48 protein-coding genes, 1 tRNA gene, 1 pseudogene and 3 riboswitches (2 of these 53 cut by a window edge) are annotated in these 57,671 nt (G+C 59.0%); of the genes and pseudogenes, 20 read left to right on the plus strand and 30 right to left on the minus strand.

Annotated features, from left to right (window positions below):
- Positions 1 to 111, minus strand: the 5' end (the start) of a protein-coding gene (locus H6F58_RS12375) for a transglycosylase family protein (protein WP_195181874.1). It extends 636 nt beyond the left edge of the window; the window shows 111 of its 747 coding nt (coding positions 1-111); it begins with the start codon at positions 109 to 111; its stop codon lies off the left edge, out of view.
- Between the two features lie 675 nt (positions 112 to 786).
- Here H6F58_RS12375 and H6F58_RS12380 point away from each other — a divergent pair.
- Positions 787 to 1,944 carry a YihY/virulence factor BrkB family protein gene (locus tag H6F58_RS12380; protein WP_195181875.1) on the plus strand — a complete coding sequence of 386 codons (1,158 nt, stop codon included), beginning with the start codon at positions 787 to 789 and terminating at the stop codon, positions 1,942 to 1,944.
- Here the strand turns inward: H6F58_RS12380 and H6F58_RS12385 are convergent.
- Positions 1,927 to 2,646 (minus strand): M50 family metallopeptidase, encoded by a 720-nt coding sequence (locus tag H6F58_RS12385; protein ID WP_146277726.1) that lies wholly within the window; start codon positions 2,644 to 2,646, stop codon positions 1,927 to 1,929. The genes H6F58_RS12380 and H6F58_RS12385 overlap by 18 nt on opposite strands.
- Positions 2,647 to 2,805: 159 nt before the next feature.
- Here H6F58_RS12385 and H6F58_RS12390 point away from each other — a divergent pair, with 159 nt between their 5' ends.
- Entirely contained in the window at positions 2,806 to 3,126 is a 321-nt protein-coding gene (locus tag H6F58_RS12390; RefSeq protein WP_146277725.1) for a hypothetical protein, read from the plus strand.
- A 109-nt stretch (positions 3,127 to 3,235) separates the two neighbouring features.
- The gene (locus tag H6F58_RS12395; RefSeq protein WP_195181876.1) at positions 3,236 to 6,691 is read left to right on the plus strand and encodes a bifunctional RecB family nuclease/DEAD/DEAH box helicase; all 3,456 of its coding nucleotides are present in this window, start codon (positions 3,236 to 3,238) and stop codon (positions 6,689 to 6,691) included.
- A gap of 20 nt (positions 6,692 to 6,711) precedes the next feature.
- Here H6F58_RS12395 and H6F58_RS12400 read toward each other — a convergent pair whose 3' ends face one another.
- Positions 6,712 to 7,968, minus strand: coding sequence for a polysaccharide deacetylase (locus tag H6F58_RS12400; RefSeq protein WP_195181877.1), 1,257 nt, complete (start codon positions 7,966 to 7,968; stop codon positions 6,712 to 6,714).
- 224 nt (positions 7,969 to 8,192) lie between these two features.
- On the opposite strand from H6F58_RS12400, the gene H6F58_RS12405 reads away from it, so the two are divergent.
- From H6F58_RS12405 to H6F58_RS12415, 3 genes are read left to right on the plus strand one after another with little or no spacing between them, the layout of a single operon-like run.
- Complete coding sequence (locus H6F58_RS12405) at positions 8,193 to 9,653, plus strand: DUF3375 domain-containing protein (protein ID WP_146277722.1); 1,461 nt, start codon at positions 8,193 to 8,195, stop codon at positions 9,651 to 9,653.
- Positions 9,650 to 10,336, plus strand: a complete 687-nt coding sequence (locus tag H6F58_RS12410; protein WP_195181878.1) for a DUF4194 domain-containing protein — start codon at positions 9,650 to 9,652, stop codon at positions 10,334 to 10,336. Before H6F58_RS12405 ends, H6F58_RS12410 begins: the two co-directional genes overlap by 4 nt.
- Before the next feature lie 3 nt (positions 10,337 to 10,339).
- Complete coding sequence (locus H6F58_RS12415) at positions 10,340 to 13,666, plus strand: ATP-binding protein (protein ID WP_195181879.1); 3,327 nt, start codon at positions 10,340 to 10,342, stop codon at positions 13,664 to 13,666.
- Positions 13,667 to 13,744: 78 nt separating this feature from the next.
- Here H6F58_RS12415 and H6F58_RS12420 read toward each other — a convergent pair whose 3' ends face one another.
- The 5 genes from H6F58_RS12420 to H6F58_RS12440 all read right to left on the minus strand — a co-directional run bounded on the left by H6F58_RS12420 (position 13,745) and on the right by H6F58_RS12440 (position 18,870).
- Positions 13,745 to 14,077 (minus strand): DUF6176 family protein, encoded by a 333-nt coding sequence (locus tag H6F58_RS12420; RefSeq protein ID WP_195181880.1) that lies wholly within the window; start codon positions 14,075 to 14,077, stop codon positions 13,745 to 13,747.
- 101 nt (positions 14,078 to 14,178) lie between these two features.
- On the minus strand, positions 14,179 to 16,674 hold the full coding sequence (locus tag H6F58_RS12425) for an ABC transporter permease (RefSeq protein ID WP_171919430.1): 2,496 nt from the start codon (positions 16,672 to 16,674) through the stop codon (positions 14,179 to 14,181).
- 3 nt (positions 16,675 to 16,677) lie between these two features.
- Positions 16,678 to 17,427 (minus strand): ABC transporter ATP-binding protein, encoded by a 750-nt coding sequence (locus H6F58_RS12430; protein ID WP_060700735.1) that lies wholly within the window; start codon positions 17,425 to 17,427, stop codon positions 16,678 to 16,680.
- 142 nt (positions 17,428 to 17,569) lie between these two features.
- Positions 17,570 to 18,496 carry a cation diffusion facilitator family transporter gene (locus H6F58_RS12435; RefSeq protein ID WP_146277718.1) on the minus strand — a complete coding sequence of 309 codons (927 nt, stop codon included), beginning with the start codon at positions 18,494 to 18,496 and terminating at the stop codon, positions 17,570 to 17,572.
- Between the two features lie 2 nt (positions 18,497 to 18,498).
- Positions 18,499 to 18,870 carry a metalloregulator ArsR/SmtB family transcription factor gene (locus H6F58_RS12440; RefSeq protein WP_060700733.1) on the minus strand — a complete coding sequence of 124 codons (372 nt, stop codon included), beginning with the start codon at positions 18,868 to 18,870 and terminating at the stop codon, positions 18,499 to 18,501.
- Between the two features lie 318 nt (positions 18,871 to 19,188).
- Between H6F58_RS12440 and H6F58_RS12445 the strand changes: the two genes are divergently transcribed.
- Positions 19,189 to 19,782 carry a DNA-3-methyladenine glycosylase I gene (locus tag H6F58_RS12445; RefSeq protein WP_146277716.1) on the plus strand — a complete coding sequence of 198 codons (594 nt, stop codon included), beginning with the start codon at positions 19,189 to 19,191 and terminating at the stop codon, positions 19,780 to 19,782.
- A gap of 5 nt (positions 19,783 to 19,787) precedes the next feature.
- Positions 19,788 to 20,639 (plus strand): DNA-3-methyladenine glycosylase, encoded by an 852-nt coding sequence (locus H6F58_RS12450; RefSeq protein WP_146277715.1) that lies wholly within the window; start codon positions 19,788 to 19,790, stop codon positions 20,637 to 20,639.
- A 353-nt stretch (positions 20,640 to 20,992) separates the two neighbouring features.
- Here the strand turns inward: H6F58_RS12450 and H6F58_RS12455 are convergent, their stop codons facing one another.
- The 8 genes from H6F58_RS12455 to H6F58_RS12490 all read right to left on the minus strand — a co-directional run bounded on the left by H6F58_RS12455 (position 20,993) and on the right by H6F58_RS12490 (position 29,146).
- Positions 20,993 to 21,847: a siderophore-interacting protein gene (locus H6F58_RS12455; protein ID WP_146277714.1), complete on the minus strand. Its 855-nt coding sequence runs from the start codon at positions 21,845 to 21,847 to the stop codon at positions 20,993 to 20,995.
- Positions 21,848 to 21,910: 63 nt separating this feature from the next.
- Positions 21,911 to 22,378, minus strand: a complete 468-nt coding sequence (locus H6F58_RS12460) for a thioesterase family protein (RefSeq protein ID WP_195181881.1) — start codon at positions 22,376 to 22,378, stop codon at positions 21,911 to 21,913.
- Positions 22,379 to 22,392: 14 nt separating this feature from the next.
- On the minus strand, positions 22,393 to 23,466 hold the full coding sequence (locus H6F58_RS12465) for a phosphatase domain-containing protein (protein WP_171919436.1): 1,074 nt from the start codon (positions 23,464 to 23,466) through the stop codon (positions 22,393 to 22,395).
- Positions 23,467 to 23,557: 91 nt separating this feature from the next.
- Positions 23,558 to 24,415 carry a 3-hydroxyacyl-CoA dehydrogenase family protein gene (locus H6F58_RS12470; RefSeq protein ID WP_195181882.1) on the minus strand — a complete coding sequence of 286 codons (858 nt, stop codon included), beginning with the start codon at positions 24,413 to 24,415 and terminating at the stop codon, positions 23,558 to 23,560.
- A 35-nt stretch (positions 24,416 to 24,450) separates the two neighbouring features.
- The gene (locus H6F58_RS12475; RefSeq protein WP_244652569.1) at positions 24,451 to 25,914 is read right to left on the minus strand and encodes an aldehyde dehydrogenase family protein; all 1,464 of its coding nucleotides are present in this window, start codon (positions 25,912 to 25,914) and stop codon (positions 24,451 to 24,453) included.
- Between the two features lie 30 nt (positions 25,915 to 25,944).
- Entirely contained in the window at positions 25,945 to 27,123 is a 1,179-nt protein-coding gene (locus H6F58_RS12480) for an acyl-CoA dehydrogenase family protein (RefSeq protein ID WP_171920067.1), read from the minus strand.
- 49 nt (positions 27,124 to 27,172) lie between these two features.
- Positions 27,173 to 28,318, minus strand: coding sequence for a CoA transferase (locus H6F58_RS12485; RefSeq protein WP_195181883.1), 1,146 nt, complete (start codon positions 28,316 to 28,318; stop codon positions 27,173 to 27,175).
- 108 nt (positions 28,319 to 28,426) lie between these two features.
- Positions 28,427 to 29,146 (minus strand): GntR family transcriptional regulator, encoded by a 720-nt coding sequence (locus H6F58_RS12490; RefSeq protein WP_195181884.1) that lies wholly within the window; start codon positions 29,144 to 29,146, stop codon positions 28,427 to 28,429.
- A 108-nt stretch (positions 29,147 to 29,254) separates the two neighbouring features.
- Between H6F58_RS12490 and H6F58_RS12495 the strand changes: the two genes are divergently transcribed.
- Together H6F58_RS12495 and H6F58_RS12500 are read left to right on the plus strand one after the other, a co-directional pair.
- Positions 29,255 to 30,121 carry an inositol monophosphatase family protein gene (locus H6F58_RS12495; RefSeq protein WP_195181885.1) on the plus strand — a complete coding sequence of 289 codons (867 nt, stop codon included), beginning with the start codon at positions 29,255 to 29,257 and terminating at the stop codon, positions 30,119 to 30,121.
- A 70-nt stretch (positions 30,122 to 30,191) separates the two neighbouring features.
- Complete coding sequence (locus H6F58_RS12500; RefSeq protein WP_146277706.1) at positions 30,192 to 30,404, plus strand: hypothetical protein; 213 nt, start codon at positions 30,192 to 30,194, stop codon at positions 30,402 to 30,404.
- Between the two features lie 94 nt (positions 30,405 to 30,498).
- Here the strand turns inward: H6F58_RS12500 and H6F58_RS12505 are convergent, their stop codons facing one another.
- The 4 genes from H6F58_RS12505 to H6F58_RS12520 form a co-directional block, all read right to left on the minus strand.
- Positions 30,499 to 32,142 carry a thiamine pyrophosphate-binding protein gene (locus H6F58_RS12505; protein ID WP_060700723.1) on the minus strand — a complete coding sequence of 548 codons (1,644 nt, stop codon included), beginning with the start codon at positions 32,140 to 32,142 and terminating at the stop codon, positions 30,499 to 30,501.
- Positions 32,142 to 33,128 (minus strand): agmatinase, encoded by a 987-nt coding sequence (gene speB, locus H6F58_RS12510; protein WP_060703281.1) that lies wholly within the window; start codon positions 33,126 to 33,128, stop codon positions 32,142 to 32,144. The genes H6F58_RS12505 and speB overlap by 1 nt, the downstream gene beginning before the upstream one ends.
- A 308-nt stretch (positions 33,129 to 33,436) precedes the next feature.
- Positions 33,437 to 33,853: a hypothetical protein gene (locus tag H6F58_RS12515; RefSeq protein ID WP_171918603.1), complete on the minus strand. Its 417-nt coding sequence runs from the start codon at positions 33,851 to 33,853 to the stop codon at positions 33,437 to 33,439.
- 96 nt (positions 33,854 to 33,949) lie between these two features.
- Positions 33,950 to 34,513 (minus strand): helix-turn-helix domain-containing protein, encoded by a 564-nt coding sequence (locus H6F58_RS12520; protein WP_060700721.1) that lies wholly within the window; start codon positions 34,511 to 34,513, stop codon positions 33,950 to 33,952.
- Positions 34,514 to 34,688: 175 nt separating this feature from the next.
- Here H6F58_RS12520 and H6F58_RS18235 point away from each other — a divergent pair.
- The 3 genes and pseudogenes from H6F58_RS18235 to H6F58_RS12540 all read left to right on the plus strand — a co-directional run bounded on the left by H6F58_RS18235 (position 34,689) and on the right by H6F58_RS12540 (position 36,897).
- Positions 34,689 to 35,273, plus strand: a pseudogene (locus H6F58_RS18235) (DinB family protein).
- A gap of 72 nt (positions 35,274 to 35,345) precedes the next feature.
- Positions 35,346 to 35,458, plus strand: a riboswitch (SAM riboswitch).
- Positions 35,459 to 35,471: 13 nt separating this feature from the next.
- Positions 35,472 to 35,738, plus strand: coding sequence for a hypothetical protein (locus H6F58_RS12535; protein ID WP_146277702.1), 267 nt, complete (start codon positions 35,472 to 35,474; stop codon positions 35,736 to 35,738).
- A 55-nt stretch (positions 35,739 to 35,793) separates the two neighbouring features.
- A complete protein-coding gene (locus H6F58_RS12540) occupies positions 35,794 to 36,897 on the plus strand; it encodes a VIT1/CCC1 transporter family protein (protein WP_146277701.1) in 1,104 nt (367 codons plus the stop codon).
- Between the two features lie 77 nt (positions 36,898 to 36,974).
- Here H6F58_RS12540 and H6F58_RS12545 read toward each other — a convergent pair whose 3' ends face one another.
- Entirely contained in the window at positions 36,975 to 38,153 is a 1,179-nt protein-coding gene (locus tag H6F58_RS12545) for an LOG family protein (protein WP_146277700.1), read from the minus strand.
- Positions 38,154 to 38,239: 86 nt separating this feature from the next.
- Here H6F58_RS12545 and H6F58_RS12550 point away from each other — a divergent pair, with 86 nt between their 5' ends.
- The 3 genes from H6F58_RS12550 to H6F58_RS12560 all read left to right on the plus strand — a co-directional run bounded on the left by H6F58_RS12550 (position 38,240) and on the right by H6F58_RS12560 (position 44,155).
- Entirely contained in the window at positions 38,240 to 41,587 is a 3,348-nt protein-coding gene (locus tag H6F58_RS12550) for a DEAD/DEAH box helicase (RefSeq protein ID WP_146277699.1), read from the plus strand.
- Positions 41,588 to 41,749: 162 nt separating this feature from the next.
- Positions 41,750 to 42,034: a hypothetical protein gene (locus tag H6F58_RS12555; RefSeq protein WP_146277698.1), complete on the plus strand. Its 285-nt coding sequence runs from the start codon at positions 41,750 to 41,752 to the stop codon at positions 42,032 to 42,034.
- A 570-nt stretch (positions 42,035 to 42,604) separates the two neighbouring features.
- Positions 42,605 to 44,155: an MFS transporter gene (locus H6F58_RS12560; RefSeq protein ID WP_060700715.1), complete on the plus strand. Its 1,551-nt coding sequence runs from the start codon at positions 42,605 to 42,607 to the stop codon at positions 44,153 to 44,155.
- Between the two features lie 208 nt (positions 44,156 to 44,363).
- Here H6F58_RS12560 and sucD read toward each other — a convergent pair whose 3' ends face one another.
- The 3 genes from sucD to pcrA form a co-directional block, all read right to left on the minus strand.
- Positions 44,364 to 45,266 (minus strand): succinate--CoA ligase subunit alpha, encoded by a 903-nt coding sequence (gene sucD, locus H6F58_RS12565; protein ID WP_060700714.1) that lies wholly within the window; start codon positions 45,264 to 45,266, stop codon positions 44,364 to 44,366.
- A 16-nt stretch (positions 45,267 to 45,282) separates the two neighbouring features.
- Positions 45,283 to 46,455: an ADP-forming succinate--CoA ligase subunit beta gene (gene sucC, locus H6F58_RS12570; protein WP_060700713.1), complete on the minus strand. Its 1,173-nt coding sequence runs from the start codon at positions 46,453 to 46,455 to the stop codon at positions 45,283 to 45,285.
- A 241-nt stretch (positions 46,456 to 46,696) separates the two neighbouring features.
- Positions 46,697 to 49,075, minus strand: coding sequence for a DNA helicase PcrA (pcrA, locus tag H6F58_RS12575; RefSeq protein ID WP_195181888.1), 2,379 nt, complete (start codon positions 49,073 to 49,075; stop codon positions 46,697 to 46,699).
- Positions 49,076 to 49,158: 83 nt separating this feature from the next.
- Between pcrA and H6F58_RS12580 the strand changes: the two genes are divergently transcribed.
- A complete protein-coding gene (locus tag H6F58_RS12580) occupies positions 49,159 to 49,821 on the plus strand; it encodes a hypothetical protein (protein ID WP_195181889.1) in 663 nt (220 codons plus the stop codon).
- Between the two features lie 65 nt (positions 49,822 to 49,886).
- Positions 49,887 to 49,960 (plus strand) — tRNA-Arg (locus tag H6F58_RS12585).
- Between the two features lie 139 nt (positions 49,961 to 50,099).
- On the opposite strand, the gene H6F58_RS12590 is transcribed toward H6F58_RS12585, so the two are convergent.
- Positions 50,100 to 51,329: an ROK family transcriptional regulator gene (locus H6F58_RS12590; protein ID WP_060700703.1), complete on the minus strand. Its 1,230-nt coding sequence runs from the start codon at positions 51,327 to 51,329 to the stop codon at positions 50,100 to 50,102.
- 187 nt (positions 51,330 to 51,516) lie between these two features.
- Here H6F58_RS12590 and H6F58_RS12595 point away from each other — a divergent pair, with 187 nt between their 5' ends.
- Positions 51,517 to 51,927 (plus strand): NUDIX domain-containing protein, encoded by a 411-nt coding sequence (locus tag H6F58_RS12595; RefSeq protein WP_146277695.1) that lies wholly within the window; start codon positions 51,517 to 51,519, stop codon positions 51,925 to 51,927.
- A 42-nt stretch (positions 51,928 to 51,969) separates the two neighbouring features.
- On the opposite strand, the gene H6F58_RS12600 is transcribed toward H6F58_RS12595, so the two are convergent.
- From H6F58_RS12600 to H6F58_RS12615, 4 genes are all read right to left on the minus strand, one after another.
- Positions 51,970 to 52,464 (minus strand): HNH endonuclease, encoded by a 495-nt coding sequence (locus H6F58_RS12600; RefSeq protein ID WP_060700701.1) that lies wholly within the window; start codon positions 52,462 to 52,464, stop codon positions 51,970 to 51,972.
- 239 nt (positions 52,465 to 52,703) lie between these two features.
- The gene (locus tag H6F58_RS12605) at positions 52,704 to 53,435 is read right to left on the minus strand and encodes a C40 family peptidase (RefSeq protein ID WP_261382910.1); all 732 of its coding nucleotides are present in this window, start codon (positions 53,433 to 53,435) and stop codon (positions 52,704 to 52,706) included.
- A gap of 103 nt (positions 53,436 to 53,538) precedes the next feature.
- A riboswitch (cyclic di-AMP (ydaO/yuaA leader) is annotated at positions 53,539 to 53,709 on the minus strand.
- Positions 53,710 to 53,832: 123 nt separating this feature from the next.
- A complete protein-coding gene (locus H6F58_RS18240) occupies positions 53,833 to 54,879 on the minus strand; it encodes a M23 family metallopeptidase (protein WP_060700699.1) in 1,047 nt (348 codons plus the stop codon).
- A 4-nt stretch (positions 54,880 to 54,883) separates the two neighbouring features.
- A riboswitch (cyclic di-AMP (ydaO/yuaA leader) is annotated at positions 54,884 to 55,049 on the minus strand.
- Between the two features lie 91 nt (positions 55,050 to 55,140).
- Positions 55,141 to 55,839 carry a metal-dependent transcriptional regulator gene (locus H6F58_RS12615; RefSeq protein WP_060700698.1) on the minus strand — a complete coding sequence of 233 codons (699 nt, stop codon included), beginning with the start codon at positions 55,837 to 55,839 and terminating at the stop codon, positions 55,141 to 55,143.
- Positions 55,840 to 56,100: 261 nt separating this feature from the next.
- On the opposite strand from H6F58_RS12615, the gene serC reads away from it, so the two are divergent.
- Positions 56,101 to 57,222, plus strand: a complete 1,122-nt coding sequence (gene serC / locus H6F58_RS12620) for a phosphoserine transaminase (RefSeq protein WP_146277693.1) — start codon at positions 56,101 to 56,103, stop codon at positions 57,220 to 57,222.
- Between the two features lie 65 nt (positions 57,223 to 57,287).
- Here serC and H6F58_RS12625 read toward each other — a convergent pair whose 3' ends face one another.
- Positions 57,288 to 57,671, minus strand: partial view of a DUF3027 domain-containing protein gene (locus tag H6F58_RS12625; RefSeq protein ID WP_146277692.1) — the 3' portion only. Its footprint extends 237 nt past the window's final position; only the last 384 of its 621 coding nucleotides appear in the window; the start codon falls outside the window, past its right edge — the gene reads right to left on this strand; its stop codon occupies positions 57,288 to 57,290.

The raw sequence follows: 57,671 nt of genomic DNA on the forward strand, positions 1-57,671 counted from the left end.
TGCAGCATTTGCTGGTGCAGTGGTGGCAACGATTGCGCCACCGGCTACTGCTACGGCTGCCAAGGAGGCTCCGCCGCGGCGGATCAATTTCTTAGTCTTCTGCTGGATCATGATTCTCCAGTGCTCTTCCCGCGCTCAGGTCGTCCAAGACCATCTTCGTGCACCGCTCAGCGTCGCATTTCGACGTTGTATGAAGCACTACCCTGGCGAGCGGTTTGGAAGTCCCGGTAGTACCTGTTTCCCCAATAACACAGCGAGTGTTATCGAAACGTTATAAAGACCCTAACCCAGACCCCCGCCCCCTTCGCAACTCAGGAAACGTCCAGATTCCGCGTAATTACAGGTCACCATCTCGGAAAAAAATTAAATTTGGGCGGCACGAAGTTCCTTAAACTCCTTGTGAACCGGCGAGAATGTTACAAATCTGAACTGGATATCAAACAATTTTCTGTGATATAGCTTTCAATCCGTTATCGGGCCCTGAAAAGCGCCAGAATCGCGTGTCAAGATCGCCGCTTCGCATGCTCCATAGCGAGGTCCTTGGCAATCAGCAATTCACCAATTTCGGCGCCTTGAGCATGAACATTTCGTCAAGGCGCCTCGGCCTCCCTGCAATGACACTTGGATGCTCGCTCGGGAAGAAGACACGACGCTGATCTAAATGACCTAGTCACCGGAGAGATGGTTAGGTAGTGTGATGTGCGAAAGCAGATCGTCGCACTGATGAATTCATTAGCCAGACAGGGGAACCACATGCCAGACAAAGGCAGATTCACCAAAGAGCACATGAAAGAGTCTCTCAACTGCTTCCCCCGCGCATTGCGTGAATTCTTCAGAAACGATGGCTTGGATGTCGCAGCGTCCCTCTCGTACTTCATGGTTTTGGCCATGTTCCCGGGACTGTTGGCACTGATCTCGCTGCTGTCATTGGCAGGCGCCAGCGACAGCGGGACCAAATGGATCATGGAGATCCTGGAACAGGGCCTGGCTCCGAATGGCCAAGCATCGAATGGCGATTCGCAACAGCTGCTAGACACCACCGAGCAGCTGCTTGAAGGATTGGCATCGCAAGCCAGCGGAACCTTTTGGGCCATCCTCGCCGGTTCCCTTGGTGCTCTTTGGAGCACCTCTGGATATGTCACAGCGTTCGGCCGCAGCATGAATCGGCTCCATGGCGTGCCCGAAGGACGCCCGCAGTGGAAACGCCGTCCTCAGATGTTCCTCATCACCGTATTGATCATGCTGGTTGCAGTTCTCACGCTTGTCCTGCTGGTCACTTCAGGATCCATTGCCCGCGGTATCGGCAACGTCGTCGGCCTGGGCGATAGTTTCGTGCTGATGCTCAACATCGCCAAACCACCGATCATGCTGGTGATGATTCTTCTCGTGTTGGCATTGCTCTACTACTTCACCCCGAACGTCAAGCGTCCGCGATTCCGCTGGTTCTCTGCCGGAACCCTAACGGCCCTCGTCATTTTGGGACTGTCCCTCGTTGGATTTGGAATCTATCTCTCGCAGTTCGCCAGCTATTCAGCTACCTACGGGACTATCGGCGGTGTCATTATCCTGGTGCTGGCCTGCTGGATCAGCAACATCGCGCTGCTGCTCGGCGCGCTGGTTGATATTGAGTTCATCCGCCTGCGCCGTCTGCGCGCCGGCTTGCCCGCGACCGACGACATCCTGCTCCCCCTGCGCGATGACACCCTGGTGGCCAAGCAAGAGCTGGCTAACTACAAGGACCTCGTCCAAGCGCAAGAAGTCCGCATCAATCATGGTGGCGACCCGCTCCAGGACATGGAAATGGATCCGCAGAGAACCGGCAAACGCAAGATGAAACTTCTGCCGATAGGAGCAGCTGCCACCGCCGCTTGGGTAATTTCCCGGGCCACGACGCGCCGAACGCTGCGCAAGGGCATGAAAAACCGCTCAGAACAACGTCAATAGGCTGCGGCTTGCCCACCACAGCGCGCCCGCCCCAAGGGCAAGAATCACCAAGAGCCACAGGCCAGCAAAGGTGTGCGTTGCCCGGGCAATCAAGTAGGCGTCGGACTGGGCCACGTCGCGGCGCCGCCAGGTATGTACGGCCAAGAGCTTCGCGTAGTCACGCAATCCTGCAATCAGCAAGAATCCTGCGATGAGCAGGGAGAGATAAAGGTAGGCCTCCACCGGGGCGAAGAAGACGACGCCCAAGGCGATGAGGGCACTGACCGTGCACACCACAAATGCCGGCCAGTTGCGGACAAAAACCAGTGCAAGCAGGAAGAAGAGCGCGTAGATCCCCAGCGCCTGGCCTGCGTAGCCGATGGAAATTGCCCAGAACATCAAAGCTGAAACCCACAACGGCGCGGGATATCCGAATATCCCTGAAACAATCACCGAGAATTTTCCGCGCCCGCGGCTCACGACTTCGCCGGAATGATCCCACCCCAACCGCAGTCCAGTGACAAATCTTCCGGTGAACAACGCGGAGACGATATGGCCGAGTTCGTGAACCAGCGTTGAGTACAGTCCGGTAATGCGCCATGCTGGGGCCGGAATCACCATCGCCAGCACCACAGCAGCAATAATCAGCCATTGCCATGAGTTCAGATCGACAACCACCGGCTGTGCCAGGCGATGCCAGGCTTCAGCAATATCCAAATTCATTCGAGCTCCTCAATCGCCCATCGATGTTCCCCATTCTCGCAAGCACCTCCGGACTGCAGCAGATCCGACCCAGCCTTTCCCCTGCCTTCAGGGAAACATCACAGGTGCAAGGCATAATCTGCATAGCGAGATGTTGTGCAAAATATTTGGAGGATCTTCATGTCTCGCTTAGCTTCAACCGCATTGGCCGTCACCGGCTTGGCTGGCGGATACGCTACCGGCCGCGCCACCAAAAAACGCCCACTGGCTGCCGTGGTGCTCGGTGCAGCTGGCGTTGGCTCGTTCCTCATCTGGAAAAAGGATGCAGGCACAGCCAAGGCAATCGCACTGATTAGCGCTTATGTTGGCGGCTTCGGCGCTTCGCACCCATTGGCAAAGAAGATCGGTGCATGGCCAGCGGTCAACAGCGTCACTGCTGGCGTCGCCTTGCTCTCCCTCTTGCTCGGCGGTTCCAAGAAGTCGAAGGACGAAATTTCCTGAGAACCAACAGGCAGTGAACCACGTCGTCCACGCTGCAGAACAATGATTCTGTCCGGGGCCGGTGCTACGTTGGCTAGGTAGATACCAGTCAGCGAAAGGCGCCGGCCCCGTGTTCTTTTTAGAGGATCAGTTCATCTTCTCGGCCAGTGACCTTGCTGTGTCTGTCGATTGCAATTTTCAGTCGTTATTTCTCCTGGACGTGAAACTTGGCCGCCGTCCAGCAGCAGAAAATGCCAGGGACGAAATGCTGGAACGCACCGCAATCCTCGGTGATGTCCACGAACACAATGTCCTGGAAGAACTGGTGCAAGCCTACGGCGACTATGATCCGGCCCAAGGCACCGGAGTCAAGCAATTCCATGACCGTCCAACGATGACTCCAGAAGGCTTGCGCGCAGCCCACGAGCAAACAATGCAAGTCTTGCGCAACGGAGCCGATGTCATTTTCCAGGCCACATTCTTTGACGGTTCCTTCATTGGATTCGCCGACTTCCTGGTGCGCCAGCCAGATGGTTCCTGGGCTGTTTGGGATACGAAGTTGGCTCGCCACGCGCGGGTCAGCGCCCTGTTGCAAGTTGCCGCCTACGCGGATCAGATGATCGCGGAAGGCATCAAAGTATCTGCCAAGACCACTCTCGTCCTCGGAGACGGCACGCATTCCGTTCACCGCGTGGATGAGGTGCTTCCGGTCTTCCAAGCCCAACGCGCACGCTTCTTGTCGATGATCCAGCAGCATCGCAAGTCCTCGGAGCCGGTTGCATGGAACTCGGATTTGATGCGCATTTGCGGCCGCTGCGATTACTGCGCTGAGCAAGCCCAGGCAACCCGAGACGTGTTGCTGGTGGCGGGAATGTCCATGGTGCAACGTGAAAAACTGCGAAAACGCGGCGTATTCACCATCGACCAATTAGCTGCCCTGGAAGCACCGCCTGAATCCTCGCTGGCTCGAATAATCGATCAGGCGCAAATGCAGCTTGGGTTGGGCCGCGTTGATGGAGAGGTCCAAGGCGTCAGTTTCAGGGTCAAATCCAGCCAAACCATTTCGCAGCTTCCTGCTCCCGACACCGGCGATATTTTCTTTGATTTTGAAGGCGACCCGCTATATCAGGATCGTGCCGACGGTTCGTGGGGTTTGGAATACCTGTTCGGAGTCATCGAACATGACACCGGGGAACCGGTGTTCAAGCCCTTCTGGGCGCACAGCCGCGCCGAGGAACGGCAGGCGTTCCTGGATTTCATCAGCTACGTTCAGCAACGCCGGCAGCGGTATCCGAACATGAAGATCTACCACTACGCCGCTTACGAAAAGAGCGCCCTGCGCAAGCTCTCGCAGGTGCACATTGCGGGTGAAGAAGAAGTCGATACCTGGCTGCGTGAGAACCTCCTCGTGGACCTGTATGAAACCGTCCGGAATTCCTTAGTGGTCTCCACCCGGTCCTACTCCATCAAGAAACTTGAGCCGCTATACATGGGCCAGCATCTGCGCGCCGGAGACGTCACCGATGCCGGCGCCTCAGTAGTTGCCTACGCACAGTACATGCAGGCACGCGATGCGCACGATACTCCCACAGCCAACGAGATACTGGCCTCGATTGCCGACTACAACGAGTACGACTGCCTCTCGACCCTGCGCTTGCGCGACTGGCTGCTTTCCCTCGAAGAACACCAGCCTCAAAGCCTTCCTGCTATTCCATTGCAGGAGGAATCCAAAGAACAGTACGAGCCCAGCGCGGAAGAACTGCGTTTGCAGGACTACCTGGCAAACCTTCCCCAGGGACAGGCACTCAGTGATGACGACCGCGCCATCGCCATGGTGGCTGCTGCTACCGGCTATAACCGCCGGGAGAAAAAGCAGTTCTGGTGGGAGCACTTCGACCGGCTCTCCGCACCGATTGATGATTGGAGCGATGTCCGCGGAGTTTTCTCGGTGGAAAGCGCCGAAGTCCTCGAAGATTGGCACAAGCCCACCGAACGGGCCCGGACCTTCACGCGGATCACCAAGCTCAATGGCGCGCTGGCCGAAGGTTCGCTGCTCTCCCCCGGGTCATCGGTATTTGCCATGTTTACGGCCCCTCTGCCTGAGGGCATGGAAGTCGACCAGTCGCTTCGTGGAGGAGCATTTAATGCAACTGTGGTGGAAGTTGGTGAAGGGTGGATTATCGTCTCTGAAAAATCGAGCGGCAAGATCCCTCCCTACGGTTCACTTCCCATGGCGTTGACTCCCGATAAGCCGTTGATGACCAAGAGCATCGATGATGCCCTGCTGGAGATTGCCCAAAAAGTCGGCTCCACTGTCCCGGTTCTGCCGCAACAGCCGGGAATCGATATCTTGCGCCGTACCGCCCCGCGGTTCAAAACGCTCACGGCACCCGCAGCACCGATGGTGGCCGACGGCCAGCCCCAGATCCATCAAGCGGTCGTGGAGTCGTTGAAAGATCTTGACCATTCATACCTTGCCGTCCAAGGTCCTCCCGGCACTGGAAAAACCTTCGTGGCTTCCCACGTGATCCGCGAGCTGATCCATGAAGGATGGAAAGTCGGGGTCGTGGCCCAGTCCCACGCAGTGGTTGAAAATGTGTTGCGCAAAGCAGTCGAGGCGGGGGTAGACCCGGAAGTAGTCGCCAAGGAGGTCAAGCACAAGGATCCAGTACCGTGGGCCGGAACCTCCAAGGACTCGATCTCTGAAGTTCTGGGTTCGGCCGATGGCGCGCTCATTGGCGGCACGGCTTGGACCCTCACCGGGTCCAAGGTGCCCGCTGGCAGTCTCGACTTGCTGGTCATCGACGAGGCCGGCCAGTTCTCGCTGGCTAATACCTTGGCCGTCTCCCGAGCTTCGCGCAACCTTTTGCTGCTCGGCGATCCGCAACAGCTGCCCCAGGTTACCCAGGGATCGCATCCGCAGCCCGTTGACGAATCGGCCTTGGGGTGGCTCTCTGCTGGCGAACCCGTGCTGCCGCCACAGCTGGGCTATTTCCTGGCTGCTTCATGGCGCATGCACCCGGAACTATGTGCCAAGGTTTCGGCCTTGAGCTATGACCACCAGCTGTTTTCGGCCCCGGCTGCGGGTCAGCGTGTGCTTGAAGGCACGCCTGCGGGAGTGAGCACTACGCTGGTCGCGCACCGTGGCAACACCGTTAGCTCAGTCGAGGAAGCCGAAACCATCGCCCAGCTAGTTCGCGATCATCTTGGCATGCGGTGGACTCCGGGCCCCGGTAAACCCCAACGAGCGTTGGAACCCACCGACATGCTGGTAGTCGCCGCATACAACGCCCAGGTCAATCTGGTTCGCGAGGTACTGGCCTCGAAGGGTCTGGACGCGGTCAAAGTCGGGACTGTGGACAAGTTCCAGGGCCAAGAAGCGCCGATTGTCTTGATGACCATGGCCTGCTCCAGCGCGGACGATGCTTCTCGAGGCATCGAGTTCCTCTTGAATCGAAACCGGGTTAACGTCGCCGTCTCCCGAGGACAGTGGAAAGCGATTATCGTGCGCAGCGAGCGGCTCACCGATTATCTGCCGTCTTCCCCGCAGGCACTGTCACAACTCGGTGCGTTCATGGCGTTGTAGGTTGGTGCTCATCGATCCGCTCATTTCCTGGCCGGGTCGATGACTTTTTCAACGTCGAAGAAGGAACCCAGGACCGGGCGGTCGCCCCTTTCTTCCTTGGCAAATTGCAGCCCGTCAACGTTGATGCGCATTTGGCGCTGATAATCTGAGCGCTGCTGCATCCAGGATTCTGTGGTGCCGTCCACGCCATAGAAGTACCTGAACCCTTGTTTCTTCAGGTACTCATAGCGGGGACCCGAGTATTCGCTGGTGTGCGCTATGTCAGAGCCAAAAGGATAAATGAACTGGTCTGTCGCTCCAACGATCGGTTCAACCTCTTTTTTCCAAAGCTTGGTATCGCGTTCCAGCCGCCCCATGCTGACCGTTCCGGTCTGGATGTGGCCCCATGAATGCGACGCGAAGACCCAACCGGTTTCCTTCATGGATTTTGCGATCGCAGTAGCCTTTTCCTGATCTTCTTTCAGATTCTTGTTATTCGGATACTGGCTCTCAGAGGTGCGGTAGCCGAACACGCCGTTATAGCCGGTCATTGCTACCAAACCTCGTGCTCCGCGATAGGTGAAGTCCGGGTGCTTGTTGATGAAGTCGTCAACCATCGTGGTCACGTCGTAGGCACCGATGTGTTTTTTACCGGCAGCATCGACATATTCGTTGCGGACTTTGCCATCTTTGTCGAGCACCAGCTTGCTGGCGAAGCCATCGCCTTCCATATATTCGTAGTAGCTGACATCATCAACGGAAAGCACCAGGGGCTTTTTGCCTTTGGGGAGCATGATCTTTCGATATTCCATCTTCTTCTGCTTATTGAGGCCAGCGAAGTCATGCGGATTGACCAGTACATAGTCTTTTGCATAAAGCGATGAAAGGATCGCGGAAAATTCCTTTTGGGTCACCATGTAGTCTTCGTATCCAGCAGAACTGCTTTCCTTGTCGAAGGCGCGGTCGGTGTCCACAATGAGCGAGTGGAAAAACAAGTGCGGAATTTTATCCGGCTGATCCCACGCCGTGGTGTGTTCTTTCTCGTCTTCGAGTCCGGCGACCATTGAAGACAGGCTGTCGTCACTGTCTTTCTTGGCAAGTTTTATCGCGGCGTCATAGTCATAGCCATCAGCGAGCCTGTTGATTTCGGCTTTAACGCTGCTGACGCGCTGTTGTTCCTGTTGTGATTGCTCCGGTGCGGCAGAATCCGAGCTCGGGGTTTCCGGGGTGGTTTGCGCGCTACAGGCTGCCAACGCCATGGCAAGGCCGACGGATACTGCTAAGCGCAAGGACTTCATTGATTGCCCCCTCCGTGCATTCTGTCTTGGCTATGAGCTGACAGAAAACAGGTTGTCATCTTCATAATTCGACCCTACACAGAATGAGGTTTTGGCAACACCCCCGGCAACTGATTCTTTCTCAAGGACCGGGATTAACGGGCAGGAGCAATGGATTCACATTTACTGTTGAGGCCGATGATTTAGAATTGTTTAGTTAGGCGTCCTAAAGATCAAGGAAGTACATGCAGCCCTCGCACCGCGCGAATAGTTTGTGGCTTCAAGCTCAACAGTTCAAAGGCTCGGCAGCATATCGTCTTCTGACGGCCCAACCATGGGCGGTGGCCTTCATCCGAGCCGAGTTCACCGCCGATCGCTCCCGCGTAGCGCTAGAGCTGTTCCATGCTTCATTGGATTCGTTCTTGAAGCAGGCGCGTCAAAGCGACGAGCAGATTCCGCAGTCATACTCTGCCCAGGATTTTGCCGAGACCTGGGTCAAGCAAGGAATTCTCGCGCGGCCGCTGATCGATGGGCGTTTCGTTTATGAGCCCAGCGCGCAGACCCTGCGCACATTGCGCTTCCTCTCAGATTTTTCCACCGACGATTCCCACCTGAACTCCTCGCGATTGAACACCTTGCTTTCATCGCTGGAATCCCTGGTGCATGAAACGGACCCGGATCCTGAAGCCCGAATCCGCGCCTTGGAATCCCAGATCGCCCAGCGCCAGGCGCAAATTGAGCAGTTGCGCAGCGGGGACGATCCCGCGGTGCTCTCGCGCACAACAGCCTTGTCCGCAACGCGTTCGCTGTTGGACCTCGCCTCCAGCCTGCCTGCGGACTTCCGCCGCATGCGCGATGGCGTCCAAGACATGCTGCACTCCCTTCGCGAAGGCATCCTCGATGCTTCTACCGCCAAGGGCGTCGCGGTGGGCCAGGTGCTCGAAGCCGATCGCCAATTGCGCTCAACCGCTGAAGGCGAAACCTTCAGCGGATTCACCGAATTCCTGAATTCTCCCGATGCCCAGCAGCGCTTCCGTTCAGCATTGGCAGAAGTGCTCGAACGCGAATTTGTTGACGACCTCGATGCCACCGAGCGCCAGATCCTCACCAACCTGCTGCGCGAGCTGCGCCGGCAGGCGGCCGAAGTCCATGCTTCCTACGGCAAGCTTTCCGAATCCCTGCATGCCTTCGTCCAGTCCGAGGACTACAAGCAGGCGGAGCTTCTGCGCCAGGCTGTCAGGGAAGCCGAGCTGGCCATCACCAAGTCGTCGGCGCTCAAGCCGCGCAGCGGCCTGGCCCAGATGGATCTGTACACTCCGCAGCTGATAACGCTCTCCGGCTTGGGGATCTACGATCCTTCCGAACATGTTGCGCCTCCCCCGCTGGCCCAGGCACCGGAATTCAGCGAGGCCGACATTGTCCGCAGTCCCGCGACGCCACAAGCCAATATGCCATTGCTGCGCGAGTCGATTACCCGGCAGTTGAATCACGCGCCAGCCGGAGCAGTGCGCATGGATGAAGTATTCGCCGCTTTGGACGATGAGCATCGGCATTTGAATACCATTCGCGCACTGGTTGAGATCGGGCGCACCAATGGCGAATCGCTCAACGAGGCTGAATTGGTCAACATCGATTTCCAGCAACTTGATGGTTCCATGAGAACCGCCATCCTGCCCGCTTTAAGCTTCACGAAGGAGCCGCTATGACCACGAGCGATGCCTATGCCGCACCGATCGCCGAACCGCTGTTCGACGGTGATACCGGAAAATACTCCCTGCCGTTGCGCCAATTGCTGGTTCGCCTCTTGCGTGGACCCTACCTTGATGGCTCGGTGGATGCCTCCGCTTGGCAGCTCTTGCTTGATCAGCAGCAGACGATCACCGATTACTTCTCGGAGATCTTCTTGGCGTTGACCATGGATATGGACCGCAAAATTGCGATGCTGTCCCCGGTCCAGATTGACCAGGTCCACACCGCGCCGATCGCGCCTCGCCGTCCGCTGAAACGCGATGAAACCCTCTTGGCCCTGCGCCTGCGGCTTTTGCTGGAGCAGAACTCCGGCAGCGGCAGCGACGCGGTGGCCTCACGGGCCACCATGCACGAGATCCTGGCCGAGCACCGTCAGGCCACTGACCGTGATGACAAGCGATTTGCCGAATCCTGTGATGCCGCCATCTCCCGTCTGCAATCCCTGCGATTGCTGACCAGCACCGAGCTGGAGAACGAATTCCGCATCTCTCCGGCGTTGGCCATGGCACTGCCGCTGAGCAGCATTCAAGACATTCCGCGCTACATCGCGGCGATTGATGCCAACGAGCCGGCTTTTAACCTTTCGCCCGACGACAACGATGAACTTGCTGAACAGTCCCCCGAGTTGGTGCAGGAGTAACCGATGAGCATTGAAATGACTCTTCCGCTGGGCGGCGCGATCAACCCCGGCCAGCATCGCCTCAGCCGGGTGCAGATCGTTAACTGGGGCACCTTCCATGGACTGCACGACCTGTCCGTGGACCGGGCCGGGACACTGGTCACCGGGCACCCCGGTGTTGGCAAATCCACCCTGTTCGACGCCATGGGCCACGTATTTTTCGCGACTCCCCGCCTCAATGAATCAGCTAACGACGCGGCCACCCGCGAAGACCGGCGCACCACCTTCTCCTATATGCGCGGACGCCAATTCAAGACCAGCGAAGGCACCGTTTACCAGCGTCCGGGGGCCACCTGGAGCGCCATCATCCTCAGCTACGAGGACGGCATGGGCAATACGGTGACTGCCGGGGCCGTTTTTGATCTGCCCGATGCTGGGCTGGAAGGCCAAGTTTCCAAGCACTACCTGTTGTGCGAAGGCAAGGTGGATATTGCTGAGCTGGAGAACCACGGGCCGCGTCGCTTCACCGTCTCCTCGCTATCCAAGGCGCTAGCTCCCACCGAAGCCTTCGATACCCACAAGGCGTTTATTGAGCGTCTTCGCCGCCGCCTCGGGGTGGAAAGCGATAAGGCCTTTGCCTTGTTGCGCACCTTGCAGAACGGCAAGGGCCTGGCCAAAGGCGTCAACCAGTTCTTCCGCCATGAAGTTCTCGAAGAACCGGCAACACTCAAAGCCGCCGCGGCGGCAGTTGAGGACTTCGCGCACCTTCGCGGCATCTATCGCCAATTGGACACCGCCCGTGCCCAGCGTGACGCGCTGGCCGAGGTTCCCCAGCAGGATCTGGCCTACCGCCAGTTGGCCGAGAAAATCACCGAAACCCGCCACCTGCTGGACAGCGACGTGCAGGCCCTGGAAGCCCAGGTCCGCCAGCTGGTGATGCGCAATGATCTCTCCTCCCACCAGAGCGAACTAGCTGCCCTGCAGATCGAAGAAGGGGAACTTCGAGCGCGCAAGGAGCAGCTCGATGACCAGTTGCAGTCCTTGGAAGCGGCGCACGATTCGGCCGGTTCCGCCTCGCTCATGCTTCTGGAGCGCGAGGCCGATGTTGCTCGAAAGGCGCTGAGCGAAAAGGAAAATGCCCTTCGCGCCCTGCAGCAACAGGCGACAGATGCTGGTTTGAGCTTTGAGTTCTCCGCCACCGGCTTGGATGAGTTGCGTGCCAATGCGGCCCGCACTTTGCAGCAGCTGTCTTCGATCACCCACGACGCGCAAACCGTGGAATATGAAGCCATGGCATCGCTGGTCAATTTGCGCAAGCGCGCCGAGACGCTGGCCGAGCAGATCCGCTCCTATCAACGCCGCGCCAGCAATATTGATGACCGGTCCATCGCAGCACGCCGGGCAATCGCTTCGGCGTGCTCGCTGAGCGAAGACCAGCTGCCTTTTGCCGGCGAGCTGATGGATGTTTCCGCTGATTCCTCGACCTGGCGCCTGGCCGCGGAGAAGGCCCTGCATTCCTTGGCCCGCACCCTGCTGGTGCCGGGCGACCTGCTGGGGCAGGTGACCCATGCTATCGACCAGCTTGATGGCCTGGGACGTGTTCGATGGATCGATATTTCCCAGCAGCCCAAGTCGGGTGCGGCGGGCCCGGCAGATCTGGTCACCAAGCTCGACTTTGCCCCAGGCGATGCGGGCAATTGGCTGAAGTCGAAGATCACCGCGGATTATCCGCTGGCTTGCGTGGATAACGATGCCGCCATGCATGTGCATCCCAAGGCCATCACCCCTGCAGGCACCATGAAAACCGGTGCCGGAACCTTTGAACGCGATACTCGCGGACTTCCGGCCTCCGAATACTTGCTCGGCTTCACCAACGAATCAAAGATTTCCGAGCTGCAGTCAAAGGCTGTGCGCTTGGAGGAAAAAATCGCCCAGGCACAAGCGTCTGCCGATGAACGCAGCGCCGCCAAGAACAAGGTGGTTGCCAAGTCGCTGCTGCTCAAGGCGATCATTGCCGACGAGCGCAGCTTCAGCCAATTGGATTCTTCCCCGGCTTTGGAAGCGTTGCGGCGTGGCGAGCAGAAGCTTGGCGATGCCCTGTCGCTCTCGGGTGATTCCTCGCGAGTGCGCCAGCAGATTGAAGCAGCCAAGGCCGAAGCGGAAAAACTTGTCGGCGACCTTGCACTGGTCCGTTCCCGCATCCGGGACCTGCAGCTCCAGGTAGAACGTGCTCAGCAGGTCCTGGCCACGGCACAGGAGCCGGCTGGCGATTGGGAGCAATCGATTCCGGCGCCATTGCGCCAGCATCAATTGCTCGGTCCGGTCCTTGACCAGGCCATTTCAGGCAAGTGCCCATCCAGTGAGCAAATCAGCGAGGCCTTCGCCGAGGTCAAGCTGCAGCTGGGAAGCCAGATGAACTCGCTGAACAGCCAGCACCAGGAAATTGGCAGCGCCCTGAGTGAAACTTTCCGTCGCTTTGCCCGTGATTTTGGCACCTCGCACGCCCAAACCCACGGTACCTCCGCGGAGGCAGCCGAGCACTACACGCAGCTGCACGATCAGATTGTTGCCGATGGCCTGCCGCACCACGAAGCGCAGTTCCGTGAATACTTCGCCAACCGCTCCTACGAGCGCTTCAGCGATCTGTTGCAGCTGCTTGATGAAGAGCGTCGCATGATCTCCGAACGCATCAAGCCGTTGAACCAGATTCTGGCCGAGGTGACGTTCGAGCATGGATCCATCCTGCGCCTGGAGGTCGAGAATTCGATTCCAGTGGAGGCCGGGAACTTCCGCAAGGAGTTGAAGGATGCCTTGCAGGAGGCCTACACGACCAAGGATGAAACGACCTTGGCCACGTCCTACCAGGCGCTGGAATCCCTCGTTACCGCCTTGAGCGATCCTTCACTCAACGCGTGGCGCTCCACGGTGCTGGATGTTCGTCAACACGTGGTCATCAGCTGCAATGAGCACAAGACCAATGGTGAAATCGAAACCGGCTTGGAACCTGGAACTCTGTCCGGTGGCGAGGGCCAGCGCTTTACTTCCTTCATCATGGGCGCTGCTTTGGCCTACCAGCTGGGCTTCGCTTCGGCGGGCTTCACTTCCTTCGGCACGGTGATGATCGATGAAGCATTCATTCAGGCCAATTCGGAGTATGCCGCTGCCGGTATACGCGCACTGCAGGAATTCGGCTTCCACCTCGTGCTTGCCGCGCCGGAAGACAAGATCGATCTGAGCCGGCACCTGGGGTCGATTACCGACATCATCAAGCACCCGGGATCCAATATCTCTGGCTTCGTGACCACCGGCCGTTCACCGGCCATGGCCACCACCATCACGCTGCGCAACTAGCGCCCCACCCGACATTAAAGGTCCAGTTCCCCTGTGAAGTGGACCTTTAATGTCGCGGTGCTGCATTCACTTCATGAGTCACTGAATGCGTTCAGGGATCATATTCACTCGAGGGCGCAGATCCTGCGGTGCGTAGTCGGGGTCAATGCATTCTTTCCAATACCTCAAGTGGGCCTTGTCGATCTCGTGATTTGAGTCCTTGGCCTCGACACCGTTCTCGCCTTGGATGCTGTACCAGTACAGGTACTCGACCCCGTCGATGCTTTCGCTAAAGATCGTTTCGACGTACATCTTTTCTTGCTCCAGGGTCTCAAGGACCACAGGCAAGCTGGAGTTAAGCAGTTCCATCCATTCGTTGGCCGAGGCAGTCTTTCCGGGAAGCACCCGGAACCGGGTGAGTTCCATGTTCATGGGGCCAATCTGTATCTGCAGCTGCAATTGCAGCGAAAAGGCCGGGCCCGGACAACAGGATTGCTGTTATTCCGGGCCCGGCCTTGAACACTACGCGGCTGTTACTCGGTTGCCAAGCCTTCTACTGGTGAAAGCCTTGCAGCCCGTCGCCCTGGGGTGATGGATGCCAGGAGCGCAGCGATCACGCTCACGGCAAGGACTGCTGCCAGCTGCCACCACGGGATGGAGTAGGTCAAGGTTCCCATGGATGCCAATGCCGACTGGGCACCCAGCAAGCCGTAGGCAACTCCGAGGACCATGCCGAGCAAGGCCGCGACACCACCGATAAGGACCGCTTCGGTGGCCAGCATGCTTTGCAGCTGCTTCTTCTTCAGGCCCAATGCCCGAAGCAGCGAGTTCTCGCGCGTCCGTTCAAGCACCGAGAGGCTGAGCGTATTGGCGACGCCAATCAATGCGATGAGCACCGCGACGGCAAGGAGCGCCGAAACAATGGTCAGAAGCACATCAATGATCTGCGTGAACATCGACTTCATGACTACGCCGCCGTCAATCATCGATGATTCAACGCCGGTGATGTCCGAAATTTCGGTCACCAGTTCATTGATCTGCGAGCCTGCGATACTGGAATCCACCTTGACGATGATTCCGGGGTATGAACTCGGATCCTTGATCTCCAAGGTTTTGAGGGTCTCATTGGTGATCAGGTTTCCTGAGAGCAGCGCGCCTGATTCTTTGACCTTGAGCGACTGTCCTGCGACCTCGATGGATTTCTGGTCGGTCTCCCACTGGGACAAGATCAGTTCGCCATTCTCGGGGACGACCTTCTGGTCCAGAACCGTCTTGGCGTACTCCTGCGGGTCAACAGCAATCAGCTGGATGTTGACCGGTTCGCCCATGTTTAGATCCGCATCGGCATACGAGCTGGTGAATGTCGAGGTAGCGCTGACGCCGTCAACGCCATCGATCGTCTTGGCCAGCTCTTCCGCTTTGGCTTTGCTGGTCGCTCCATCGTAGAACGAGACCATCATGTCCACGGGGTACTCGGCAGCTACCGAATTGTTCAGGCTGGCCTTGGCGGTCTGGCCGCCAACCATGATCATCGAAACCAGCGTCACGCCGATCAGCAAGGCAGTCGCCGTGGCCGTGGTGCGCCCTGGATTGCGCACCGCGTTCAATGCAGCCAGGCGGCGGGAAGTCGACTTGCCGGCAATCGCCTTGCCAATACCGGCGACGCTGCTCGGTACGAACAGCGAGGCGAGCATCAAGATCCCCGGGAAGGACACCAAGCCGCCCAGGAAGGCTACGACCAGATTCCCCTTGACTGCTCCGAAGACCAGCAGGCCAACACCGATGAGGGCCAACACCGCTCCAAAGACGATGCGCACAATGCCCGCGCGGTTCTTCACGCTGGCAGCGTCAAACGGGCGCAGAGCGGCCAGCGGCGCCAGCTTCATGGCCCGGCGAGCAGGCAAGCTTGCAGCAACAACCGTCATCAAGATGCCGACAGCAATTGGAACCGCGAGACCGACAGGGGTCATCGAGAGCGTTGCGTATGACATGGCAGGGACCAGGGTGTGCAGCAGCTGGATCAAACCAGCCATCAACGCGATGGCCAGCAAGACGCCAATCACCGATGCCACGATGCCAATCACGAGGGCTTCAATCAGTACCGAGCTGCGGATCTGCTTGCGCTTGGCGCCCAGGGTGCGAAGCAGCGCCAATTCCCGGGTTCGCTGTGCAATCACCACGGAGAACGTGTTGACTACAACCAGGCCGGTAACTACGAGCGCGATCAAAGCGAAAATAATCAGGATGATGCTCAGCTGGTCGGTGCCACCGGTCATCTGGGCCACTTCGTCAATAACCTTTTGATCCGCGGTGACCACTGCGACGTCAATTTTTTTCTGGTCTGCAAAGTAGTCTTGCAGGTCCTGCCGAACAGCATCAATGGAACCATCGCTATTGATGACGATGTCGCGGAATATGGCGCTGTCGCCGGCGAAGTGGCTCCATGCCTTTTCGCTCATGCCGCCCAAGGCGTAGGCGGAAGTCTGCGGGTTAGCCGAGGAACGCTGAATACCGACGATGTTGATGTTCTGGGTCTTCCCCTGGTCGTCGCTCAGGGCCACAACATCTCCGACGGAAATGCCCATGTCCTTGGCATGGGAATCATCGATGATCATCTCGTTGTTGGCCAGCGGAGCGCGGCCTTCGAGAAGTTCCATTCCACCCAGCCCCTGATTCGGGTCGACCGGCTGGATCTGAATGGTGTATCCATTATCCGCGGTATGCAGCTGGCCATAGGCGTAGCCCAAGCCATAGGCGGTAGACACTCCGGGAAGATTGCGAACGCCATCGATTTCTTTGGCGGTGAGCTCGGTTGTCTGGTCGGGGTCGGCGCTTGGGCTTGGATCCCAGTAGGCCACCAAGTCGGCGGACTTGTAAGAATCCCCCAAGGAATTCTTCAAGGTCGCCTGTGTTGACGAATTCACTGCCAGCGTTGCCGCGAGGAACGCGGTGCCGATGGCCACGGCAAGCACGACGGCGATATAGCGCCGGGCGTAGGTCTTGATATTGGAAAGTGCTACGTGCAGCATCGTTTACTCCGCCAATGAGGCGAGTGCCTCGGACACGGTAGCCACGGTTGGCTCCTCGATGGTTCCGACAATCGCGCCGTCTTTCATGAGCAGCACGGTGTCTGCGTAGGATGCTGCCACGGGATCGTGGGTCACCATGATGATGGTCTGTCCCATTTCGCGAGTGGAAGTACGCATCAGCGACAGGACTTCGGCGCCGGTTCGGGAATCCAAGTTGCCAGTTGGCTCATCGCCAAAGACAACCTCAGGGCGGGTGAGCAGCGCACGGGCTACGGCCACGCGCTGCTGCTGCCCACCGGAGAGTTCATGTGGCTTGTGGGTGAGGCGGTCGCGCAAGCCCAAGGCATTGATGACCGTGTCGAACCAGGCCTTGTCGTGCTTCTTGCCAGCCAGGGACAGGGGCAGCAAGATGTTGTCTTGCGCGTTGATGGTGGGGACCAAGTTGAACGACTGGAAAACGAAACCAATCTGTTCGCGGCGCATCTCGGTGAGCTGATCGTCGCTGAGCGAGAGCAAGTTCTTGCCGCCGATGATGATTTCGCCGCTGTCTGCCGAGTCCAGGCCAGCCAGGCAATGCATCAGGGTTGATTTGCCGGATCCGGAAGGACCCATGATGGCAGTGAAACGAGAACGTGCGAACGAGACATCGACGCTGCGAAGAGCCTCAACCCGGGTGGTGTCATGTCCGTAGGTTTTGGTCAGCCCACGAGCGGCGACCGCATGGTCAGTTTTTGGCAGGGTTTCAGAAGTCATACCAAAAGAATATAAATTCCCTAGCCAGATGGGCATCCACCAACAGGCTTGACTTGATTAGGCAGCGCATCATACTCAGGTATGACCCAGCCCCGGCAAAACTAAACCACAGGTTATCCGCCGGGTTTTCCAGCCGCCCTTGCTAGCAGCCGTGCTGGTGCTCGGTGCTTTGATGCGAGGATGGCTCGATCTGAAACGTCGAATGCTCAATGCTGATCGGGAAGTGGTCGGCCACGCAATTTTGCAGGTTCTTCAGCAGGTCTCCCGCGATTCCAGCCGAGAACGTCGAATCCTCGACCACCACATGGGCGGTGAGCACCGGCAGGTTCGAGGCTATCTGGCTAGCGTGCAGGTCATGCACGGCAATGACACCGGGCTGGTTCTCCAGGTGCTCGCGCACCGCAATGAGATCCAGCCCTCGCGGCGTGGATTCCAGCAGAATATGAGTCGTTTCGCTCAACAGCTTCATGGCACGTGGAACGATCAGGGCGCTGATGACCAGGGCAGCAATCGAGTCTGCTGCCATCCATCCGGTAGTTGCGATGACAACGGCGGCAACGATAACTGCCACCGAGCCCAATGCGTCATTTACAACTTCAAGGAACGCTGCGCGCATATTCAGGTTGTTCTTGCGTCCCGCGGAGATGATCCACATGGAAATGACATTTCCCAGCAAACCGATCACGCCAAAAACGAGCAGGCCTGTTGGCTGGATTTCTGTTGGCGTGAATAGCCGGCGAACGGCATCGATGGCAGCGTAGATGCCGACTGCGAGCAGCAGCGCTGATTGCAGTGTTGCCGAGAGCACTTCGGCGCGCCGGAATCCCCAGGTTCGCTTGGTGGTGGGCTTGCGCGCAATCAAATTGGCCGCGGTGAGCGCCAGCAGCAGCCCGAGGGTATCGGTCAGCATGTGTGCCGCGTCGACGAGCAAGGCTAGCGAGCTAGTGACAATGGCCCCGATGATTTCGGCAATGAGAATGGCTGCCGTGATGCCAAAGGCCCAGGCAAGTCGAGAGCGGTTGGCCTCCGAATGATCGTGGGAGTGGCCGTGCGAATGATCGTGGCCCATGGCTACACCTCTACTTGCTGGCTTGAGTGCGCTTCTTGCCAGTGATGCGCCTGCGATTGGTTTGGGACGATTAGCTGTGCCAAGGTGAGCAGCTGGTCCAAGTACTCGGCCTGCCCCAGTGCGTAGATGCTCGCCCGCCCCTGGCTCCGGACAGTGACCAGATCAGTATCACGAAGGCAGGCAAGATGGGCGCTGACCGTGCTCTGGGCCAGCCCTAGATGATCGGTCAGTTCCCTGACCTTGTGTTCACCGGTTTTCAGATGTTCAAGGATCAGCAACCTTGTCGGGTCAGCGAGGGCATGGAAGAGCGCAGCTTGCCGCATCTTGCCGTCGCGATCCAGCAAATCATCGCTTCTAGACTCTATCATCGCCATATAACGATGATAGACGGTTGAACTGGAAAATTGAACCCCTTGCGAAAGCCAATCAGGGCCAGGGCATTAACTGCGCCAGCTGAGCGCCGGGCAACTTCCGATTGTTACGCGCACGCCCCGGCAGGCCACGCATATGCTGACCGCGAAGACGCAATTTTTTCACCTCGTCGACACTCTTCCTCAGCGGTGGAAATTCAAGGATGGGACGCCCAGGACGAGGCCAGTGCGCGGCTGCCCAAGCACCACCGGGGAATTACTAAATTCTGAAGCATTTCTTCAGTACATGCCCTTGACCTCATATAATGCGAAGATAGATTCATGACTGAAGATCTTGTTATCGGCGAAGATGGCCTTGCCCGCCCGCAATGGGCTGCCACCAGCGATATGCTCCGCACCTACTACGATTCCGAGTGGGGCATGCCGGTGAACACCGAAGCAGGTGTCTTCGAACGGTTGAGCCTGGAATGCTTCCAATCCGGGCTCTCATGGGCCATCATTCTCTCCAAGCGGGAAGCCTTCCGGGAGGCGTTTGCCAACTTCGACCCTGAAACGGTTGCACTGTTCACCGAGAATGACTTTGATAGCCTCATGGACAACCCCGCCATCGTGCGCAACAAACTGAAAATTCGCGCCACCATCGCCAACGCGGAAGCCACGCTCATGATGCGCGAAGAGGGAGGGCTGGCCGATTTCATCTGGTCCTTCAAGCCAGAGCAAACTCCAACTCCGCGGACCGCGGCAGAAATCCCGACCCAGAGCGCCGAATCCAAGGAGCTGGCCAAGGAATTGAAAAAACGCGGGTTCAAGTTTGTGGGGCCCACGACAATGTTCGCGCTTATGGAAGCCATCGGCATGGTCGATACCCATCTGGTGGGATCCCATCGCCGAGGCAGCTCAGGAATCTGGGCCTGAAGCCCATGGCATTGCGCCTGGAGGCAGCCGGAACACTGGACATCGCACATGCTTTGTCCGTGTTGCGGCTCCATTCCCTTCCAGCCCAGGAAAGAATCGAGCCGTCCACCGCGGAAGTCCGCCGGATCCTGCGCGTTGGCGGACACCTCATCGACGTCCACCTGGCATTGGACCCGTCAGGAATATCCGTAGAGCATGATGCGCCTGCCACGCTACTCCCCAGCCTGCAAACCATCATCAATTACTGGTTCGGATTGCAGCAAGACACTTCTCCAGCCTATGAATCCCTCGCGAAGCTGCCGGGGCTCGACGCGATGGCTGCGTCATTTCCGAATCTGAGGCTCATCAGCTACCCGGACCCGTTCGAGGCTCTGGCGACTACGGTCATTGGCCAGCAGGTTTCCCTGGCCGCCGCGCGAACGCTCGCAGGAAGGTATGTCGAACATCTGGGCGAGGCGCACGCATCAGGGCTTCGCGCGTTTCCGACTGCCGAAGCAACGTCAGCACTGAGCGCGCCCGAAATTCAATCCATCATTCGGTGCCCATTGGCGCGAGCAGCAACACTGCATGCCGTGTCGCAGTGGTATCTGGAGTCCGGGGAATCCCTGGTTCACCGGCCAGCCGAATTCCTGACGCAACTGCTGTCTTTACGCGGGGTAGGACCTTGGACCAGGGACTATATGGCACTGCGCGGGCTACGGGATTCACAGATCTTCCTGGATTCTGATCTTGTCGTCAGGCGCGCGCTCAAGAATTCAAGCATTCCCCCGACCATCAGAGATTCGCTTCCCGCCGGCGCGGGATATCTGGCCACACTGCTCTTGTGGGCTTATGACTCCGAGCCTCGCGAGCAATGAAAAAGGAACTTGCCAAGGTGTGCAATCCTGGCAAGTTCCTTTTTCTGCGATCCGGATGACTGAGCAGGCCACCCGATTCCCTATTCCCCTTATTCAAGCCGGCTAAGCCGACCACTAGGTCGAGGTGAGCAACCTCGAACCGTAGTGAACTGGCCGATGATATCGGTCAAGTTAGTCGCTTCTCCCGACCACACACGGGAGAAGCTCTGGAATAAGCATAACCTAACTAGCCCTAATAACGTCAAGCCCTAATCACCTAATATCCTGATTTTTTTATTAGGTGCGTCTAACTTAGGTTGTTGGACCGTCCGCAACACTCAATGGGCTCCCCGAATAATGGCGACGGGCCCGCTTCAGTCAGCGAAGATCTTGCCAACCTCGGTGCGCTTTTCGGCTTGGAACGCATCTTCTGCCCGGCCAAACGCCCAGTAGGCGGACAATGACATATCGCGGCGATCGACCCCGCGCTCATCGTAGAAGTAGAGGCGAAGCCGCTTCATGACTTCGCGCTCGCCATGGGCAAAGACCTGCACTCGGCCACCGGGCCATGAGTACTCGCGTACGGCGTTTTCCAGAACCGTGTTCTGCGGAGTGAAGGGTGCGTTTCGGTGCAGCCATCGAACTTCAACGCCTTCGGGGTGCACAAGCTCCAGTTCATCGGCTCGGTCGGCGACCTCGATGACGGCCAGCCCCTTCATTTGCGGGGACATGGCCTCCAAAGCCGCGGATATGGCAGGAATAGCTGTCTCATCACCGGCAAAGAAATGGAAATCGAATTCTTCGCGCGGCACGAACAGCCCGGCAGGCCCAGCGAAGCAGATCGAGGAACCGATCTCGGTATCGCGTGCCCATTTGCCGGCCAATCCCTCATCGCCGTGAACGACAAAATCAATTTCGATCGTTCGAGCTTCAAGATCGCTGCGGCGCACGGTGTAGGTGCGGCGCACCGGCATGTCTTCGGGGGCCAGCTTGCTGCGCAGCTCCTCCATGTCGTAAGGCATTTCCAGGCCAAGCTCCGGCTTGGCAAACAAGAATTTGACGTAACGGTCCGTCACGTCCTTGTCGACAAAGTTGTCGAACCCAGGACCGCCGAGAGTCAGCCGCACCAAATGCGGAGCAATATGCTCGCGCTTGAGCACCTGCAAGACAACTTGAGGACGTGCAGGTCGAGCCTCGGTTTGCAGACGTCTGCCAGCTGGCTGAGACATAGCATCACTTCCTGTCTGAATAAGAGTAGATAGATCAATCCTAATTGACAGAAAGGCCAGAGCTTACTTCGGGAAGGTTGATGCACCCACGAAAGCGCTCAGTCCCTCGCGTTCTTCAGGGCTCAGCCTTTGAACTCGCGAAGTAGACGGGTCAAAATACGCCAGCGTGGTGGCCGCCTTGACGCATAGGTAATCCTCAATTGGGTCCCGGAATTCGTAGCAGATCTCAAAACTGGCTGGCTTGATGTTTGCCACCCACAAATCCACATTCACCGGAACATTGCGGTATTCCAAAGGCCTTGAGTACCGCACGCGATGCTCAACGACCAGGATCTGGATTCCCGGCGGCACCGCAGAAAAAATATCTGCCTGCGGTTCAACTCCGGGTGCACCGGTTCCGCCAGGAACCCCAAAGCCAGCAATACGCGCTTCTTCCATCAGCCTGATCAGGTTGACATTATTGACATGCCCGTAGGCATCCATGTCGCCCCAGCGCATGGGCACCTGCAGACGAAGCATTGATTCAGCCATTACCGTTCTTTCCTCTACAAATTCTTTGCGTCAGCATCAACCAGGCCAAGCTTCACCAGCTGGTCGAGGATTCGCGCGCCATCGGGCTCGTATACCCAGCGCACGCCCGGGGTCGTGCGCCGCAACTCGTTGGAGCGTCCGCCAGCCAGCACAGCCTCGGACGGCGTCAGCTGCCGGATCACTATCGCCCGGACCAGCTCTGGATAGCGTCGCGCGAATTCTGCGTAGATCGCCGGGTCGTGCTGGCCATCATCGCCGACCAGGATCCAGGAGATATGCGGAAACTCCTGAGCCAGCCGCCGCAGCTGGTCTACCTTGTGCTGCATGCCGCTGCGGAACCAGGAACGGTCCGTAGGTCCCCAGTCCGTGAGCAACAGCGGGCCTTCGGGATAAAGATTGCGGGAGATGAAGCGCTGCAGAGTTTGCGCGACATTCCATGCCCCCGTGGAAAGGTAGACCATCGGTCCACCGGGGTGTTCTTGCCGCACTTGCTGCAGCATGACAGCCATGCCCGGAGTTGCAACGCGTGCGTGCTCTGAGAGCACAAATGAGTTCCACGCGGCCAGCAACGGGCGCGGCAGTGCCGTGACCACCACTGTGTCGTCCACGTCGCTGATCACGCCGAACTTCTGAGCCTGGTCAATGACCATGACGCGGGCTGTCGCCTCGTCGCCGTCGTGGGCTTGAAGGTGTATCTCGTTCCAGCCCGCCGGCAGGTCAACGGCCAGCTTTGCATCTATGACGCCGCCGCGGTCCGCTTGCACCTCGAAGCGCTGCTCTCCTACGACGATGCTGACCTTGCCAAAAGGAAGGATCGGTGAAATGAAATTTCGAAAACCCCTGATCCCGTCGGCGATCACCTGCGCCTGATGCTGGCCGAATTCGAAGGCTCCGGGGCCGGCGAGCACGACTCGCGCTAGTACGCGAATCCAGCCCCCTTCGGGTCCGGTCGAACCGTAGCCGGTGTAAGGCAGGATGACCGCCCCTTGCCCCTTGGCTTGTGCCCGCTTGGCACGCCAGTTGTGGAATTTGTCTTCCACCCGCGAAGCAACGTGGCGAGCTCGTTGATCAGTCGAAATGTGACTCATGCTCACAGTCTTTCATGTTCTCGCCGAACCCTGGAAAACGACTGGCATTCGAAGCCCGGCACGCGATTCAACCTCCAGGCCCGCGGAATGGCTACGAGTAAGGGTAGAACCCTTCACCGCTCTTGCGGCCCAGGAGACCGGCTTGGACCTTTTCGGTAATGAGCGGATGCGGCTTATCGGCTTCATTGCCCGTTTCGGCGAAGGTTGCCTGGGCGATGAAATCGATGACGTCCAGGCCAACCATGTCCATCAGCTCAAATGGGCCCATCGGGTGCCCGAGTGCTGTTTTGGCGGTGGTGTCGATATCTTCGATGCTGGCGATTCCTGCGTGGGCAAGGTTCAATGCCTCGGCGTTGATAGCTCCCATCATGCGGTTCGCGATGAATCCCGGGATCTCCTTGTTCACCAGCACCGGCTGCTTGCCCAGCCGCGTGGCCACGGCCGTCACGGCTTCCACCGTTTCATCGCTGGTCTGCTCATTGCGGACCACTTCAACGCACTTCATCACCAGTGCAGGGTTGAAGAAGTGCATATTGCATACCTGATGGGGGCGCCCACTGGCCGCGGCCACGCGCGATGAGGGCAAGGTCGAGGAATTGGTGGCAAGGATCGCGTGGGCTGGGGCATGTTCACCCACGGTGGCGAAGATCTGCTCCTTGATATCCAGCCGCTCCACAGCTGCTTCGATCACCAGATCGGCCGTACTGGCGCTATCTGCCAGATCCGTGCTCTGGGCCAGCCGGTTCAAGGCCGCATCAACGTCCGGCTGTTCCAATTTGCCCTTGGAAACTCTGGACGCGGCCCACGCTTCGAGGTCTGTGCGCGCAGCGGTCAATGCCTGCTCAGAGATGTCTTGCAGGAGAGTCTCGTAGCCGCTCAAGGCGCAGCTCATGGCGATTTGCCGGCCCATGGTTCCGGCGCCGATAACCAAAATACGTTCAATCATCATTGATCTTTCCTTCTTCGGCACTTGAGCTGGAGCAATCAGCCCCGCAAATAAGTGGTGGTCGTGTGCGTGTAGAACTCGCGGGCCGCTGCTCCTTGTTCCTTCGGCCCATAGCCAGATGCCTTGACACCTCCAAATGGCACGTGGGGATCCGCGCCTGCTGACTCCGAATTTACATGCAATATGCCAACATCCAGTGCTTGTTCAGCAGCTAGTGCCACGGAAAGATTGCTGGTGAACAGGGCCAGGCTCAGCCCGAACTCCGAGTCTTCGGCTGCTTCAAAAGCCTGATCTGCGCCGCTGACGGTGCACACCGCAAGAATCGGGGCAAAAAATTCCTCGCGCCAGGCACAGTTCTCCCGGCCGGCTTCACCTGTTGGCAGCTCCAAGATGGTGGGCGCCAGATAGCTTCCCGTTTCTGGAGCCTTGCCTTGGAAGCGCAGCAGCGCTCCTTGGCTCAGGGCACGGTCAATTCCTTCGCGCGCCGAGGCCGCTGCTTTGGCATCAACTAGTGGTCCCATGTGGATCTTGGGATCCAGCGGGTTGCCGGTAGTCCACTGTTCCAGGCGCGTGATGAGTCTGGCCAGGAAATCCTCGGCAATCCCGTCGTCCAGGATGAGCCGACTGGTTGCAGTGCACTTCTGCCCGGTAGAGCGGAAGGCTCCGAAAAGCACTTGTTCGCTGGCTAGATCCAGGTCGGCATCGGCCAGCACCACCGCGGCGTTCTTGCCTCCCATCTCGGCCTGGACCGGAACACCGCGCGCAGCGCCGGCGGCACAGAGCCGGCGGCCTACCGCGGTTGATCCGGTGAAGGACAGGCCGTTGAGGTGCTCATTGGCAATGAATCGGTCTCCCAGCGCCCCTGGGCCAATGACGAGGTTGAGCACTCCTGCGGGCAGTCCGGCATATTCCAAGGCCTGGACAAGGCGCAGCGCCAGAATCGGAACCAGGCTGGCTGGCTTGAAAACGACGGTATTTCCGAAGACAAGTGCCGGCGCGATTTTCCACGCTGGAATGCCGATGGGAAAGTTGAACGGCGTAATAATGCCCACCACGCCCAGCGGCTTGCTGGTCACCAGGATCTGCTCTCCGGCGCGAGGAGACTGGAATACCGTCCCGGCAGCGCGTTCCGCTTCGCCTGCGTAATAGGTGAAAATTTGGGCTGCTCGCAGTACTTCGCCAATTCCTTCGGCCCGAGTTTTGCCTTCTTCGCCGGCCAGTTCCTCTCCGAACTGCTCAGCGTGCTCCTTGAGGTAGCTTGCGGCCGCGATCAGGTAGGCTGCGCGTGCAGCCATCGGGGTGGCCGCCCAGCTTTTCTTCGCCTGGTGGGCGGCGGCGAAAGCTGCATCGACTTGCTCTTCACTGGCTGCGCGGCCCCGGGCAAGTACCTGCGAGTTATCAGCGGCAGCTCTCGAATCGATTTCGCGTCCCTGGCCCTCGGCCCACGTGCCATTGAGGTACTGGTGCAGGGCCACCGGGGTGGAAGCTACGTCCATCATCATGTTCCTCTGGATTCTCTTGCGTTGCGCGGTTTAGCGGAAGGCGGGGACGCCGGTGAGCTTATGGCCCAGGATCAGGGTGTGGACTTCGTCAGTGCCTTCATAGGTGCGCACTGACTCCAAGTTGTTGGCGTGGCGCAGTGGCGAGTAGTCCAGGGTGATGCCGTTGCCGCCAAGGATGGTCCGCGCCTCGCGGCAGATCTTGATGGCCTCGCGGCAGTTGTTCAGCTTGCCCGCCGAGATCATGTGCAGATCCAGATTTCCTGCATCTTTGAGCCGGCCGATGTGCAGGGCCAGCAGGAAACCCTTGTTGATCTCCAGAGCCATGTCCACCAGCTTCTGCTGTGTCATCTGGTAGCCGGCCAGCGGCTTGTCGAACTGAAGACGTTGCTGCGAGTAGGCCAAGGCGTCTTCAAATGCATCGCGGGCTGCGCCCATGGAGCCCCAGAGAATTCCGTAGCGTGCTTCGTTCAGGCAGGAAAATGGCCCCTTCAATCCCCTGGCGTTTGGCAGTACGGCCGTACCCGGCAAGCGCACATCAACCATCTCGATGTCGCACTGGATGGAAGCACGCATGGACAGCTTCTGCTCGATCGGGGTTGCGGTGAATCCCGGGGTGTTAGTCGGTACTACAAAACCGCGGATCCCCTCTTCGGTTTGCGCCCAGATGACTGCTACCTGTGCCACATTGGCCAGGCCGATCCAGCGCTTGGACCCGTTGATCAGCCAGTCATCACCGTCGCGGCGGGCGAAGGTTTTCATGCTTGACGGGTCGGATCCGGCCGTTGGCTCGGTCAGCCCGAAGCATCCGATGGCCTGGCCGGCGGCCATTTTCGGCAGCCATTCCTGTTTCTGCTCTTCGGAACCGTGCTTGTGGATGGCGCTCATCGCCAGGGAGCCCTGCACGGAAACAAAGGTGCGCAGTCCCGAGTCGCCGGCTTCCAATTCTGCTCCGGCGATGCCGTATTCCACCGCGGAGCGGCCAGCACAGCCATAACCGTTCAGGTGCATGCCCAACAGGCCCAGCTTGGCCATTTCCGGGACGATCTCCAGCGGGAAGACCGCGTCGTTGTACCACTGGGCAATATTCGGTTTGATGTGTTCTCTAACGAAGCCGCGCACGGTATCGCGCAGGGCCAGTTCTTCACTGCCAAGCAGCGAATCGAAGTTGATCAGATCGGCGGGGTCGAGGATGTGTTCCGTGGTGTCCATAGTCGCTCCTTGGCGGTTGCGTTGGTTGGCGGGTTCGCGCGCTGGCCGGCTAAGCGCGAGCTGCTTGTTCGAAGAGTTCTTGATGCTGGCCATGGGCCGGCGGGTTGCTCCGGTATTGAGCGGGCGTGCGGGAGAGCCCAATGGGGCTGGCAAGGTGCGTGGCTGTTTCGCCGGTGCCGGGATCGTTGATGACCGCCACCGGATCCAGGCCCAGCTCCTGGGCAAAGCCAATGGCTTGCGCGATGGTGTTGACCTTGCCCGCGGGCACCCCGGACTCCATCAGGCAGCCGGCCCAGCTGGCCGCGCTGCGTTCAGCGGCGGCCGCTTCAATCAGCGCCTTGAGCTCGGCACGGTGCGCGACCCGGTCGGTGTTGGTGACGAACCGGGGGTCCTCGGCGAGCGCGGGATCGCCCAGTTGCCGGCATAGCGCGGCAAATTGCCGGTCGTTGCCTACCGCGATCGCGATAACGCCGTCGCCGGTATTAAAGGTTTCGTAGGGCGCGATGCTCGGGTGGGCGTTGCCCAGGCGCGCCGGTGATGTTCCGGTCGCCAGGGTGCTGCTTGTCTGGTTGGTCATACCGGCCAGCACCGAAGAGAGCAGGTTGACGCTCACCCGCTGCCCCAGGCCGCTGCTCTCCCTTTCCCGAAGGGCCAGCAGGATCCCGGTGGCGGCGTTGTGCGCAGCGAGCACGTCAACCAGTGCAACCCCCACCTTGCTGGGGGCGCCTTCGGGTTCCCCGGTAATGCTCATCAGTCCGCCCACCGCTTGGACCAGGAGGTCAAAGCCGGGGAAAGCTGCGCCTTGCTGTTCGCCGAATCCTGAAATGGAGCAATAGACCAGTTCCGGGTTCAGCTCTTTCAACCGGGAGAAGTCCAGTCCGAATTTGGCCAAGACGCCGGGCCGGAAATTTTCCACCAGAACATCCGCGTCCTGGATCAATTCCAGAAGCCTCGCCAAGTGTTCGGGATTGCTGAAGTCGGCGATGACCGCCTGCTTGTTCCGATTCACCGACCAGTAGTAGGTGCTCACGCCCTGGGCATTGACCGGCGGGGTCCACCCGCGGGTTTCATCCCCGGCCTTGCTTTCCACTTTCAGCACCTGGGCGCCGAAGTCGGCCAAGGTCATGGTGCATAGCGGACCGGCAAGAATGCGCGAGAGGTCGACGACTTTGATCCCGTCCAGCGGTTGGCCCATCTTTGCCACCTCGTTGTCATTCCCAGCTGAGTTAGTTACATGTTGCATGCTACTCTATGTTGCGCAGCTCACTCATGGCAAGACCCGGTGAAAAGGATCCGGGCGCGGCTAGGAAATCAGGTCGTCAAGACGGTCCAGGAAGGGCTGGGCCACCAGCGTCTCGGTCCGCGAACAGATGGAACGAATCAGCATCTGTGCGGTGCGCGTGATGTGGCCCCGCACCGCCGCGGCCGCCGCGGGCGCATCCTCGGCGAGAATCGCGGCCATGAGTTCTTCGCGGTCCCCCGCCAGTTCCTGGCTGCTGCGGGCATAGGGCACCGTTGTCTGCCCATGCGCGAGCACCAGGTTGCGCAGCTCCCCCACCACGGAGTCAAGCTTCTTGTTGCTGGCCAGCCCCAGCAGGTACAAATGGAATTCCTTATCGGCTTCCAGGGTCGCGCGCCCATCGCCAGTTTGCCCGGTCTGCAGCAATTGCTCATGCAGCTGCACCAGCCGGGCACGGTCGGCGTCGCTGGCGTTGATGACCCCGCGGGCCGCTGCAGGCGGTTCAATGGCCAGCCGCAGCTGGAAAACCTCGACGATGTCTTCCAGGGAAATCTGGTTGACCCGGACGCCGCGGTTCTTGGCGACGGTCACGATGCCTTCTTTTTCCAGCAGCTGCAGCGCTTCACGCACCGGGGTGCGCGAGACACCGAGCTTCTCGGAAATGCCGATGGCCGAATAGTGCTGCCCGGGTTCCATCTCGCCTGCAACGATGGCCGCCCGAATCATCGTCGTGACCTGCTCGGTCAACGAGGCCTTGGGCGCGATCGGTTGCATGCTGCTCATGTGCAGAAGCTTATCCTGATTCGCACTCGCGGCACCCGATAGCCACTCGAATCGAGCTGCGCCGCAGAACTTCCCCGTCTGCCATCGGCCGCACGATAAGCTGGCACGGTGAGCGAGCAAACAGCAATCTGTGAAAAAACCCGCGCCGAAGAACTGCGCGTGGCCGCCCTGGACGCGGCGCGCAGCGCTGCGAGCCTGCTGCGTGCCACCTTCCGCACCTCGGTGGATGCCGAGATCAAGACCAATGCCCACGATCTGGTGACCGAGATTGACCGGCGCAGCCAGCAGATTATCACCGAGTCCTTGTTGGCCGCGGTTCCTGGTTCGTGGGTGCTCGGCGAGGAGAACATTTCCACGCAATCGGGCAACGCCGCGCCAGGCTCAGTCCAATGGATTGTCGACCCCATTGACGGAACCAGCAACTTTGTCCACGGCATCGCATTCTTCTGCATTTCCATTGCCGCCGCCATCGATGGCCAGCTGGCCGCAGCGGTGATCATCGATCCCATTGCCGGCGACGAATTCACCGCCAATGCCGAATCAGCGCTGCTCAACGGCGCAGTCCTGAACCCCGCGCGGCGCCCCGAACAGGCCCGTGCCAATTTGATGACCGACTATCCCGGTGCCGAATCCCTGGTGCACGACGGAGATCTGGCACTGCAGCTCTTCGGCCAGTGGATCCAGGACTTCGCCACCGTGCGGCGCAAGGTCAGCGCCGCGCTGGCCTTGGCCCATGTGGCCGCCGGCTGGTGCGATGCCACCATCGGTTTTGACACCAAGGTGTGGGATGTGGCCGCCGGAGCACACCTGGTGCGCATGGCCCACGGGACCTTCCGAGGCTTGGCTTACGGGCAAGAGGGCCTGGCAGATCACGAATGCCCCGGATTCATTGCCCAGGGACCGGGAGCGGACTACCGCTCGCTGAACGTGGCGGCGCAGAAAATCCATGAGCTGCGCACCGGCAAGGACGCTTAAGAAGTCTGACAATATCCAGAATCTTGCCCGGGGCCTCGGATCCGCGTCGAATCGGACGTATCATGGCGGCATGGAAACACTATTCCACCGGACCGCACACTCCGCCGTGCGGCACCATGGAGGCGGAGGAGTGATCCTGGGAGGTATCGGAGCGATAGTTCTCTTCGGTGCCTTCGCAGTGATGTTGGCAGCCCAGTCCTTGGATTGGGAGCCACTGCTCATCGGAATCAGCATGGGCGTTTCCGCAGTGCTCTTTGGCGTGGTTTACCACTTCACGCATTAGCCGCTGACGGTTCTGGATAAGGCTGTGGCCCCGGACGCTGGCACTTGCCAACGCTCCGAGGCCACCATATTTTTGCCTGCACTCGGCACTGCCTTTACAGGTGCGTTGGGGCGAACATCTTGAGCAGGGTTTTGACCACGATGACATTCGGCCCTTGCCCGGCCAGTGCTTCCTCGAGGGCATCGCCGATCTGCTCGACGGCCACCTCGCGGGCAGGAACGCCAAAGGATTGGGCCAGCGCCACAAAATCGGGCCGCGCCAGTTCGGTGGCCGTCGCCTTGCCAAAGGCGCCTTCCATATACTCGCGCAGGATGCCGTAGCCGCCGTCGTCAACGATCAGCCAGGTCACCGGAGCCTGATGCTGCTTGGCGGTAGCCAGCTCGGCGATCGAATACATCGATGAGCCATCGCCGCTCACCGCGAGCACTCGCTGGCCGGTGCCGATGGCCCCGCCAATGGCCGAGGGGAAGCCGAAGCCCAGGCCGCCGGCACCCTGTGCCGAGTGGAACTGGCCTTCCTTCGCATCCCAGCAGCTCCAGCCCCAATAGGCCGCGATGGTCATGTCCCAGAAGGTCTGCATCCGGGCCGGAACCGCTGCACGGATATCGGCCATGAACTTTCGCTCCTTGGCCAAATCCTGCCCGTCAAGACGAGCCTGGATCTTCTCCAGGGTCTGCGCCACCACCTGCACTGGGCTCTGGCCATGCCAGGAGGCCCGCGGGGCGAAGCCGGCGGCGTGCAACTGGCGATCGAGGAATTTCAAGGCTTCGCGGGCATCGGCGCGGATGCCCAGGGCCGGGGTATTGGATTCCAGCACTCGCGGCTCGGCGTCGATCTGGATCATCTTGCCGCGCGGTTCCAGGGTGAAGTAATTGCTGGTCACTTCCCCCAGGGCCGAGCCGATGACCAGCAAGACGTCTGCATCTTCCATAATCTGAGTGGCATGGCGATCCTCAACCCACGATTGCAAGGACAATTCGTGGTTCCAGGGGAACGCTCCATTGCCGCCGGGGCTGGAGAGCACCGGTGCCTGCAGGGTTTCGGCCACCGCGAGCAATTCGGCCTGGCCGCCGGCACGACGCACCCCGCCACCGGCGATAATCGCCGGGCGGTCTGCGAGGGACAGCCAGTTGACCGCTTCGCGGATCAATTCCTCGCGCGGCGGGTGCTCATAGGCTTCGGCCAAGGCATCCTGCACCGGCGGGACCATCACCTGGGCCAAGAGCACATCCTGCGGGACTTCCACCCAGACCGGGCCCATGGGCACGGTGATGGCGCGTGCCCAGGCATCCTGGATGGCCGAGGGAATGCCCGAGGCATGGTGCACGGTCTGCTGGAACTTGGTGACGTTGGCGGCCGAGGCCTTCTGGTCATCGAGCTGGTGCAGCATGCCCTTGCGGCGCGCGCCCAGGCCGTCGAGCGGAATCTGGCTGGCGATGACGACCATGGGCACGCCGGTGGCGTAGGCTTCCTGCAGCCCGGCCAGCGAGGTCAGCGCCCCGGGACCGGTGGACAGGAAGAGCACGCCCACCTCTCCGGTGGCGCGGGAGTAGCCGTCGGCCGCGAAGGCGGAGTTGTTTTCCACGCGCGAGGAGACAAACTCCAAGGTGGAACGCGAGAGCGCGTCGAACAGCCCCAAGGCGTGCTGTCCGGGAATGCCGAACACGGTTTTGGCGCCCAGCGCGGTGAGGGTCTCAATGACCAGGTCGCCGCCGTTGCGTTGAGGCTGTTCGCTCATTACTTGTTCAGCCCCTGGTTAGCCCGGAAGTCGCTGATCAGGCTGATCAGGTCGTAGGTGACATGGCTGGCAGCCACGCCGGTCAGCTCCGCGTGGTCGTAGGCTGGAGCGACCTCGACGATGTCGGCGCCCACGATGTTCAGCCCGCGCAGGCCGCGCAGGATCTCGAGCAGTTCGCGGCTGGTGATGCCGCCGGCCTCGGGGGTGCCGGTGCCCGGGGCGTGGGCCGGATCCAGCACGTCGATGTCCACCGAGATGTACAGCGGGCGGTTGCCGATGCGCATCCGCAGCTTGTCCACGATTTCACGCACGCCCTGGTAGTAGACATCCGAGCTGGTCACGATGCCGAAGCCGAAGCGCTTGTCGTCTTCCAGGTCCTTCTTGCCGTACAGCGGGCCGCGGGTTCCCACATGGCAGATGGCCTCGGTGTCCAGGATGCCTTCTTCCACCGCGCGGCGGAAGGGGGTGCCGTGGGTGTATTCGGCGCCGAAGTAGGTGTCCCAGGTGTCCAGGTGGGCGTCGAAGTGCAGCATGGCGACCGGGGCGCCGGCGCGCTGGGATGCCGCGCGCAGCAGTGGCAGTGCGATGGTGTGGTCGCCGCCGATGGTGACCAGGCTCGAACCGTCCGCGGTCAGCTCCAGCGCCTCGTGCTCGATGGTCTCGATGGCTTCGTTGATGTTGAACGGGTTCACCGCGAGGTCGCCTGCGTCCACTACCTGGCTCTGCGCAAACGGCGAGGTGTCGGTGGCAGGGTTGTACGGGCGGATCAGGCGCGAGGATTCGCGCACGTGGTTGGCGCCGAAGCGCGCCCCGGGCCGGTAGGAGACGCCGGTGTCAAAAGGCACGCCGATGATCTTGATATCCGCGTTCTGGACCTGGTCCAGGCGGGGCAGCCGGGCATAGGTTCCGGCCCCCGCATAGCGCGGGATGACCGCTGCGTTGATCGGACCCAGATGGCCGTTTTCCTCAATGCGGACTTCTTTCATGTTCTTGCCCTCCCGGCGTCTCACGGCTTTCACCGTAGTTGCCCAATATGAAACTTCAGTTTCCTATTATGCTATTTTGTTGGCGCGGTCACGTCAAGGCTTTAGCCCTGGATCCGGGAGCTGGGGCGCGCAAAAGGGCAGAATGCCGCCGCCAGGGCATGCGGGGGCAGGGTTCAGCACTGCGGCTATTGGCACGCCGTCCTATCCGGGCAGGGGCAGCGTGAATGATGGCCCGGAGGGTCCGGTGCAAGATAAGGAGCTGGATCGCTGGGCCAGTTGGCTGGCGCAGCGGCATGATCGCCGGAAGACTAGGCGCCGCGGAAGTTCTTCGTGCTGGCATTGACCAGCGAACGATCGATTTCATGGATCGCCACGCAGAACCCGGCGGAGAGGATCAGGGACTTGAGCATGAGCTCGGAGAGGTCATCGGCTACGTAGACCAGTTGCAGGGGCCCGACCAGGATCATGAGAATGATCGCCCAGAAGGCATATAGCCACGAAACGCGGGCCTGAGCCATTTGCGGGAAGCGGGCCCTGCGCCGAATGGTCCGCAGGCCGAGCACCACAATCACCACCGCGATAATGACTGCCCCGATGAAAAAGAAATTGCGCTGCGTGCGGATCCACGTCAGGGTCGTGCCGGCAAGAACGCCGACAAGCACCGAAGCCCACCAGCTGATGCAGCGAAGCTGATTCCGTGCGCCAGTATCCTCGCTAGTCCTCACGCCACTCCCATCGATCACCGCACTATGTGCGCAGGCCGAGCACACCTTTTTAGAATACGCGCTCCACAGCACCGCAACGAAAAGGAGCGCTTGAAGCTAGAGGATCAAGGTCCAGGTCACCAGGGCGGCCTCATCGGACTCGTTTTCCCAGCTGTGCGGCTCGCGCCCGGGAAAGGTCATGGTGTCCCCGGCCTGGAGCTCAACACGCTGCTCGGGCAGCACGAGGGTGAATTTCCCCGCGATCACATGGAGCACTTCCAACTCGCAGTCCACCGAATACAGCTCGGCTTCGCCGGAGCCCTTGGGAGCGATTTCGGCTCGGATCATCTGCACGCGCTTCTCGCTGCGCGGCGTCACCAGCTGCTCGGTGATCCCCTCCCCGCCCAGCGACACCCGCGGCGCTTCTTCCAGCCGCACCAGCATGGTTTCGGGCACTTCAAATAGCGTGCCCACCTCGATGCCGAGCACCTCGCACAATTTCAGCAGCGTGGAGACCGAGGGGCTGGTGAGATCTCGCTCAACACGCGAGAGGAAGCCCTTGGTCAGCCCAGACAGCTCAGCGACCTGGTCGATGGTCATTCGCTGCCGCTGGCGCACCCCGCGCAACCGCGAACCGATATTGATCGCGGCACCGCTTGATTCCACGGGCAGGGTCTTCATGCTTTCGCTCCATCACTTCGCTTGTTGTGGCACGCCAGCAGCCAAAGGGGCGCTCCGAAAAGGCTGCGGCGGCAAGTTTACCAATAGTAAACAGAGCATAGCGCGAGTCCTGCAAATATGCCGTGTCCCACGCGTTCCGCGCTCCAGATCCCCGCACGCTGGCTAGACTCTGATCATGGATCACAGCAAGGAACTGCTCCAGGAATATCTCTCCGACGCGCGCGACGCAGTCATCTACAAGGCCCAGGGGCTGAGTGCACAGCTGGCGCGCAAGCCGCTGACGGCTACCGGAACGCACATCCTTGGCGTCGTCCACCACCTGGCCATCACCGAGTACGGGTATTTTGCCCAATGCCTCGGCCGCACAGTGGATGACCCCTATATCCAAGAGCTTCTGGATGCCGATGACCCGCAGGCCGACTTCCTGCCGCCGGCCCACTTCAGCGCCAGCGGGATTATCGAGCTGTACCGGGAGTCAACCGCCTTCTCGGATGCTGGCATCAGGGCCTTGCCGCTCAGCGCACCGGTTGAAGTGCCCTGATGGATCCGCCGCCGGCACACCACGCTGGAACATCTCATGGTGCACATGATCGCGGAAACCTCCCGGCACGCCGGCCACCTCGACATCGTGCGCGAACAGCTTGATGGCTTCACCGGCTTGCGCCCCGAAGCGCCCAACCTCCCGGACTATTCCGCAGCGCAATGGGCCCAGCAGTTCGAATCGATCAACCGCCTCGCCATCTGTGATGACCACCAGTAGCCAGGAGCCCAGGTCATATTACGGAACAGGCCTTCATCGCAGACAGCGCAGGCGGTAGCATCGCAAGCGTTGCTTCACGAGACACGGCGCCAAGCTCCGACTGGCCGTGCACCAACCCCAGATTCATGGGTGGTTCGGATGAAGAAGCGGTCCGTTCACACACTGTGCTCGGGCAAGAACACAGCGAGAGCGCATCACATGGCCTATTCCGTCCTGCCCATCGTCGACCGCCGAACCGGCCAAGTGCAATTCAAGGTCCACGGACTCTGGCATATCTGCTACGTCGGCGATCCAATTCTGCTCGAACAGCTCCTGGCCCGCTGCGCACGCCGCCCGGTCTTCGATCCGGAAACTTCCCAGCTGCTCCTGGGCGTTGCCGCCGCAGGGGAACCGCAGGGGCGCAACGCCGCTTTTAGCCTTGCCAAATTCCCAACGCTCCATCCCCTTACTAAAATCGGTAGCTGACCCGTTCACCGAGTTTCACCAAGAAATTCGACCTGCCAAGAGAGCTGTTTTCGTGATGTCGAACCAGTCAGCAACCGAACCTACCCGTGCCCAAGTCCAGCGCTGGCGAAAATACCTGGCCGATGAAGTCGCCGAAGGCGCCATCTACCGCACCCTGGCCCAGAAGAAATCCGGGCAGGAAAAGCAGATCCTGCTGGGACTCGCCGAAGCCGAAGCGCGGCATGAGGCGCACTGGCGGGCCAAGCTGGGCGAACACGCCAAGCCGGTCCGCCCATCATTGCGCCGCACGATCTTGCGCTTCTTGGCCCGCAATTTCGGCTCGGTCTTCGTGCTGGCCATGGCACAGCGCTCCGAGAGCAATTCGCCGTACCGCGACGACAAGGACGCGACCGCGCAAATGGCCGCCGACGAACAGGTGCATGAAGAAGTAGTCCGCGCACTGGCCACCGCCGGCCGGGCCCAGCTCTCGGGCAACTTCCGCGCCGCGGTTTTTGGCGCGAATGACGGCCTGGTCTCCAACCTCGCCCTGATCATGGGCATCGGCGCCACCGGGGTATCCTCCACCTTCGTGCTCTTTTCCGGCATCGCCGGGCTCTTGGCCGGAGCGCTATCCATGGCGGCCGGCGAATTCGTCTCCGTGCGGTCCCAGCGCGAGCTTCTCACCGCTTCACGGCCCACCCAGGTGACGCTGACGGCAGCACCCAACCTCGATTTGGCGTCCAACGAGCTGGTGCTGATCTACAAGGCCCGCGGCATGAGCGATGAAGATGCCGAACACCGCGCCGCAGAACGCATGGGGCTTTTCACCTGTGATTGCAACCCCGCCTTCTCGCTGAACCCCGAGGAACGCGCAGAGGAATTGGAAAGCGAACACGAAGAGCTCGGCTCGGCCACCGGCGCGGCAGCCACTTCCTTCTGCCTCTTCGCTTCCGGCGCCATCATCCCGATCCTGCCCTATATCTTCGGTCTTGGCGGCTTGGCGGCCGTGGCCATCTCCGTGATCCTGGTGGGGATCGCCTTGATGATCACCGGAGCCATCGTCGGTCTGCTCTCCGGAGCCTCGCCGCTCAAGCGCGGCCTGCGCCAGCTGGCCATTGGATGGGGCGCCGCAGCGGTCACCTACTGCCTGGGCCTGCTCTTCGACGTGCAGGTGGCATGACCGGCTGTTGGCTCGGCTTCAATCGCCCATGACCCCGCGGCATCATCTGATGCCGCGGGGTCATTTGCTTGGGGGCGCTACCAGCGCGTGCGCCGGCGCAGCGTGCTCATGGAGCTGATGAACTCCATCGCCTCGGCCGCGGTGTCCACCAGGGCAATCTTTTCGCCCATCACCCGATCGGCAGCGAGCGCCTGGAGCAGCGGCCACACCGGCAGGGTCCTGGTCCAGTATTCGCGGCCGAACAGGACCATGGGAACCACCCGGGCGCCGGTGGCATAGTAGTTTTCGCAGGCATCCTGGAAGATCTCCTGAACCGTGCCGGCGGATCCGGGCAAGACAATCAGCCCGCCATTGGACTGCTCCAGGAGAATTGCCTCGCGGATGGAGTTGGCGAAGAACTTTGCGATCTTCGTGGCAAAAAGGTTCGGCGGTTCGTGACCGTAAAACCATGTAGGCACCCCCAATGACTGCTGCGAGCTGGGGAAACGATCCTTGACGGCGAGCGCTGTCCTGGCCCATCCGGTGCGCTGGTGAATGGCATCGGGCTGTTCGGCGAGCATCTCCAGGGCAAGGTTGAGATCCTTTTGCTCGTAGCCTGCCAGCCATGCCCCGGCATTGGCAGCTTCCATGGCTCCCGGTCCCCCGCCAGTGGCCACGCCATAGCCGGCCCGGGTAATCAATTGGCCCAGTTCCACTGTTTGCGCGTACTCGCGTGAACCGCGGCGCATCGCATGGCCGCCCATAACCCCGATGAGCGGGGAATCCTTGAACACGCCCTCATAGACTTCCGAAATCAAAGCCTGCCCAACGTGGTGATCATGCAGGGTCCTGGCCATCGCATCTTCGGGATTCAGCGCAGCCGGTGCGGTGTGCTGTTGCGAATAGGCGTAGATCTTCGCATCCGGGACCTGTTCGTAGCCCTGCGCGCGGATCCCTTCATAGAGTTCTTCCGGGGTATACAAGCTGCGTTCCCCCGTGGTGAAGGGCAGTTCTTCGCCAGAGCTCATGCACAGGCCACCGGTCGCCTGAACCAGTTCCCGCCCATGCTGCGAGTATTGGCAATCGATGAAGATCGCTTCCGACAGGTCCAGGGAGCGAAGGACGGAGTCCCGTTCACGCAGATCAACCCGATGCACGCGCCAGCTGAATCCGCGGGGGTGGAGGGAGGAAAGCGCGTCGGAAGCCAAGCGATCAAACTCGACGAGCGAGGTGATATTCACTGCCCTCGCCGGTAGATAAGGCCAGATGTGGGACATGCGTCAACGCTACGTCATAGATAGTGATTATTCACAGACAGGCCCTTGAACTTTCACCGCGGGCCGGAACGTGAAACGATGAGAGGATGAGTGATTCTGTTCCCCCAACCATCGACGCGCGCCACTTGCTGCGCTATCTGGGCGATGTCCCTTTCTTTTACGGAAAGAACATAGCAGCTGAAGAAAATTCTGTGGTTGACGTGGAATTTGATGAATCCACCCGGCAGATCGAAGGCACCGTGCGTGCTAACGGCGAAGAATTTTCGCCGATGATCCAGGTTCAAATGGTCGGCGACGACTGGCAAATCGAGCTTTGCGAGTGCACGTGCGACAAGCCCGGCATCTGCGCGCACATTGCCGCCTTGGCCATCGTCTCGAACAAGATTGCTTCGCAGCCGCGCCTTGTGGCCGTGCCGGAAGAAAAAAGCTCGGCCGCATGGGCCCAGCAAATCGACTCGTGGTTCCAGCCCTCTGAACCTGGCCCAGCCGACGGGCTGCTCGGCTCGCAGCACGACCCCGTGGTAGCCATGGGTTTGCAATTCATGCTCTTCGATGCGAAGAACACCACGCAGCAACAACAGTGGATGCCGACCGGCACCATTCCGCATCCCACCCGCAATAAGCGATTCCGCCTGGGCGTGCGGCCGATGGTCCGCAATACCGAAGGCCGCTGGGTTCGCGGGCAGCTGCGCTGGACCACCCTGGGCTTCAAGACCTATGGCTGGAATTTGTTGCGCTCGCAGCACCACTGGTTCACCCGTTTTGCGTCCATGGCCCGCAGCGATACCCAGTTGCAATTCAAGGTGGATGAAGACTGGCTATTCATGGACGAATACGCTTCCGGCCTGCTGTGGCCACTGCTTCAGCAGGCTCAGGAGCTGGGCATTGAGCTCATCTCCACACGCTCCGAACAGCGCATTCGAATCGTTGACCCGGCCAGCTTCAGCATGCAGGCGACGCTCGATGACCAGTTGATGCAGCTGAGCGGCATTTTGCATGTCGACGGCCAGGACCTGGTGCTTGATTCCGAGTCGCCTAGCGGCGTTATTGCAGATCATGGGTTCTATGCGCAGTTGGGCCAGCCCGACGAGATCTGGTTGGCTCCGAGCAAGGAACCCGTGGCAGAGGCGCACCGCCGCTGGTACGTTGACCGTCGCCCGGTAGCCATTCCGGTCGCGGAAATCGACAGCTTCTTCGATTCGGTCTATCCGCGTCTAGCGCGCCGCTTTGATCTGCGCAGTGCCAGCGAGGAACTGGTGCTCCCGGACTTGAAGCCCCCATATGTGCAGGCTACGGTCACCTACAAGCGCGATGTGAACGACAAGGGCGAGCCGAATGACTCGGCAACCTTGGAATTCCAGATCCGCTATCCCGGGGTTCCGGATCAGCACGAAGTCTACGATCGTGAAATCGAAGAACAGCTTCGCGCAGCTATTGATGAGGTCTTCCTGCAGACTACAGAAACGGGGAATCCCGATCTTTCACCCAAGTTCTACTCGGGCGAAAGCGTCATTACCTTTGTCTCTGAAATCTTGCCTGCCATCGAGAGCCTGCCAGTAGTGAAGCTGAGCGAAAAGGGCACCCGGCCGGTATTCCGGCAGCTGCGCGAGCTTCCCCAGCTGAAGATCAACGCGGTCAACCACGAGCGCACTGACTGGCTGGATCTGGGATTGCTGATCACCGTTGGCGACCACGAGGTTCCTTTTTCACAGATCGTTGAGGCCATGAGCAATGGCCAGATGAAGATCAAGCTTCCGGACAATACGTGGTTCTCCTTGAACCAGCCGCTGTTCGCCAAGCTCAAGGCCCTTGTTGACGAAGCCCAAGCACTCAACGACAAGCCAAAAGAAGGCGATCTGAAGCTTACGGTTTTCCAGATTTCCATTTTCGAGGAGCTCGATGAGCTCGCCGAAGGCATCGACGGCGCAGATTTGTTCATTGCGCGAATGCGTTCCCTGCTGAAGGTCGCTGAAGGCGAGCAGGCGTCCGTGCCTGAAACGCTGAACGCGCAATTGCGCCCTTATCAGGTTGACGGCTTCCGCTGGCTGAGCCGGCTGTATCAGGGCGGCTTTGGCGGCATCTTGGCCGACGATATGGGCTTGGGCAAAACCCTGCAGACCATCGCATTGATCCTGCATGCGCACGGGCTGTGGAATGACAGCGAGGCTTGCGCCAAGCTTCCGGCAGCCCAGCGCACTGCTGCCCCATTCCTAGTGGTTGCGCCAAGCTCGGTCGTCTCGAACTGGGAAACCGAAGTCAAGCGATTCGCTCCAAGCTTGCGCGTGACCAGCATTGAAGGAACGCTGAGTTCACCGCGGCAGCTCAGCGAGCTGGCGGAAAACTACGACGTCATCCTCACCACCTACACGCTGTTGCGCCTGAATGATGAGATTTATGAGGCGCAGCGCTTTGCTGGCCTGATCCTTGATGAGGCCCAGTTCGTGAAGAACCGCTCCACCAAGGCCCACCGCACTGCTGTGAACCTGCAGACCAACTTCAAGCTGGCCGTTACCGGTACCCCGATGGAGAACAATCTCTCTGAACTCGGTGCGCTGTTGTCGCTGGTGGCACCGGCCCTGTTCTTGAACACGAGCCGTTTCAACCGCCAATTCGCCCGCCCTATTGAAGTCCTGGGCGACAAGGAAACCCTGGCGTTGCTCCAGCGCCGGATCAAGCCGTTTATGCTGCGACGCACCAAGGAATCGGTGGTGCTCGATCTGCCAGCCAAGCAGGAACAGCAATTGCTCGTCCGGCTCTCCGACGAGCATCAGCATGTTTATGACACCCATCTGAACCGTGAACGCCAGAAGATCCTGCACCTGGTGGAGGACTTGGATCGCAACCGCTTTACGATTTTCCAGTCCCTGACGCATCTGCGCATGCTTGCGCTGGAGCCTTCGCTGGTCGATCCCGAGCTATCGGATGTTCCAGGTTCGAAACTGGAAGCCTTATTTGATCAGCTTGATGATGTTCTGGGCGAGGGCCACCGCGCTCTGGTCTTCAGCCAATTCACTTCCTATCTGAAAGTGCTGGCCGAGAAGCTGACCGAGCGAGGCGTGAATTTCGTATATCTCGACGGAAATACGCGTAATCGTTCCAAGGTCATCGAACAGTTCAAGGAAGGCGAAGCTCCGCTGTTCTTGATCTCGCTGAAGGCTGGCGGCTTCGGATTGAACCTGACTGAAGCAGATTACTGCTTCCTGCTGGACCCCTGGTGGAATCCTGCAGTTGAGGCGCAGGCTATTGACCGCACGCACCGCATCGGCCAAACTCGTCAGGTGATGGTTTACCGGATGATCTCCCAGGGCACCATCGAGGAGAAGGTTGTTGCGCTGCAGGAAAGCAAGCGCAAGCTGATCTCGACCGTTATGGACGAAGCTGATGGGTTCTCCAAGGCGCTCACTGCACAAGACATCCGAGGACTTCTCGAGTAACAGGTTGATTAATTCTCTGGGAATAAGAGACGACTGCTGGCCAGACGCGATATATTCAATATGTCAGTTGGTATGCGCTAATCCACACATAGTGCGCCCATCGGTCACTGGCCTGAGCGGATCCTCGCTGAGGCGAAACGAACGATAAAGGCGGTAATAACCGTGTCCCTGATTAAGTCGGAGACTATCAGTACCCCCGATGACGACTGGATGCGTGCATCGGTTAGTACGGAGAAAGATCGTGTGGTCATCGAAACTGGGCAGCAACGCTTGTCCTTGGAGAACGACCGCCTGCTGGAAAAAGTCCACCGGGTCCTGGCATCTCCGCTCGAAGAGATTTTTTACAACCCCAAGCACAGGATGCTTTTGATCCCTGGAGCTTTTGCCGTCATCGGTTCTTCGTTCCTGCGAATCGATGCAGAAGCGACTGTCGGCCTACGAAACTAGCAATCGCGCAAAATAGATGCCCCAAGATGCCGCACCGGCAGCCTTGGGGCGTTCTTGTATCTGCTCCAATGCACTAATCGGTGGGATGGACACATCGCCGCCTGGCGTTCCGCGAAGCAAAACCCTTCTCAATGCACCACTGTGTCGAGCTAGTTTATTGCGTTTCCACAGATTTCCCGCCGTGTCGCATAGAGTCCTTCGCCACACTTTTATCGCTTCAACACCACACTTAGAAGTCCCCATGGATTCTTCTCGATGCCTATTGCCTTCAACTGTTTCAGCCGTTTCGCTTACCTCTTCAAGAGCGCTGCAAACGCCCCGCACGAAACGTGGAGGCAGGCCAACTTTGGGGGAAGTGGTCATTTTTTTGCTAGACTAGATAACTATCCGCTCAAGCGTTTCATCACTCGAGTCCCGTAATTAGGCGGTTTTTCGAGTAGGAATCTATCGATTTCGATGAGTCGCCCGGCGTCCAAACGTGACTTTAGCGAGTAATTTTTGACTCGCCTGCCACGACATGGAGGGCGCCGGTTCCACGACAAGATCAAGAAAGATACGAGGAGTGAAACTATGGAAGCAGCAAATCCACGTAAACAACTGTTCTTTAGAAAACGTCGCCTGAAAGTAGAAGATGTCAACGTTGTTGACAACTCAATGCTGAAGAAGGCTATCGGCGGAACTGTCGTCGGTAACCTCATGGAATGGTACGACGTTGGTGTCTATGGCTACTTGGCCGTCATTATCGGCAAGTTGTTCATGCCGGACACCGTTGACCCCGCAATCCAGACATTGTTCAGTCTCGGCGTATTCGCCGTGACCTTCGTTGCGCGCCCACTGGGCGGCGTGATCCTTGGACAACTAGGAGATCGCGTTGGCCGCCAGAAAATTCTGGTTTTCACCTTGCTCATGATGGCTCTGGCCACGTTCGGCATCGGCATCCTTCCGGATTACTCGGTATGGGGCGTAGCAGCACCAATTCTGCTCGTCGCGTTGAAGCTCATTCAGGGTTTCTCCACCGGCGGCGAGTACGCGGGTGCTACTACGTTCATTACCGAATATGCGCCTGACAAGCGACGCGGATTTTTTGCCTCGCTTTTGGACCTTGGCTCCTACATGGGCTTCGCATTGGGTGCGGCCTTTGTATCGATCCTGCAGCTCACCTTGGCCGAAGATGTCATGGAAGGATTCGCCTGGCGCATCCCATTCCTGGTCGCCTTGCCACTGGGCGTCATCGCCTTGTGGTTCCGTTCCAAGATCGAGGATACCCCCGCGTTCAAGGAAGCCCAGGAAGCAGCCAACCGCGCCAGCGAAGATGCCAAGAACTCGCCTGATGCTCCCAAGGGTGTCATCGCCTTGGTCAAGTCCTATTGGCGTGAGCTTCTGACCGGCTTCGTCCTGGTTTCCGCAGCTAACACTGCTGGCTACGCTTTGACCAGCTACATGCCGACCTACCTGACCGAGACCCTTCATTATGACCCGGTCCACGGTAACCTTCTGACCCTGCCGATCCTTGTGGGCATGTCCTTGTGCATCCCGCTGGGCGGCAAGCTCTCAGATAGCATTGGCCGCCGCAAAGTGCTATTCATTGGTTCGGTCTCCGCGATCGTTCTGGCGATCCCTGCCTTCTTGTTCATGATGCACGGCGCTATCTGGTCCACGCTGGTTGGCCTGTCCCTGCTGGCGTTCCCTGTGACCTTCTACGTGGCTAACCTTGCCTCGTCGCTGCCGGCCTTGTTCCCAACCGCTTCGCGCTACGGTGGAATGGGCATCTCGTACAACTTCGCAGTAGCGATCTTTGGCGGTTTTGCTCCATTTATCATGCAGGCTTTGGTGACTGTGACCTCGTCGTCGCTGGCGCCCGCATTCTGGGTGATGGGCACATCAGTAGCCGGGTTCATCGCGGTGTGCTTCCTCAAGGAATCTGCGCGCAAGCCGCTGCCGGGTTCGCTGCCTTCGGTTGCCACCGAAGAAGAAGCGATTGAACTGGTCAAGACCCAGGAGGAGAATCCTGATCTTGATGTTGAGGAGCTGTTCGAGCAGGTTCCAGCCCTTGAGGAAAGCTACCAGCTGGAATTGACTGAGCAGGGCAAATCCGGCAAGGACTTGTCGGCGCAGCCGTAGAGCGCCTTCGAGACCCTGCACGCGATCCCTGCTTCGGCAATGCCGCGCCTGAAGGCGTCGCTTACTGGATAGCAAAGGGGAAGCCCGCCAGCCCGGCGGACTTCCCCTTTTCTGCGCTCTCAGGCCCGCTGGCCGGCGATGACGCCATATGGGTAAAGAAGTGCCCCGGGTCAAGGACCCGGGGCAGAACTTCTAGCTCAGCGTCAGCTTAGAGAGCTGCGAAAACTTCGCGCAGCAGCACAGCAGTCTCCGAAGGAGTCTTGCCGACCTTCACGCCTGCAGCTTCCAGTGCTTCCTTCTTGGCCTGGGCGGTGCCAGCCGAGCCGGAAACGATGGCGCCTGCATGGCCCATGGTCTTGCCCTCAGGAGCGGTGAAGCCAGCCACGTAGCCAACAACTGGCTTGGTGACGTTGGCCTTGATGTAATCAGCTGCGCGCTCTTCAGCGTCGCCACCGATTTCACCGATCATGACGATGGCCTTGGTCTCTGGGTCAGCTTCGAAAGCGGCCAGTGCGTCGATGTGGGTGGTGCCGATCACTGGGTCACCGCCGATGCCGATTGCGGTCGAGAAGCCCAGATCGCGCAGCTCGTACATCATCTGGTAGGTCAGGGTGCCGGACTTGGAAACCAAGCCGATTGGGCCCTTGCCGGTGATGTTGTTCGGGGTGATGCCGACCAGTGCTTCGCCTGGGGTGATGATGCCTGGGCAGTTAGGGCCGATGATGCGGGTGATCTGGTTGCCGTCGGCGTCAACCTTCGACTGCGCCAGAGCCCAGAACTCAGCGGAGTCCTGTACTGGAACACCTTCGGTGATGACAACAACGAGACCGATTTCAGCCTCGATAGCCTCAACGACTGCGTCCTTGGTGAACTTTGGTGGCACGAAGACGATCGATACGTCAGCGCCGGTCTCGGCCTTGGCTTCTGCCACGGTGCCGAACACCTTGATGTCCTGGTCACCGTGGGTGACGGTGGTGCCAGCCTTGCGGGCGTTAACGCCGCCAACAATGTTGGTGCCAGCCTTGAGCATCAGGGCGGTGTGCTTGGTGCCTTCGCCGCCGGTGATGCCCTGGACGATGACCTTGGAGTCCTTGTTCAGGTAAATGCTCATTGTTCGCTTATCCCTCTTACTTCGCTGCGTTGGCGAGCTCGGCAGCCTTGTCGGCGCCCTCATCCATGGTTGCTGCCAGGGTGACCAACGGGTGGTTGGCCTGGGCCAAGATGGCACGACCCTCTTCAACGTTGTTGCCGTCCAGGCGGACAACCAGTGGCTTGTTCGCCGAGTCGCCCAGGGTGTTCAGCGCGCCAACGATGCCGTTTGCGACAGCGTCACAAGCGGTGATGCCGCCGAAGACGTTGACGAAGACCGACTTGACCTGTGGGTCGTTCAGGATGACGTCCAGGCCGTTGGCCATGACCTCAGCCGAAGCTCCACCACCGATGTCAAGGAAGTTGGCAGGCTTGACCGAACCGTGGTTCTCGCCAGCGTAGGCAACGACGTCCAGGGTGGACATAACCAGGCCAGCACCGTTACCGATGATGCCTACTTCGCCGTCCAGCTTGACGTAGTTCAGGCCAGCGGCCTTTGCCTTGGCTTCCAGTGGATCGGCTGCGCCCTTGTCTTCCAGCTCTTCGTGAGCTGGGTGGCGAACCTCGGAAGCGTTGTCATCCAGGGAGACCTTGCCGTCCAGCGCAACGATGTCGCCGGCGCCGGTCTTCACCAGTGGGTTGACCTCAACGAGGGTTGCGTCTTCTTCCTTGAAAACAACCCAAAGCTTCTGGATGGTTTCTGCAACCTTGGCACGCAGTTCTTCTGGGAAGTTTGCGGTCTCAACGATCTCGGCAGCCTTGGCTGCGTCGATGCCAACGATTGGGTCCACTGCGACCTTGGCCAGAGCCTCTGGGCGCTCAACTGCGAGCACCTCGATCTCCATGCCGCCTTCAACCGAGCACATTGCAAGGTAGTTGCGGTTCGCGCGGTCCAGCAGCACCGAGAAGTAGAACTCCTCAGCGATGTCGGCGCCCTGAGCAATCATGACCTTGTTAACGGTGTGGCCCTTGATGTCCATACCGAGAATGTTGGATGCGTGCTCAAAAGCCTCATCGGCGGTCTTAGCGACCTTAACGCCGCCAGCCTTGCCACGGCCACCGACCTTGACCTGTGCCTTTACTACAACAACGCCGCCGATCTTCTCAGCTGCGGCTTTGGCTTCTTCCGGGGTGTAAGCGACGATACCGGCAAGCACGGGAACGCCGTGTGCCTCGAATAGATCGCGCGCCTGGTACTCATACAGGTCCACGGGTTTGTGTCCTTCGTTCGAAGTTCATGCTGACTCGCGGCATGGCCATGGACCGAAATCCATCCCATACCTAAGAGAGCGCACCGCAACAAACGGACGTCATAAGGCGCCGTAGCCCGTGCGCACCTCTCAGACTATCCCGACTTCCGCAAAGTTCCCACTTTTACAACACGTAGAGAAACCGCGGGATTACGCCGAGAACCAAGGAAATGTGACGAAGAAAACTCGGTCTTCCGGTTGACTACTCGACGATTTCAAGTGGCGCGTAGCGCAGCAGCAAACGCTTTTCAGAATCAGGGAACTGGACCTTGGCCACGGTCTTGTCGCCGGCACCTTCCAAAGCAATAACAGTTCCCAAGCCAAAGGCGGAATGCTTGACCGATTGGCCGACCTTCGGAACGGTGATGTCCTTATTTTGCACAACGCGTTGCTTGGACACCGGGGCCGCGTTATGCCCGCGCTGTGGCGTGCTGCCAGAAGTTCCGGCGCCCCAGTGACTTCCACGCTCATATCTGCTCGTGGCGAAATTCACCGCTGCGCTACCAAAGCCGAAGCCCATTCCGCCGCCAGATCCTTCACGCTTCCAGTCGATCAGCTCGCTCGGAACCTCTTCTAGGAACTGGCTCGCAGGGTTGTATTGGGCCTGCCCCCAGAGGCTGCGCTGTTCTGCGCGGGTCAGGTACAGGCGTTCGCGGGCACGGGTCAGCCCCACATAGGCCAGACGGCGCTCTTCTGCCAGTTCCTTTTCATCGGTCATCGAACGCTGATGCGGGAATACACCGTGCTCCATACCGGTCAGGAATACGACAGGGAATTCCAAGCCCTTGGCTGTATGCAGGGTCATCAACGTGACCATGCCTTCTTGCGCGGCCATGGCAGCGCCTTCGTCATCGCTCGGAGCCTCGGGAATCTGATCAGCGTCGGCGACCAGCGCCACACGTTCCAGGAATCCAGCTAGTCCGCCTTCAGGATCTTCATTGACGAAGTCCCGAACCACGGCGACCAGCTCGGCCAAGTTCTCGACCCGGGATTCATCCTGGGGGTCTGTCGACAACCGCAGGTTCTCCAGGTAGCCGGTCTGTTCCAGCACCGCTTCGAGCGCTTCAGCCGGGCCGGATCCTTCGGCAACGGTTTGCAGGTCATCGATCAGCGAAACAAATGCAGCGGTCATCTTGATGCCGCGGGTCCCCAAGCCGGGTGCTTCATCCGAACGGCGCAGGGCCTCCATAAAGGAAATGCGTTCCCGGTCCGCCAGCGCTGCAACGGCGCCTTCAGCGCGATCCCCGATGCCACGCTTCGGCTCATTGAGGATACGCCGGACGTTAATGTCGTCCTCCGGGTTCACCAAAACGCGCAGGTAGGCCAGCGCATCCTTGATTTCCTTGCGGTCGTAGAACCTGGTTCCGCCAACAACACGGTATTTGAGGTCAACGCGCATCAGTTGTTCCTCCAACGCGCGCGATTGTGCGTTGGTGCGGTAGAAGATCGCCACGTCGCCGGGGCGAACGTCGTTTTCGTCATTGAGCCGCAGGATCTCTTCAGCGATCCACCGTGCCTCGTCGGATTCCGATTCGCCGACGTAGCCCGTGATCTGTTCGCCGTCGCCGCTCGCAGTCCACAGCCGCTTGTCGTTGCGGTCCGGATTGCGCTTGATGACTTCGTTGGCCGCGGAGAGGATCGTCTGCGTAGAGCGGTAATTTTGCTCCAGCTTGATCGTCGCCGCGTTGGGATAGTCTTTTTCAAATTCGATGATGTTGCGGATATCTGCGCCACGGAATGCGTAAATGGACTGGTCAGAGTCACCAACTACCGTCAGCTCACCAGGTGCCGTCTCTCCTTCGATGCCGGTCAGCTCGCGAATCAGCGAATACTGGGCGTGGTTTGTATCTTGGTATTCGTCGATCAGCACGTGGCGGAATCGACGCCGGTAGTTGTCGGCGACCCTTGGGAAGGCCCTGAACATGAAGACCACCTGGCCGATAAGGTCATCGAAATCGAGCGCATTGGCCGAACGCATCCTCCGGGTGTAGCTGCGGTAGACCTCGGCGACGGCCCGGGAAAACGGGTCGTTGGTGTTAATGGTCGATGCATAATCTTCGTCGTCGATGAGTTCGTTCTTCAACGAGGAAATTTTGTGCGCGATGGCCTTGGGAGTGAATCGCTTCGGGTCGATTTCCAAGGACTTGGCCACCAGGGTGATCAACCGGAGGGAATCGGTTGAATCATAGATGGAAAAGTTCGATTTAAGGCCAATGGTTGCGGCTTCACGACGGAGGATGCGAACGCACGAAGAGTGGAAGGTTGAGATCCACATTTTTTTTGCTTGCTCTTCCCCGATCAGCTCCGCAGCTCGCTCGCGCATTTCTGCGGCGGCCTTGTTGGTGAAGGTAATTGCCAGGATCTCATGGGGGCGCGCACGGCCCGTGGCCAATAGATAGGCAATACGGTGCGTGAGAACACGGGTTTTTCCCGATCCGGCTCCTGCCACGATCAGCAAGGGGCCGCCGGCGTAGCGGACGGCTTCTTCCTGCTGCGGATTCATGCCCTGCAGTAGGTCTTCTGCACTGGGCATTACCTGCGGTGTGGTGTCGGTGGCGAAATCATCAAAAAGAAAATCCATGATGTAGCCAGTCTACGTGGCGCTGCAGACACTTTCAGTGCTTGCAGAAAAGTACCGGTCCAGGCACAGGCATAATGGACTATATGGCAAAGCAGGTCAAAAAAACCAAAGAGTATCGCAAGCCTGGTCACTTCAATAACCAGCAGCCCGCATCGTCCGACGCTGCAGTGGCGCGACCCACGACCAAGATTGACTCACAGGAAAACAAGTCGAACCCGATGATCCTCATCTCGGTTGGTCTGGTTGTCTGTTTGGCGCTCTTCACGTACTACCACTTGCTCACCATGTTCCAGATGAAGGGTCTGAGTGATGCGTTGCCCATGCCTGATCAGCGGATCTTCGGATACACCGTGGCAGATATCGAGGCGCTGCGAGGTGCCATGGATTCGGATGCCGTCGGGCAGTTGAATTACCTGCACAAGACCGCAGGTTTCCTCTTTCCGATGTTCACGGCTGTCTTCTCGATGCTGCTGTTCATCCGCTGGATTCCTAATCGACAAACGCGTTGGCTGGCGTGGTTGGCTCCACTAGGCTTCGCTGTTGCTGATATTTGGGAGAACTTCGCCATCGATGCACTGTTCAACCATGATCTCAGCGCAGGTGCAGTCCTGCTCGCTTCAATTTTGACTACGGTCCGCTGGGCACTGCTGATTATTACCGCAGGTCTGGTCGTCGGGCTGGGTGCTGTCCGAGCGAATCGAGGGCTGAAGCGCAAGATGCTGGCAATTCGTGAGGGCACTAGCTAGGTGGCTACGTGAAATTTACCCTCAGCATCCTTGTAGGATAGTGTTGTTGGTGTTTTCACGCCCATGCCTCTGTAGCTCAGTAGGATAGAGCGACCCTCTCCTAAAGGGTAGGCCGTCGGTTCGATTCCGGCCAGGGGCACAAATGGAGCTTTGCTACCAGATTTATTCTGGCAGCAAAGCTCTTTTGGTATCTCCATACTTTTTCGCTACTCGCTCGTGACAGCAAATAAGGGCACGTCCGATAGGAACGTACCCTTACTTGGTTATAGCTAAGCGGTTTAGCGAAGTAGCAATGCAGTTGCCTTTGGCGACAACGAAGCATCCATAACTACGCAAGCGCCACCGACGGCACCAACATTCGAACGAAGTTCGGAGGTGCGAGTCTCAATCTCGTGAACTCCTCGTAGCGCAAAGCGACGCTCGATAGCCTCCCGGACCTCGTCCTCGACTAGTTCGCGTACCTTGTCCCACTGCGGGCCACCGAAAACGACTTCGCGGACATCGAGCGAATTGGCAAGCTGTCCTGCAACTTCGGCAACCATGGTCATGGTTTCAGAAACCAGTTCCTTGGCGACCTTGTTGCCTTCATGGGCCAATTCGTACAGGCGGTTCATACCTTCAGCGCGCTGTTCCGGGCCAACGATTTCGTATGTTGGCAGTTCCAGACCGCGTTCCTTGGCCTGGTTGGAAATGTATTCGTACGAAGTGCCTGCTGCCAAGCAGTCATCAGCACCGCATTCTTCACACGTGAACGATTTGTGGCCGGTGGAGTAGTGCCCGATTTCACCGGCGTTGTTGCTGGCTCCGTGGTGCACGTCGTTGTTCAAGACAAGGCCAGCGCCAAAGCCATGGCCGCAGTAGATGAAGACGAAGTCGTTGTTCTTCTCTTCCTTGGACTGCCACAGCTCGCCCACGGCCGATGCAATGGTGTCCTTTTCGATGATGACCTGCAAACGCAGAAGCTTGCGCAGCGGGTTGACCAGTTCAACGTCGGCCCAACCGTCCAGCAGAGGCGGGTTGAGAACCACGCCGTCTTCGACGTTGACTGGACCTGGCACGGCGATGCCGACGCCAACAATGTGCTTCTTTGGAATGCGGATTTCAGCAATCAGTTCCTTGACCGTGGTGGCCATCAGCTGGATCGTTTCCGCTGCAACTTCCAAGTTGGGAACTTCGATGCGGCGTTCGCGCAAGACCTCGCCGCGGAGGTTCATTGCTACGAAGCTCAGAACGCTGGGGTCAAGGTGGATGCCAATGGAGACCAACCGGTTGCCTTCAAGCTCCAGAACGGTGCGAGGCTTACCTGGGCCGGATACAATCGTGCGGTCTTCTCGAACGATTCCGTCATCCAGCAGACGTCGCACAACGTTCGAAATAGTCTGTGGAGACAGACCGGTAGATCCTGCCAGCTCGACACGGCTGATTCCCTCAGGCGCGCGTCGAATCGATTCAAGAATGACCGCTTGGTTGAAGTCTCCCAAACGGCCTAGATTTGTACCCCGTCGCATTATTGCTCCATTGTTCTGTAAATTAGATGGATCGATCTTCCTGTTCCAATATTCTTGGTAGCTATGAGCCTGTGGTCTAATTACTGCGAGTAAGGCGACCGCCCATAAACTACAACTAAAAACGTTGGAGATCCATTTAAGCACGTTACCACCAATGTCGTTTGGATACACACGATATTGTGTTTTGGTGAAGAAAAATTTGACGATATCAGCGGTATGTTTAATCAACAACCAAGGACAAATCCTCTTGGTGCGGAAACGCGGCACCTCGAAATTCATGCAGCCTGGCGGAAAACCGGAGTTTGGAGAATCGCCGTTACAAACTGTCATTCGAGAAATTCATGAAGAGCTGGGCATCCAATTTGCAGCCGAGGATCTGGACTTCAACGGCGTCTGGGTTGGCCCGGCGGCCAATGAGGATCAGACCTCTATTCACGCATCGTTATTTACTGCGCACTACGACGGCACGCTGTCGCCGCTAGCGGAGCTCGAAGAACTGTTGTGGATCATGCCCGAAGATGCCATGAAGCGAGATGATTTGGCACCTCTGCTGCGTGAGCACGTACTCCCCCAGCTCATCAAGAGAGCCAGCAGCTGATCAATGGCGCGTTCTGTCCCTACAGCATGTGGCCCGACGGCTCTAGCTTGCTTGCAGGAATTCGTCCCACGCGGCATCGATATGCTGGAGCCCAGATACGAGATGGCCGCCCATCCGCGGCCGATGCGGTGTAATGCGCAACTGCCAGCCCAGCTGGGAGAGCATCTTGTCAGCCTTGCGGCTGTTGCAGTGCAGGCATGCAGCGACGAGGTTCTCCCAAGTGTTCTTGCCTCCCCTGCTCCGTGGAATGACATGGTCGATCGTATTAGCGGATTTTCCGCAGTAGGCACAGGTGTAGGCATCACGACGCAAAACGCCCCTACGCGTGACATGAAGCATGTCGCGGTAGGGGCGTCGTACATAGCGTTTTAAGACAATGACGGTTGGTCTGGGTAACTGTCCGTGTGAGCTGCGAACAGGCGAGCCTTCATCCTGGAGAACGATGGTCGCCTTGTCGGCCATGACCATCAAGAGTGCTCGTCGGAAAGTCACGACGGCTAAGGGCTCGTATCCTGCGTTTAAAACCAGTGTTCGCATGCTTGGTACTTCCTTCTTGAACCGATAGCTACCATCTGGCATTGATGGAGCTCGCGTTCTAATCGGAGTGTCTCTACTCGCTAGCCTATTCGATTACTTTGCTAGTTAGTGCGCATCCGAGAAAGAAATCAAGCGTTTTTCACTTCCCTGCCTTGTGCAGTTCACCTGTTTTGACGTTTAAACGAACATAGGCCACCGAACGATTGATTCGTTCGATGGCCTATGAAAAGCTGTGAAAATTAGCCAGCCAAGGTGTAGTAGCCGTACAGCGGGTTGCGGGTTACCGAACCGACAATGGTGTCCACGGTTGGGTTCTGCGCGCCGATCATCTGGCCGCCGCCCAGGTAGATGCCGACGTGGCCGCCACCGTTCTGGAAGACCAGGTCGCCTGGCTTAGGGTTGCTGGTGCGCTTGAACTGGCCGGATCCGAGGATGGCCGAAGTTCCGCGGGCAATGTTGATGCCGTGCTGCGCGTATACATACTTGACGAAGCCGGAGCAGTCCCAGCCGCCAGGAGTGTTGCCGCCCCAAACGTATGGAACGCCGACATACTTGGCAGCAGTTGCTGCGATGCCGGAAAGGTTCGAGGTCTGTACCGGAGTTTCGGTTTTCACCTCGGCCTTTGGCTGAGATGCTTCGCTTGGCTGGGTACGGCCGGCGCGGCTATCGCGGGTCATAGGAGCCATCGGGTCCGCAGTAGCGGAGTCGCTGCTGGTGGTTGGCTCAACGTCATTGGCCACGGCGATGACGACTGGCTTTGGCTTCTCCTTAGCGGTGAAGCTTGCGCGCTCGATGTCGACCGAAGCGTCCTTGCCGGCAGCAACGCTAACCGACTTGACTGCAACGCGCTCGGGGTTGATGGTGTCAACTGGCGATGCCGAAACATCGCGTGGGGCAGAAGCCTGACCTGGAACACCCAGGGCAACGATCAAACCCGATGCTGCAGCAACTACTGCTGCCTGACGGCCCACTGAACCAGCGTTCGAAGATACAGCCTGCGAAATCGCCTCTAGCGAGTTAGTGCGTGGTACGTCAGCACGGCGACGCCCATGAGTATGACTCTTGGTCACTATTATTGCCTCTCCTTGATACCTACGAGGTAAGCTGTCGGGTTCGAAGTGGAGTTACCTCGGTGGATTCGAAGTTTCCTTCTCTATCCACTTCACCCCTAGGGTTATTAGCCAAAGCTAAAGACCCGATGATGGTTCCCCCGCCACTGCCGTACGAGTTGTGTATAACTGCTCATTGCGTGTTGGCAGTGCTCGGTTCTCACGCAAAGTTGCCCAGGGTTTCCCATGGCACGGATATAAGCCTATAGGATGATTTTTGAAATGTCACGTTTTGATCACGGAATAGTGACGAACGTCGTTATAACCATCCGGCTGGGTCTTTGAACTGCCCGTCGACGATCACTTCAAAGTGCACGTGGGGCCCGGTTGAGTTTCCCGTGGTGCCGGCCAACGCAATGACGTCACCACGCTTAACGTGGTCGCCAACCTTAACCAGTACCTTGCTGTTGTGGCTGTAGCCGGTCTCTAGTCCACTTCCGTGATCCAGGGTGACTCGGTTGCCCGAATGTCCAGCCCAACCAGCAACTTCAACAACACCATCTGCTGCAGCGTAGACCTTGGTTCCGCTGGGAACACCGTAGTCGGTACCGCTGTGGATCATGTACCCAGCCCCGGTTGGGTTCTTGCGATGCCCGAAGGATGAGGTAATTCGCTGAGTGGTCACCGGTGCGGAAAGCAAACCAGCAGTTTCCTTGATGCTCGTGATGTCGCCACCCGAGGCAGTCATGATGTCCGAGAACTTCTCTTCGCTCTTGACCTCTGGGCTCAGCTTCGAGGACAACGCGGCACGTTCCACGGACAGCTCCGCAGCGTTGCCCGGAGCCTTCACGTCAACAACGGCCGAGGTCGCAGTGCGCTCAGCGGCGGCAACTGCCTTGTCTTCTTCACCAGTATTGCCTGAGAGCTGTGGTGCAACAGCAGCCAAGGCCAAACCGGAAACCGCAGCGACCGCAGCGACCTTGTGGGTAAATCCAAGGCGGCTGGTCTTGCGAACTTTAGCCTTGACGCTGGAGATGAATTCAACGTTGCTGGATGCCTGGACCGGAGCCGGGCTGGAAGCCTGGACCTCTACAGCGCCAGGCAGAGCGACAACATTGCTGTCCGCGGCCTTATGCGCCAGCTCTTTTTGGGTTGGTGCAACACCGTAGCGCTGAATTGAGTCGAAACGTCGACCCACGAAATCTGCATGAACCGGCTTAGCCGGGCTAATAGTTGGGACGGCTTCAGCGGCGCGTGATGCGCGGCGTCCACTCGTGCGCTGGGTTGCCGAAGCAGCGATCTCGGTGATCACATCAGCCTCGGTGCCAGCAGCGCGACGTCGTCCCGCAGTCTTGGTTTCTACCAAAACATTCCTCTCACTGTTGCGCCTACGAAGTTAGCTGTCGGGTTCGGTTCTGGAGAATGAACCGGCCTGCATCAAGCAGAGCTTCACCCCAAGGCGCTTGCACGCCGAAGTAGTGGGTCCCCCGTTGTTGCCCTCAAATACTGGTAACCGACTTCCGGCGCAGGGCAACACTAGGCGGTCGCGACGGAGTCGGGCGATGCCGGTCAGATCGGCGGCATCAATCATTAACGTTACCGGTCATCCGGGAAAGTTACAATTTCGTTATCTTTTTTGCGCCCGCACAAATACGTGTCCGCTAACCTCGACTGGCAGCTCCAAGGCGCCCTCGATACCCTGCACGCGGACCACTACGTAATCATCTGCTCGTTCCAAAGTGACAATTGCTCCAGGCCGAATTCCGCCTTCGTTCAGTTGTCCGAGCAGGATTGGGTCTGTTTGGATCGGCTCAGCCAAGCGCTCAATGGCCACCGGGCCAATATTTCCCGCGAGCAGCGCGTCATCCAGATTCTGGACTTCATATGAGATTTCAGCCACACTCGGCCCGCCAAGGACCTCCAGTCCCGGGATCGGGTTGCCATAAGGAGACACCGTCGGCTTGCCAAGCAAGTCATAGAGGCGGCGCTCCACACGCTCGCTCATGACGTGCTCCCAGCGGCAAGCCTCGTCATGAACATACTCCCAGTCCAAGCCGATCATGTCCGAGAGCAAGCGCTCTGCCAATCGATGCTTACGCATCACGCTCGTTGCCAATTCGTGACCTTTTTCAGTCAGCGCAAGATGGCGGTCTGAAGACACGACCACCAAGCCATCGCGTTCCATGCGGGCTACGGTCTGGGACACGGTTGGACCCGAGTGGCCAAGACGTTCTGCAATTCGGGCGCGCAAAGCCACGATCTCCTCTTCTTGAAGTTCAAGAATGGTACGCAGATACATCTCAGTTGTATCAATAAGATCAGACACAGCAGCCGCTCCTGGAAGTCACAACAGTTAAGTTCGCTCGAATAATACGTGGCGTCGATACCCCACTCTACTTGGTTTATCGGACAGAAAGCGGATGTAACCCGCCCAGCAGATTTCGTAACCGACGGTCGCGTTTTTCTCACGTGCCCTTGCTATTTGCAAAGATGTTTATTGAAACGCCACGGCCACCCTTGAATATTCCGAACCATGGGCATCGGTGGCCTGTTAGGCACTTCAATCTATCGCTACAAGAGGAGCGCGATGAGCACGGACATCAAAATTCCACAAAACCTTCTGCCCGCCGACGGTCGATTCGGTGCGGGACCTTCCAAGGTACGCGCAGAACAGGTTCAGGCCATCGCCGACGCCGGATCCAAGTTGCTGGGCACCTCCCACCGCCAAGCACCGGTCAAAAACCTCGTAGCTTCGGTTCAGGACGGCCTCAAGGAAATGTTCAACGCGCCTGAGGGCTACGAAGTCCTGTTGGGCGTTGGCGGCTCCACCGCATTCTGGGATGCAGCAGCATTCAGCCTGGTCCGTTCCAAGGCGCAGCACCTGTCATTCGGTGAATTTGGCTCGAAGTTCGCCAAGGCCACCGACAAGGCTCCATTCTTGGAATCTTCCACGATTATCGTTGGCGAGCCCGGCACCGTTCCGGAACCGGTCGCTGAAGCCGGCGTCGATGTGTACGCCTGGCCGCACAACGAGACCTCGACCGGTGCCGCGGCACCGATCAAGCGTGTTGCCGGAGCCAGCGAAGATGCCCTGATCGTCATTGACGCCACCAGCGCAGCAGGCGGCCTCGATGTGGATCTAGCCGAGACCGACGTTTACTACTTCGCTCCGCAGAAGAACTTCGCATCGGACGGAGGCCTGTGGCTGGCTTTCGTTTCCCCGGCAGCCATCGCGCGCATTGAGGAAATTGCCGCTACCGACCGCTGGATCCCAGACTTCTTGAACTTGAAGACTGCTCTGGATAACTCGCTGAAAAACCAGACGTACAACACTCCGTCATTGACGACTCTGGTTGGCCTGGACGCCCAGATCAAGTGGATCAATTCCAACGGCGGCCTGAAGTGGGCTGCGGATCGCACCGCACAGTCCGCAGGCCTGATTCAGGCCTGGGCAGAAGCCTCCTCGATCGCCTCGCCCTATGTAGCCAACCCGGCTCACCGCTCCAACGTCATTTCCACGGTGGATTTCGATGACTCGGTCGATGCTTCGGCGATTGCCAAGGCCCTGCGCGCCAATGGCGTGGTGGACGTAGAACCGTACCGCAAGCTGGGACGCAACCAGCTGCGCATTGCCACCTTTGTGGCCATCGAGCCAAGCGATGTTGCTGCGCTGCTCAAGTGCATCGACTTTGTCATCGAACAGCTCTAGCTCGTAAAACAGCGGGAGGGGCTCCGGAGAACAGATGTTCTCCGGAGCCCCTCCCGCTGTTTAAGCTACTGGTTTTCTTTGCGCGTGCGGTTGCGCTGCGCTGCCCGGCGACGGGCCGCGGTGCGCTGGGCGGTGCGACGGCGTCGAACTTGGCGTCGTGCCGGCGACTTGTGCGGTGCGTCTTCCGAATCGGCGTCATCCGGCTCATCGGCGTCATCCAGCTCTTCGGCGTCTTGCTCCGGGGCTGGTGATGCATCATCGGCGGCTTGGCCGGATTCGGAATCCGAGTCCGAACCGGCGTCCTGCGGCTGGTCGGTTTCGGACTCGCCGGTTTCCTCGGCAGCTTCCGCGGCCTTGGCGGCTTCGATTTCTTCCTTGGCCAGCCGGTCTGCCCACGGCACCCAGGCAGGAGCCAAAAGCGAATCCTCACCAGCAATGATGCCGACTTC

This window comes from Glutamicibacter sp. FBE19 (genome assembly GCF_015524875.1).
Taxonomy (GTDB): Bacteria; Actinomycetota; Actinomycetes; order Actinomycetales; family Micrococcaceae; genus Glutamicibacter; species Glutamicibacter halophytocola.

Bases quoted from the DNA above. Each gene is read 5' to 3' on its own strand.
- H6F58_RS12380 (WP_195181875.1), top strand. From the start codon at position 787: ATGAAAGAGTCTCTCAACTGCTTCCCCCGCGCATTGCGTGAATTCTTC.
- H6F58_RS12385 (WP_146277726.1), bottom strand. From the start codon at position 2,646: ATGAATTTGGATATTGCTGAAGCCTGGCATCGCCTGGCACAGCCGGTG.
- H6F58_RS12390 (WP_146277725.1), top strand. From the start codon at position 2,806: ATGTCTCGCTTAGCTTCAACCGCATTGGCCGTCACCGGCTTGGCTGGC.
- H6F58_RS12400 (WP_195181877.1), bottom strand. From the start codon at position 7,968: ATGAAGTCCTTGCGCTTAGCAGTATCCGTCGGCCTTGCCATGGCGTTG.
- H6F58_RS12405 (WP_146277722.1), top strand. From the start codon at position 8,193: ATGCAGCCCTCGCACCGCGCGAATAGTTTGTGGCTTCAAGCTCAACAG.
- H6F58_RS12410 (WP_195181878.1), top strand. From the start codon at position 9,650: ATGACCACGAGCGATGCCTATGCCGCACCGATCGCCGAACCGCTGTTC.
- H6F58_RS12415 (WP_195181879.1), top strand. From the start codon at position 10,340: ATGAGCATTGAAATGACTCTTCCGCTGGGCGGCGCGATCAACCCCGGC.
- H6F58_RS12420 (WP_195181880.1), bottom strand. From the start codon at position 14,077: ATGAACATGGAACTCACCCGGTTCCGGGTGCTTCCCGGAAAGACTGCC.
- H6F58_RS12425 (WP_171919430.1), bottom strand. From the start codon at position 16,674: ATGCTGCACGTAGCACTTTCCAATATCAAGACCTACGCCCGGCGCTAT.
- H6F58_RS12430 (WP_060700735.1), bottom strand. From the start codon at position 17,427: ATGACTTCTGAAACCCTGCCAAAAACTGACCATGCGGTCGCCGCTCGT.
- H6F58_RS12435 (WP_146277718.1), bottom strand. From the start codon at position 18,496: ATGGGCCACGATCATTCGCACGGCCACTCCCACGATCATTCGGAGGCC.
- H6F58_RS12440 (WP_060700733.1), bottom strand. From the start codon at position 18,870: ATGGCGATGATAGAGTCTAGAAGCGATGATTTGCTGGATCGCGACGGC.
- H6F58_RS12445 (WP_146277716.1), top strand. From the start codon at position 19,189: ATGACTGAAGATCTTGTTATCGGCGAAGATGGCCTTGCCCGCCCGCAA.
- H6F58_RS12450 (WP_146277715.1), top strand. From the start codon at position 19,788: ATGGCATTGCGCCTGGAGGCAGCCGGAACACTGGACATCGCACATGCT.
- H6F58_RS12455 (WP_146277714.1), bottom strand. From the start codon at position 21,847: ATGTCTCAGCCAGCTGGCAGACGTCTGCAAACCGAGGCTCGACCTGCA.
- H6F58_RS12460 (WP_195181881.1), bottom strand. From the start codon at position 22,378: ATGGCTGAATCAATGCTTCGTCTGCAGGTGCCCATGCGCTGGGGCGAC.
- H6F58_RS12465 (WP_171919436.1), bottom strand. From the start codon at position 23,466: ATGAGTCACATTTCGACTGATCAACGAGCTCGCCACGTTGCTTCGCGG.
- H6F58_RS12470 (WP_195181882.1), bottom strand. From the start codon at position 24,415: ATGATGATTGAACGTATTTTGGTTATCGGCGCCGGAACCATGGGCCGG.
- H6F58_RS12475 (WP_244652569.1), bottom strand. From the start codon at position 25,914: ATGATGATGGACGTAGCTTCCACCCCGGTGGCCCTGCACCAGTACCTC.
- H6F58_RS12480 (WP_171920067.1), bottom strand. From the start codon at position 27,123: ATGGACACCACGGAACACATCCTCGACCCCGCCGATCTGATCAACTTC.
- H6F58_RS12485 (WP_195181883.1), bottom strand. From the start codon at position 28,318: ATGGGCCAACCGCTGGACGGGATCAAAGTCGTCGACCTCTCGCGCATT.
- H6F58_RS12490 (WP_195181884.1), bottom strand. From the start codon at position 29,146: ATGAGCAGCATGCAACCGATCGCGCCCAAGGCCTCGTTGACCGAGCAG.
- H6F58_RS12500 (WP_146277706.1), top strand. From the start codon at position 30,192: ATGGAAACACTATTCCACCGGACCGCACACTCCGCCGTGCGGCACCAT.
- H6F58_RS12505 (WP_060700723.1), bottom strand. From the start codon at position 32,142: ATGAGCGAACAGCCTCAACGCAACGGCGGCGACCTGGTCATTGAGACC.
- speB (WP_060703281.1), bottom strand. From the start codon at position 33,128: ATGAAAGAAGTCCGCATTGAGGAAAACGGCCATCTGGGTCCGATCAAC.
- H6F58_RS12520 (WP_060700721.1), bottom strand. From the start codon at position 34,513: ATGAAGACCCTGCCCGTGGAATCAAGCGGTGCCGCGATCAATATCGGT.
- H6F58_RS12535 (WP_146277702.1), top strand. From the start codon at position 35,472: ATGGCCTATTCCGTCCTGCCCATCGTCGACCGCCGAACCGGCCAAGTG.
- H6F58_RS12540 (WP_146277701.1), top strand. From the start codon at position 35,794: ATGTCGAACCAGTCAGCAACCGAACCTACCCGTGCCCAAGTCCAGCGC.
- H6F58_RS12545 (WP_146277700.1), bottom strand. From the start codon at position 38,153: ATGTCCCACATCTGGCCTTATCTACCGGCGAGGGCAGTGAATATCACC.
- H6F58_RS12550 (WP_146277699.1), top strand. From the start codon at position 38,240: ATGAGTGATTCTGTTCCCCCAACCATCGACGCGCGCCACTTGCTGCGC.
- H6F58_RS12560 (WP_060700715.1), top strand. From the start codon at position 42,605: ATGGAAGCAGCAAATCCACGTAAACAACTGTTCTTTAGAAAACGTCGC.
- sucD (WP_060700714.1), bottom strand. From the start codon at position 45,266: ATGAGCATTTACCTGAACAAGGACTCCAAGGTCATCGTCCAGGGCATC.
- pcrA (WP_195181888.1), bottom strand. From the start codon at position 49,075: ATGGATTTTCTTTTTGATGATTTCGCCACCGACACCACACCGCAGGTA.
- H6F58_RS12580 (WP_195181889.1), top strand. From the start codon at position 49,159: ATGGCAAAGCAGGTCAAAAAAACCAAAGAGTATCGCAAGCCTGGTCAC.
- H6F58_RS12590 (WP_060700703.1), bottom strand. From the start codon at position 51,329: ATGCGACGGGGTACAAATCTAGGCCGTTTGGGAGACTTCAACCAAGCG.
- H6F58_RS12600 (WP_060700701.1), bottom strand. From the start codon at position 52,464: ATGCGAACACTGGTTTTAAACGCAGGATACGAGCCCTTAGCCGTCGTG.
- serC (WP_146277693.1), top strand. From the start codon at position 56,101: ATGAGCACGGACATCAAAATTCCACAAAACCTTCTGCCCGCCGACGGT.